The organism is Pseudomonas sp. P4_C4, from assembly GCF_056402055.1.
The window spans coordinates 56,534-102,027 of record NZ_JBFUID010000013.1 but is presented as its reverse complement, the minus strand read 5'-3'; the positions used below and the strand labels follow the sequence as shown (position 1 = coordinate 102,027).

Sequence of the window (45,494 nt, the reverse complement as noted above, 5' to 3'; positions counted from 1 at the left end):
CCTCACTTGCTGTCAAGTGGTATTTTTCAGAAGTTTTCCAAGTTTCCTTTTCAACTTCAACCACTTGCGCTTCAGATCTCTCATCAGCGGGAGGCGAATTCTACAGCGTTACACGCTGCTGTCAACACCTCTTTTTCAACTCCCTTTTGGCTTCGATGACCTGAAGCAACCTGCTGCCGAAAACTGCATAACTCATTGTTTACCAAGGAGTTTCCGTTTCGACTGCGCCGGAAGTGGGGCGAATTATAGACACCTGTAATCTGCCGTCAACCACTATTTACGCCTTTTTGGCAGAAGAGCCCTTTTTAGCCATTAAACGCGGGATTCGACGAGCCAAAGGCGGTAGCCGCAGCACTAACAGCAATGCACCTATAGATGCATAGATCACCCACTCCTTCAGGTCGGCACGCACAATCCAGAGCATATGCAGTAATCCAAGCCCGAGAATTACATAAGCCAGGCGATGCAACTTCTTCCAGTGAACACCCAATCGCCGCTGACTGTATCGATTGGAAGTCACCGCCAATGCCAGCAAACCAAGAAAGCCCAGCGCACCGACAATAATGTAAGGCCGCTTGCGCAACTCGACACCCAGCTGCGACCAGTCAAAACCAAGTATGAATGCGCAATAACTACTGAGGTGGAGCAGCACATAGGCAAAGCACCACAATCCCAACTGTCGCCGCACGGCATTCCACCCCGCCCAACCGGTGAGCTTCTGCAAAGGCATCATGCTTAAGGTTACAAGCAGCAGAACAAGCGCCCCCAAACCCAGTCGATCAACCAGTACCTTGCCCGGATCCGGCCCGAGGACATCCTCCCAGGCCTGGTACAACCACAGCAGCGGCCACACCAGCACCACGACAAAGACACCGACACGCCAAAACGGATAGCGCATCAGTAGTTCTTCCTCAGGTCGAGCCCCGTATATAGAGAGGCGACTTCCTCTGAGTAGCCGTTGAACATTTGTGTGTCGCGCACATTGGGCTTGAACAAACCACTGGGCAGGCGGCGTTCACGCGCCTGAGTCCAGCGAGGATGATCAACCGTGGGATTCACGTTCGCATAAAAGCCATATTCATTCGCAGCAATGCTCTGCCAGGTGGTTTTCGGCTGCTCGCTGACCAGACTGATGCGCACGATGGACTTGATGCTCTTGAAGCCATATTTCCAAGGCACCACCAACCGCAACGGCGCGCCGTTTTGATTCGGCAACTCACGCCCATACATACCCACCGCAAGAATCGCCAATGGGTTCATCGCCTCATCCAGACGCAGCCCTTCTATATAGGGCCAGTCGATCAAGGCAAAACCGGAGCGCTGACCCGGCATGCTTTTGGGATCCTGCAGGGTTTCGAAGCGGATGAATCTGGCTTTCGAGGTCGGCTCGACCTCCTTGAGCAAGGCCGAGAGCGGAAAACCGATCCAGGGAATGACCATCGACCAGGCTTCCACGCAACGCAGCCGGTAGACTCGCTCCTCCAGCTGATACGGTTTCATGAAGTCCTCCAGCGCATACCGCCCAGGCTTGCCCACCTCCCCGTCCACCACCACCGACCACGGCTCCGCCTTCAGCGTGCCGGCATTCGCGGCCGGATCACCTTTGTCGGTGCCGAACTCGTAGAAGTTGTTGTAGTGGGTCGCATCCTTGAACGGCGTGATCGCCTCATCCTTGACGCTGACCGCGCCCCACCGGGTGGTCGGAAGTTTTTCGCTGAACCAGGCAGGCGCCTTGCCGGGCTCGACATCCGGATAACGCACAGCATCGCCAGCGCTGGCCCATTGCGGCAGGCCGCCCAGAGCGAAGCCGGCAACCGTGGCGCCGAGCACTTTGCGTCGAGATAGATAGAGGGATTCAGGCGTGACGTCCGACTCATGGCAGTCGGACGTTCTGGGGACTTTGATCAGCATGGTTACTCCGCAGCTTTGGAGGACAGATGCACCCATAGACTGCGGAGTATGAGGGAAATTACGCGCTCTTGTTACGGCGAAGACGTAACAGGTATTGAACCGGGCCGGAGGCTGCATAGGCGAGAAACACCAACAGCAGGATGCGCGGCGGATCACTGAAAACAACCGCGAACACCAGCACTACCGCGAGGATCGCCACGAACGGCACACGGCCTTTCAAATCCAGTTCCTTGAAGCTGTTGTACTTGATGTTGCTGACCATCAGCATGCCGGCCGCAGCAACCATCAGCGCAACCAGGAAGGACATCTTCGACCCCTGGATACCGTAATCGCTGAACGCCCAGACGATGCCTGCAACCACACCCGCCGCAGCAGGGCTGGCCAGGCCGATGAAGTAGCGCTTGTCCGCCGTACCGACTTGAGTGTTGAAACGCGCGAGACGCAATGCCGCGCCCGCCACATAGATGAAGGCGACCATCCAGCCAACCTTGCCCATGTCACCCAAGGCCCAACCGAAGGCCAGCAATGCCGGCGCCACACCAAAGGCAACCATGTCCGACAGCGAGTCGTACTCGGCACCAAAGGCGCTCTGGGTATTGGTCATGCGGGCCACGCGACCATCAAGACCGTCGAGCACCATGGCAACGAAGATCGCGATGGCTGCAAACGCAAAATACTTGCTCGCATTGGCCGAGTCACCGGCACTCAAAGCCGCCTGGGCGCTCATCGAGTTGATGATGGAATAGAACCCTGCGAACAGGTTCGCAGTGGTGAACAGATTCGGCAGAAGATAGATACCACGATGCCGGACTTTACGACCTTCAGCGTCATGCCCTTCCTCGACATGTTCATCGATGGGCAGCAGGCTTTCGGCGTCAGAAGCCTGGTTTGGCTCTTCGGGGCGTTCGCTCATGGACATTACCTTGCAACGGGGTGGAAAGTCTGGACAGGTGTCTGGGACGACGGTTCGGCCGCAAACGATGCAGCTTTATACCAGAACCGGCCCCCCAAACGAAAAAACGCGGCCTAAGCCGCGTTTTTCGTACAAGGGCGTGACTTAGTTTTTAGCTTTGTCGACGATCTTGTTGGCACCGATCCACGGCATCATGGAGCGCAGTTGCTCGCCGATGATTTCGATACCGTGAGCGGCGTTGTTACGACGCTTGGCGGTCATCGAAGGATAGCCGGTAGCACCTTCGCTGATGAACATCTTGGCGTATTCGCCGTCCTGAATACGTTTCAGGGCGTTGCGCATGGCCTGACGGGATTCGGCGTTGATCACTTCCGGACCGGTCACGTACTCGCCGTATTCGGCGTTGTTGGAGATCGAGTAGTTCATGTTGGCGATACCGCCTTCGTACATGAGGTCAACGATCAGCTTCAGTTCGTGCAGGCACTCGAAGTAGGCCATTTCCGGCGCGTAGCCAGCTTCAACCAGAGTTTCGAAACCGGCCTTGACCAGCTCAACGGTACCGCCGCACAGAACGGCTTGTTCGCCGAACAGGTCGGTTTCGGTCTCGTCCTTGAAGGTGGTTTCGATGATGCCGGTACGACCGCCGCCAACGCCGGCAGCGTAGGACAGAGCGACGTTCTTGGCGTTGCCCGAGGCGTCCTGGTAGATAGCGATCAGGTCAGGGATACCGCCGCCCTTCACGAACTCGGAACGTACGGTATGGCCTGGAGCCTTCGGCGCGATCATGATCACGTCGAGGTCAGCGCGCGGCACAACCTGGTTGTAGTGGATCGCGAAGCCGTGGGAGAAGGCCAGGGTGGCGCCTTTCTTGATGTTCGGCTCGATTTCGTTCTTGTACAGGGAGGACTGGAATTCGTCCGGGGTCAGGATCATGACCAGGTCGGCAGCTGCAACGGCAGAAGCAACGTCGGTCACTTTCAGGCCGTGGGCTTCAGCCTTGGCAACGGTAGCCGAACCTTTACGCAGGCCGACAGTCACGTCAACGCCGGAATCTTTCAGGTTGCACGCTTGAGCGTGGCCCTGGGAACCGTAACCGATGATGGCAACTTTCTTGCCCTGGATGATCGACAGGTCGCAGTCTTTATCGTAGAAAACTTTCATGAATTTCCCCTATATCAGGCCGTTCAGGCCGTTCGCTAATTTGGTTTAGATGCTGAGTACTTTGTCGCCGCGGGCAATGCCGGTCACGCCACTACGGACGGTTTCCAGAATCGAGGCGGTGCCAATGGACTGAATGAAGCTGTCGAGCTTGTCGCTGGTACCGGTCAGTTGAACGGTATACACGCTGGCGCTGACATCGACGATCTGTCCACGGTAAATGTCGGTAGTGCGCTTGATCTCGGCACGCTGGGCGCCGGTGGCCTTGACCTTGACCAGCATCAGTTCGCGCTCGATGTGAGCACTCTCCGACAGGTCGACCAGTTTTACCACTTCGATCAGCTTGTTCAGGTTCTTGGTGATCTGCTCGATGACTTCATCGTGACCAACCGTGGTCAGCGTCAGACGCGACAGGGTCGGGTCTTCGGTCGGGGCCACGGTCAGGCTTTCGATGTTGTAGTTGCGCTGCGAGAACAGGCCAACCACACGAGACAGAGCACCGGGTTCGTTTTCCAGAAGCAAGGAAATAATGTGCCGCATGATTAGGTACGCTCCGTCTTGCTCAGCCACATATCGCGCATGGAGCCGTCTTTGATCTGCATCGGGTAGACGTGCTCACTGGTATCGACCGAAATATCGATCACCACCAGGCGATCTTTCATGGCGAACGCTTCTTCCATCTTCGACTTCAAATCTTTCGATTCAGTGATGCGCACGCCAACGTGACCATAGGCTTCTGCCAGCTTGACGAAGTCAGGCAACGACTCCATGTAGGAGTGCGAGTGACGGCTGCCATAGCTCATGTCCTGCCACTGACGAACCATACCCAGAACGCCGTTGTTCAGAATGACGATTTTTACCGGCAAACCGTATTGCAGACAGGTGGACAGTTCCTGGATGTTCATCTGGATACTGCCTTCGCCCGTTACACAGGCAACGTCGGCATCCGGGTAGCTCAACTGAATGCCCATGGCCGCCGGAAAACCGAAGCCCATGGTGCCCAGGCCACCGGAGTTGATCCAGCGGTTCGGTTTGTTGAACTTGTAGTACTGCGCAGCAAACATCTGGTGCTGGCCCACGTCGGAGGTCACAAAGGCGTCGCCCTTGGTCACTTCGCACAGGGTTTCGATCACGGTTTGCGGCTTGATGACGCTACCGTCGCCCTTGTCATAAGGGAACAGGCCGCGATCACCACGCCACTCGTCAACCTGCTTCCACCAGCTGGCAACGGACTCCTTGTTCGGGGTCTCGCCGATTTCCTTGAGGATCGCGACCATTTCGGTCAGGACACTCTCGACCGGACCCACGATAGGCACATCGGCCTTGATGGTCTTGGAGATCGAAGCCGGGTCGATGTCGATGTGAATGATCTTGGCATTCGGGCAGAACTTCGAGGCACCGTTGATGACACGGTCGTCGAAACGCGCGCCGACAGCGAGGATCACGTCAGCATGGTGCATCGCCAGGTTGGCGGTGTAGCTGCCGTGCATGCCAAGCATGCCGATGAACTGACGGTCGGTGCCAGGGAAGCCACCAAGGCCCATCAGGGTATTGGTCACTGGCAGGTTGAGCATCTTCGCCAGTTCGGTCAGTGGTGCGGAACCACCGCCGAGGATCACGCCGCCGCCCGAGTACAACACAGGGCGCTTGGCCGCCAGGAGCATTTCTGCCGCCTTGCGGATTTGACCGGAGTGACCGCGAACAGCCGGGCTGTAGGAACGCAGCTTGGCTTTTTTCGGGAAGACGTATTCGAACTTCTCGGCCGGGTTGGTCATGTCTTTCGGGATATCGACAACGACCGGGCCAGGACGGCCGGATTGCGCCAGGTAGAACGCCTTCTTCATGACTTCCGGGATTTCCGACGCGTGCTTGATCATGAAGCTGTGCTTCACGATCGGCCGGGAGATACCGATCATGTCGGTTTCCTGGAACGCATCGGTGCCGACCATGGTGCTAGGCACCTGGCCGGAAATGATCACCATCGGAATGGAGTCCATGTAGGCGGTGGCGATACCGGTGATGGCGTTTGTTGCGCCAGGACCGGAAGTCACCAGTACCACACCGGCTTTACCGGTGGCACGGGCGTAGCCGTCAGCCATATGGGTAGCCGCTTGCTCGTGACGAACCAGGATGTGGGTCACTTCCGGTTCTTTGAACAGGGCATCGTAAACATGAAGAAGAGCACCACCCGGGTACCCGTAGATATATTTGACGCCTTCGTCGCGCAAAAAGCGGACGAGCATCTCACCGCCAGATAAAAGCTCCACGTTGCTCACCTCTAAAACGCCAGAATACCGCCCACGAAAAATGGGACGGGTCTTAATAGGTTTACTTCTCGGCAGAGCATGAGCGACGGTGGTCGCCGACTACGTCAGCACTGACTGAGCAAGTATTGGGATCGTCCCAAGTGTTGCGGGCCTTTCCCACCCAGCGCGAGGTAACGCGTTGCGGGTGTAACAGGTCGACGCGGATAGGCGCCTCATGATCTGCTGAGAGGGTCTGCTTCTGGCAGTCCCTGTACAGCGGACTTTGGATTCTTCTGTTTCGTCCTTCGCAAGTCAAGTCGTCTACGTGCTTTATTCTACTAAGCACATGAGAACGCAAGAAAAAACCCGTAAACCAGCCGTGTGTTAGCTTCGATTGCGCAACTTTTGGCAAAAAATTGGCAGGCGAATGCACTTAACTAGCAGCAGGCGACAAAACAGAGAGAGATTGTGAACAACTGCCTGCGGACGCTGGCAGCTTCTGGCTCAGCGAGACGCTGTGATCAACTGATCAAACTGTTTGAGCAATACCTGCAACTGCCGATCCTTGCCCTGGACATTGCGTCCGGCAAAAACCATTTCAGCCATTTCCTGAATGCCCGAAGCATTGGGTAGCGGCAAATCCTGCTCAAGGATCATCTTCATGCGCGGCAGGAAGATCCACTGCAGCCATTGCTCGAAATCCAGTGTATCGACCGAAAACGGCTCGACACTGGCAAGCGCTTCAGCAGAGGGCGAGACTTCATCCCACCACCCTTGCACCCGCAACTCGCGCTCGATCAACAACAGTTGATCGGCGATTTTCAGAAAGCGCGCGTCCATCACAGCGTTACCTTGGCCTTTTGACGAGCCAGTGCCGCGCCCTGGGAATCACTCTGCTTTTCACGCGCCTGGGCAATCAGCTCCCACAAGTTGGCCTGAAGCTCTGGCCGACCATTGGCAAAGGTCAGCCCACGGCGAGCGAACTGCTCGGCCTGGGCCGCATCGCCTTGAGCCATGCGCACCTGCGCCAGACGGTAAAGCACCTGCGGCTCACGCGGTGCAACGCGTTGGGCGCGTTCGAGACTGGAGGAAGCACCGTTGAGATCACCGCTCGTCTGTTGCTGTTGAGCGGTGGTCAGCAAGGCCAACACCGGACCGTCCAGTTGCTCGTCAGCAGAAAGTCCGCCCGCACTGGCCGACGGAATCCCGCTTGGCGACGACGGCATGCTGTAGCTGCCCTGATTGATCGGCGCCGACTGGACCGGCGGCGTGTCAATCGGCCCTGGCGTGATCGGACCCGGGGTAATCGGTGTCGTGCTGATCGGCGTCGAAGTCGTTGCAGCGCCTGGCACCATCACCACTACACCGCTGTCGCCTTGCGCAATCGCCTGGGTCCGCGACTGGCCTTGTGCAGGGCGCTTGACAGTCGTCTGGCGGAAGCCGCCATTGGCCGAGATCCGCTCACTGTTGGACACGACGGTGCCGGAATCCACAACCGGAATCGAGCCACGTTGTACGCTAGAACAACCGCTGAGCAAAGCTACGGCGGCAACCGCTGGAATCAACCACTTGTTCACTTGAAACCCTCTTTGCTTAATTCATCCAGCCCTTGACCCAATCCATTACCGACTCGGCAGGGTTTTCACCACCGCAAGCGGCGCCGGGAGGCGGTTCGCTGCCGCGAATATACGGCATCTGTACGGCACCTGGGCAACCGGCGTCAGAACCTTGCCCGGTTCGCGAATCAACCCAGGCCTGAACAATATTATCCGGCTGCGGCATATCCAGCGGCAACGGGTCGGCCTTGCGCATGAAGCTGGTCCAGACCTGCAGAGCCCCGGTGGCGCCGGTGAATGGCGTCTTGCCGTTGTCGTCGCGACCCAGCCAGACCACCGCCAGCAAGTCCTGGCTGAAACCGGCAAACCAACTGTCCCGCGAGTCGTTACTGGTACCGGTCTTACCCGCCAGGGTCAGGGTCCTTGGCAGCACGTTATAGACCGAACTGCCGGTACCTTCACGCATCACCCGCTGCATGGCGCTCTGGATCAGGTAAATGGAAGCAGGATCGAAACGCTGCTGAATCTGGAACGGATAACGCTTGAGCGGCTCGCCCTCGGCAGTCAGCACGCTTCGGATCCCGCGCATCGGCGTATTGAAGCCGCCGTTGGCGAGGGTCTGGTACATGGTCGCCACTTCGATCGGCGTCATACCGCCAGCGCCGAGCAACATCGACGGGAAGGCCGGGAACTCACGAGACACCCCCAGGCGCTCCACCGTCTTCAATACGTTCGGCACACCGACCGCCAAACCAAGACGCGCGGTCGACAGGTTGTAGGAGTGCGCCAGGCCTTGATAGAGGAAGACCGTACCGTGAGAACGACGATCATAGTTCTGCGGTTTCCAGACCTGACCATCCGCGCCTTTGACCGAGAAGGATTCGTCCGACAGCCAACTGGTCAATGTGTACTGGCTTGGTTTCTCCAGTGCAGTCAGATAAACCGCCGGCTTGATCAGCGAGCCGATCGGCCGTACCGCATCCAGCGCCCGGTTGAACCCGGCAAAACTGGCCTGGCGACTGCCGATCATGGCCTGCACTTCACCCGTCTCCGGGTTGGTCACGACCATTGCCGCTTCGACGTCATCGGAACCCTTGCGCCCCGCCAGACGCTTGAAGGTGTCGTTGACCGAGGCTTCAGCCTTCATCTGCAGGATCGGGTCGAAACTGGTGAAGATCCGCAGACCTTCTTCGGTCAAGTCTTCGTCGCGATAGTCTTCGCGCAACTGACGCTTGACCAGATCGAGGAAGCCGGGGAACGAGCTGTCCGCCAGACTGCCGCGCTTAGTCACGCCCAGCGGCATTTTCTTCGCCGCCTCAACCTGCTCGGCAGTCGCAACGCCCTGCTCCTGCAGCACATCGAGTACCAGGTTGCGCCGCTCAAGGGCACGCTCCGGATAACGACGGGGGTTATAGGCAGAAGGTCCCTTGACCATGCCCACCAGCAGTGCGACCTGATGCAACTTGAGCTCGGCCAGCGGCTGACTGAAGAAGAACTGGCTGGCGAGACCGAAACCATGCACCGCGCGCTGACCGTCCTGCCCGATAAACACTTCGTTGAGGTAAGCCTCAAGGATTTCGCGCTTGTCGTAATGCAGTTCAAGCAGCAGCGCCATCATCGCTTCGGTGAGTTTGCGGTTCAGGCTGCGCTCGTTGGTCAGGTAGAAGTTTTTGACCAACTGCTGAGTCAGGGTACTGCCGCCCTGACGCATGCGGCCGGACGAACCGTTGACCCAGACGGCACGGGCGATCGACTTCGGCGAAACACCAAAGTGATGATAAAAATCGCGGTCCTCGACCGCCACCAGCGTTTCAAGCAAATACGGCGGCACCTGATCGATCTTGATCAGAATCCGGTCTTCGAGGTTTTTCGGGTACAGGCCGCCGATCAGCAGCGGCTCCAGGCGCACCACCGACAGTTTCGAGCCTTTTGCCCCCGCCAACTCGGCCACGTAATCGCCGGAAAAACGCACCCGCACCGGTTGCGCTTGTTCCATGCCTTCATAGAACTGGAAGCCACGGGTATTCAGATCGACGGTATTGCCGTTGACCGACGCCGCCCCCGGACCATTGGCCACGCTTTCACGGCGATAGCCCAGGGCATCGAGTTCAGTCAGAAAATCATCCCTGCTCAGCTTTTGTCCGACGAACAGCTCGAGCGGGCGCGCGTAAACCTTGGCCGGGATGGTCCAGCGCTTGCCGGAGAACTTCTCCTGGACGATTGCATCAAGGTAAACGGCGAATCCGGCCAGCACTACCAGGGCGACCAGACTGAGTTTAATGGCCCAGCCCAGCCACGGGCGCAGGCCCCTGGAGGGTGGTTTTTTTGGGGTTCGGGGAGTTCGAGTACGAGTCATGGCGGCGGATTATACGCACTTTATTCATCCTCAACAGGAGCGCTCCGAGGTTTGCGTCGAGCGGACTTGCGGCCATAATGACGGCCTTGAATTTCCCAGTCTCTGAAGGATCGCCTGTGAGCCAGTCCCTGATCGCTGCCCTGCAAAACCCTGCCCTCTACCCGCATCCTGTAGAGGGATTCCAGGTCATCGAGACCCATATTTCCTGGGTACTGCTCACCGGCCCCTATGCCTATAAAGTGAAGAAGCCGGTCAATTTCGGCTTTCTCGACTTCACCAGCCTTGAGGCTCGCGAACACTTTTGCACTGAAGAACTGCGTCTGAACCAGCGCCTCACCGACGATTTGTACCTCGAAGTGCTGCCCGTCACCGGCAGTGCCGAGGCTCCGCAACTGGGTGGTGAAGGCCCGGCCATCGAATATGTACTGAAGATGCGCCAGTTCCCGCAAACCGGCTTGCTCAGCACCCTTCAAGCCAATGGCGAACTGACCACCGCGCACATCGACGAGATGGCCGGGCAAATCGCCCGCTTCCACCTCAGCGCACCGAAAGTGCCAGCCGGGCACGAAGCCGGCACCCCGGACAGCGTCATGGCGCCGGTGCAACAGAACTTCGAACAGATCCGTCCGTTCCTCAGCGACAAAGCCGACCTGCTGCAACTCGACGCCCTGCAAGCCTGGGCCGAAAGCAGCTTCGAACGCCTCAAACCGCTATTCGCCCAGCGCAAGGCCGAAGGCTTCATTCGTGAATGCCACGGTGATATCCACTTGGGTAACGCAACCGTGATCGACGGCAAGGTCGTGATCTTCGACTGCATCGAATTCAACGAACCGTTTCGCTTTACCGACGTTTATGCCGACACCGGCTTCCTGGCGATGGACCTGGAAGATCGTGGCCTGAAGTGCCTGGCGCGTCGCCTCATCAGCCAGTACCTGGAGCTGACCGGTGACTATCGCGGCCTCGAACTGCTGAACTTCTACAAAGCCTACCGCGCACTGGTTCGCGCCAAGGTTGCCCTGTTCAGCATGCCGGCCGAAGCCACTGCGGTGCAGCGCGCCACGACCCTGCGCCAGTACCGCAACTACGCCAACCTGGCGGAAAGCTACAGCACCATTCCTTCGCGTTTCATGGCCATTACCAGCGGCGTTTCCGCCGTCGGCAAGAGCCATGTCGCCATGCGCCTGGTCGAAGCCCTGGGCGCGATTCGCCTGCGCTCCGATGTCGAGCGCAAGCGTCTGTTCGGCGAGCAAACCGTCGAGAATGATGTGCAGGCCGGCATCTATAGCGCCGACGCCAGCGCGGCGACCTATACCCGCCTGCACGAAATCGCCGACGTCATCCTGCGTGCGGGCTTCCCGGTGGTGGTCGATGCCACTTACCTCAAGCGTGATCAGCGTGACAGTGCCGCAATGGTGGCCGAGGCCACGGGCACACCCTTCCTGATCCTCGACTGCAATGCGCCACAGGCCGTGATCGAAAGCTGGCTGGCCGTGCGCCAGGCAGACAAGAAAGACCCGTCCGACGCCACCCTGGCTGTTATCGCAGCCCAGCAAGCCAGCCGTGAAGCGCTGACACCCGCAGAAATCCTCTGCAGCAAGCGCGTCCAGACTAATGAAAGCGGGACGCTCGATACCGTTGTCGCGCAAATTCGTCAGCGCCTTCCGGGCCTGTAAGGAAGTTTTTCAGCCGTGAAGTCTCCGCTGGCTTCACGGCCGCCAAATAGTGGCACTATACTGGCGTCATAAAACCAACAGGTGATGCGACATGAGCCAGCCGAAATTTCTCGACACACCGCTTTACGCCCTTCTGCACAAAGACGACATCAGAGGCTTCAACAGTGAACGCCCCAAGGATGGTCCCATCGACATGGCGGGTGGAGACTTCCGGGGGCTGGACCTGCGCGAGCTGAATGCCGACGGTGTGGATTTCAGCAACGCCTACTTCCGTTCCGCCGACTTGCGCGGCATTGATTTCAGTAAAGCGAACCTGGAAGGCGCGAGCCTGGCCCACGCGCAAATCTCCGGCGCCTACTTTCCGGTGGAACTCAGCGCCGACGAAATCCTGATGTCGATGAACTTCGGCACGCGATTGCGTTATCGCACCCGCTGACCAACGTCGCTGACTGACACGTCCAGCGCCCCTGATTGCGCTGGACTGTGGAGGGATACTCGCCCGTAATTCCTGATTCCTCCCCACCTCTTCCTACTGCGTTCGCGGATTTTTCACGCTCTGCCAATACTCGTTTCTTAGAAGCATTTGCGTCGAAAACGAGCAAACAATCACGCGTTTCCTACTGATGGCTACACTCCTCAGAAGATTGCCCACGCTCTCCATTCGGCCATCGCAAGGAGGCTTGATGAATGATGAACTGCAACACCTGAAGAATCTTGGCAAGACGTCAGCGCAATGGCTGCATGCCGTGGGCATCCATAGCGCGTCGGACTTGCGTCGCCTCGGGGCGGTGGATGCTTATCGGGCCGTGCGCACGCGCGGTTTTCGGGCGTCCAAGGTGTTGTTGTACGCAATTGAAGGCGCCCTGATGGACGTTCACTGGAACGACATTCCTGCCGAGCGCAAGGAAGCGCTGAACAAACAACTGGAAGCCATCTCTACACGCCACAAGATTTGATCCGACAAATACTTCTGAAGCCTTGCAACCTGAAACCCAATGATTACGGGGCCTGCAGACGCAAATCCGGAAAATCGCAAAGAAATCAAAAAACAGCGGTTGACTTGGTAATGAGAATCGATATGATTATCACAACCAGTCGCGAGACTGGTCGATATTCTGAAAAGACCTTGGTTCGGACTCTCGGATTATCTCCTCATCAGGCTAATCACGGTTATTTGACCCGGCTCTTGCCGGGTCTTTTTTTGCCTGTGGAAAAGTACTGACAGGGTCTGGCGCAGCTTCCTTCAAAGGATTCCACGGGCGAGGCAGCCATTTGATAGCATTCACCCCTCAAGCTCGGACATATCCGGTCACGAGCCGCGGGACCGAGGATAGACATGAAGTTGCTTTGCGCAGGTGCCGAGCTGGTCAATGACAGCAGCCGCGGGTTCGACATCAATGGCCAAAAGTTTTTTGCGGTGCGCCGTAGCGGGCAGGTTTATGTCTACATCAATCGCTGCCCGCACCGGGGCGTTGCCCTTGAGTGGCATCCCGACCAGTTTCTCGACCCCAGCAACAGCCTGATCCAGTGCGCCACCCATGGCGCACTGTTCCTGATCGAAGACGGCGAATGCGTCGCCGGCCCTTGCGCGGGGCAAACCTTGACCAGCGTGGCCTGCCGCGAGGATGAACAGGGGATCTGGATCAGCCTTTAACCACCCGGTAACACGTCCAGACGCCGGTCGACCAACATTTCTTCGTGGCTCAACCGCACACCGTAAGCCAATACCTCGACCCCGCAGGCGATAGCCTCACGCAAGGCCTGAGCATAAGCCGCATCGATTTCCTGCGCCGGGCGCACGGCCTCGATGTCGGTCAGGCAAACACAGTACAACTGCACCGCGCGAATACCGTCCCTGGCCAAATGCGCCAGCTCCCGCAGATGCTTGGCGCCACGCTGGGTGACCGCATCGGGAAACGCTGCCACCGCCGTACCGTCGAAGCCCAGGGTCACGCTTTTGACTTCGACGTAGGCAGACCCTTCTGGGTAATCGAGGCGGAAATCGATACGACTGTTTTCCTGACCATAGGCCACTTCGCGCTTGAGCCCGGTAAAACCGTTCAGTTCGGTGATGACGCCCGCTCGCAGCGCCTCTTCGATCAAACCATTGGCCCGGGCGGTGTTCACGCAAAACAGCCGCCCTTGCGGGGTTTCACCGACTTCCCAGGTGCCGGGCAACTTGCGTTTCGGGTCGTTTGAGCGACTGAACCAGACCTGCCCGCCTTCGACCTGACAATTGAGCATCGAGCCAGTGTTCGGGCAGTGAATGGTCAGCAATTCGCCATCAACGGTTTCGATATCGGCGAGAAAACGCTTGTAACGACGAATCAGGCGGCCTTCTTCGAGGGGAGGATGAAATCGCATCAGCCTTGCCAGCTCCGCAACCCACGGGCAATGCGCTCGACCGCCTCCTGCAAACGCTCGATGTTTTGCGTATAGGCGAACCGCACATGATGCCCGGCCTGATAACGCCCGAAATCCAGCCCCGGGGTGAATGCCACATGCTCGGTTTCGAGAAAGTGTTTACAGAACGCGAAGGCATCGCCGCCGAACTTGCTGATATCGGCGTACAAGTAGAAAGCTCCTTCCGGCTCCACCGCAATGCCGAAGCCCAATTCACGCAAGGCCGGCAGCAGGTAATCCCGACGCCGGCCAAATTCGGCGCGACGCTCTTCGAGAATGCTGATGGTTGCCGGTTCGAAACAGGCCAGTGCAGCGTACTGCGCCATGCTGGGTGCACTGATGTAGAGATTCTGGGCGAGCTTTTCCAGCTCACCGACGGCCGCGTCGGGGGCCACCAGCCATCCGAGCCGCCAACCGGTCATCCCGAAGTACTTCGAAAAACTGTTCAGAACGAATGCACTGTCGTCGACTTCCAGCACGCTGGCCGCATCGGTGCCGTAGGTCAGGCCGTGATAAATCTCGTCGACCACCAGATGACCGTGGCGCTCCTTGATCGCAACAGACAACTTCGCCAGCTCGTCGCGGGTCAGGATCGTGCCGGTCGGATTGGCTGGCGATGCCACCAATGCGCCGACGCTGTCGTGGTCCCAATGACGCTCGATCAGGCCAGGCGTCAATTGATAACGCACATCCGGACCGACCGGTACCAGTTGTGCCGCGCCTTCGACCAGCCGCAGGAAATGCCGGTTACACGGGTAGCCCGGGTCCGCCAGCAGCCAGTGTTTACCGGGGTCGACCAGCAAAGCGCTGGCCAGCAGCAACGCGCCGGACCCGCCAGGCGTGATGAGGATGCGCCGCGGGTCGATGTTCAAACCATAACGCTGCTGATAAAAGCCCGAAATGGCCTCACGCAGCTCCGGAATGCCGCGCGCGGCGGTGTAACGGGTTTTCCCCGCTGTCAGCGCAGCCTGGCCAGCCTGGATGATCGGTTCGGCGGTGGTGAAGTCCGGCTCGCCGATTTCCAGGTGGATCACATCGTGGCCGGCCGCCTGCAATTCATTGGCCCGCGCCAACAACGCCATGACATGGAAAGGTTCGATTGCGCGACTGCGGGCACTGTAGGGCTGAGCCATTGGCCTTCCTTCAACGGAGAAAAAACCGATTCTACCCAAGCGCAGGAACGAGCGAGAACCTAAAGCGGTCAGAGGCCTTGTAACCCCGATCACAAACGACTCGAGCGCGCGCGCAAGGATTGACTAAAATCAATAATTGAGCAGGGTTCCAGAGCCACCAGACAACGGTTTGTCATCATTTGCAAGCACCCTGTGCCGCGAGCTCGACATCCGGGAGTAGCGCGGCCCGAGTTGATCTGGTAAGTTCGCCCGCTTGCAGCCGCAGGGCCGAGCAGGTGCCGGTGATGGAGCAATCCTGCGCAGATGGATTACAAGAGTAGAGGCGGTCTATTTCATGTCCACCCAAGCAAAGCAGCAAAACCAGGCGATCAGCGGCTTCGAGCCCTATGTTCAGAAAGCCGGCGAAGAGTACATGGGCGAACCCATGCGCAAGCACTTCACCAAGGTCCTGAATCAGTGGAAGAAAGAGCTGATGGAAGGTGTCGACAAGACCGTGGACCACATGAAGGACGAAGCGGCCAACTTTCCTGACCCGGCAGACCGTGCCAGCCAGGAAGAGGAATTCGCCCTCGAACTGCGTGCCCGCGATCGCGAACGCAAGTTGATCAAGAAGATCGACAAGACACTTCAGTTGATCGAAGACGAAGAGTACGGCTGGTGTGAATCCTGCGGCATCGAGATCGGCGTCAAGCGCCTCGAAGCGCGTCCTACCGCCGACCTGTGCATCGACTGCAAGACCCTGGCGGAAATCAAGGAAAAGCAAGTCGGCAAATAATTGCGACTTGAACGAAGAACGGAGCGTGCGAACGCTCCGTTTTTGTTTCTGATGTTTTTTTGGCTTTAAATGCATCCATGACCGCCAACATCCCCTACATCGGGCGCTTCGCTCCCACCCCTAGTGGCCATCTGCACTTCGGTTCGCTGGTCGCCGCACTGGCCTCCTACCTTGACGCGCGCTCAGTGGGCGGACGCTGGCTGATGCGCATGGAAGACCTTGATCCGCCCCGTGAAGAACCCGGCGCCCAGGCGGCCATTCTCAAGGCGCTGGAAAGCTATGGCTTCGAGTGGGATGGCGACCTGGTTCGCCAAAGCGAGCGGCACGATGCCTATGCCGAGGTGCTCAATCGCCTGTTCAATCACGGCCTGGCCTACGCCTGCACCTGCTCGCGCAAACAGCTGGCGCCGTACCACGGGATTTATCCGGGGCTGTGCCGCAATGCCGGCCATGGCATCGACGATGCCGCCATCCGCCTGCGTGTTCCGGAGCTGGAGTACCACTTCATCGACCGGGTGCAAGGCGAATACCGCCAGCATCTGGGCCGGGAAGTCGGCGATTTTGTGATCCGCCGCCGCGACGGCCTCTACGCCTATCAATTGGCCGTGGTCCTGGACGATGCCTGGCAGGGCATCACCGATATCGTTCGAGGTGCCGACCTGCTGGACTCCACGCCCCGTCAGCTCTACCTGCAAGAGTTGCTCGGTCTGCCGCAGCCGCGTTATCTGCATATCCCGCTGATTACTCAACCTGATGGCAATAAACTTGGTAAGTCCTACCGCTCGCCGCCGTTGACCGAGGATCAGGCAACGCCCCTGTTGCTGCGGGCGCTGCGCGCGCTGGGACAGAACCCGGGAACCGAACTGACTGATGCCACGCCACGGGAAGTGCTGAACTGGGGCATTGCCCACTGGGATGCCTCGTTGATCCCGCGCACACTGAGCCTGCCCGAGGCACAGCTGTTGTGATCGCACTTGCAGTGGCGCGCCCATCCGTTACCATCGCCGCACGTTTTCGGGCACGCGCATAAAAAGAGAGGCCGGGATGTACATCTATCGCTTGGTCCTGCTTTTGGTAGTGGGGATTTACCTGTTTTCCCCAGCCATCATGGATTGGTGGATCGACGCCACTGGCGCCTGGTATCGCCCGTATCTGCTCTGGCTGATTCTGATCGTCGTGACTTTCATCCTGCAGAGCCAAAAAGATGCCGATGAGCTTTAGCCTGACCCAGATGATCCTGATCAGTGCCGCGTACCTGGCGGTGCTGTTCGGTGTGGCCTGGATCAGTGAACGGGGCATGATTCCCCGGGCGATCATTCGCCACCCGCTGACCTACACCCTATCACTGGGCGTCTACGCCAGTGCCTGGGCGTTTTACGGCACCGTGGGCCTGGCCTATCAGTACGGCTACGGATTTTTGTCCAGCTACCTGGGGGTTTCCGGAGCATTTCTGCTGGCGCCGGTGTTGCTCTACCCGATCCTGAAGATCACCCGTACTTATCAGCTTTCGTCGTTGGCGGACCTGTTTGCCTTCCGCTTCCGCAGCACCTGGGCTGGTGCGCTGACCACGATTTTCATGCTGGTCGGCGTATTACCGCTGCTGGCCTTGCAGATTCAGGCGGTCGCCGACTCCATCGGTATCCTCACCCGCGAGCCGGTTCAGCATCGCGTGGCCCTGAGCTTCTGTGCATTGATTACGCTGTTCACGATTTTCTTCGGCTCCCGCCACATCGCCACCCGCGAAAAACATGAAGGCCTGGTGTTCGCGATTGCCTTCGAATCGGTGATCAAGCTGATCGCCCTTGGCGGTGTCGGGCTGTATGCGCTTTACGGTGTGTTCGACGGCCCGCAACAGCTTGAGTTGTGGTTGCTGCAAAACCAGACCGCGCTCGCTGCCCTGCACACGCCTTTGCAGGAAGGCCCGTGGCGTACGCTACTGCTGGTGTTCTTCGCCTCGGCGATCGTGATGCCGCACATGTATCACATGACCTTTACCGAAAACCTCAACCCGCGCTCGCTGGTCAGTGCGAGCTGGGGCCTGCCGCTGTTCCTGCTGCTGATGAGCCTGGCGGTGCCGCTGATTCTCTGGGCCGGACTGAAGCTCGGCGCCACCACCAACCCGGAATACTTCACCCTGGGCATCGGCATCGCCGCCAACAGCAAGGCTTTGGCGTTGCTGGCGTATGTCGGCGGGTTGTCCGCCGCCAGTGGCCTGATCATCGTCACCACGCTGGCGCTGTCCGGGATGGCCTTGAACCACCTGGTGCTGCCGCTGTATCAACCACCGGCCGAAGGCAACATCTACCGCTGGCTGAAGTGGACCCGCCGGGCGCTGATCGTCGCGATCATCATGGCCGGCTACGGCTTCTACCTGATGCTCGGTGCCGAGCAGGACCTGGCCAACCTCGGCATTGTCGCTTTCGTCGCCACGTTGCAGTTCCTGCCGGGCGTGCTCTCGGTCCTGTATTGGCCGACCGCCAACCGTCGCGGCTTCATCGCCGGCTTGCTGGCGGGGATCCTTGTGTGGCTGGTGACCATGTTGTTGCCACTGGTCGGCAATCTGCAGGGCTTCTACATTCCGCTGCTGAACATGATCTACGTGCTGGACGACACCAGCTGGCACATGGCGGCGATTGCCTCGCTGGCGGCCAACGTGCTGATGTTCACCCTGATCTCGTTGTTCACCAACGCCAGCACCGAAGAAGCCAGCGCTGCCGAAGCCTGCGCCGTGGATAACGTGCGCCGCCCGCAGCGTCGGGAACTGCACGCCGCCTCGCCTCAGGAGTTCGCCACGCAACTGGCCAAGCCACTGGGTGCAAAGGCGGCGCAGAAAGAAGTGGAACAGGCACTGCGCGACCTCTATCTGCCTTTCGACGAACGCCGACCCTATGCCCTGCGCCGCTTGCGTGACCGCATCGAGGCCAACCTCTCCGGCCTGATGGGCCCGAGTGTGGCCCAGGACATGGTCGAAACCTTCCTGCCCTACAAGGCCGGCGGCGAAAACTACGTCACCGAAGACATTCACTTCATCGAAAGTCGCCTCGAGGATTACCACTCGCGCCTGACCGGCCTGGCCGCCGAACTCGATGCCCTGCGCCGCTATCACCGCCAGACCTTGCAGGAATTGCCGATGGGCGTTTGCTCGCTGGCCAAGGATCAGGAAATTCTCATGTGGAACAAGGCCATGGAGGAACTCACCGGCATCGCTGCGCAGCGCGTGGTCGGTTCGCGACTGAGCACCATTGCCGATCCATGGAAAGAACTGCTGCAAGGCTTCATCAATCTGCCGGACGAACACTTGCACAAACAGCACCTGGCCCTCGACGGCCAGACCCGCTGGTTGAACCTGCACAAAGCGGCGATCGACGAACCCCTCGCGCCGGGCAACAGTGGCCTGGTGTTGCTGGTGGAAGACTTGACCGAAACCCAGATGCTCGAGGACAAACTGGTGCATTCCGAGCGTCTGGCCAGCATCGGTCGACTGGCGGCCGGCGTGGCCCATGAGATCGGCAACCCGATCACCGGTATCGCGTGCCTGGCGCAGAACCTGCGCGAAGAACGTGAAGAAGACGGCGAGCTGAAGGAAATCAGCGGCCAGATCCTCGAGCAGACCAAACGCGTGTCGCGCATCGTCCAGTCGCTGATGAGCTTTGCCCATGCCGGCAGCCATCAGCACAGCGACGAGCCCGTCTGTCTGGCCGAAGTGGCTCAGGATGCCATCGGCCTGCTGGCCCTGAACCGACGCAATTTCGAAGTGCAGTTCTACAACCTGTGCGACCCCGAACACTGGGTCGAAGGCGACCCGCAACGGCTGGCCCAGGTATTGATCAACCTGCTTTCAAACGCCCGTGACGCCTCGCCTCCCGGCAGTGCGGTACGGGTCAAGAGCGAAGCTGGCGAACACACGGTCGATCTGATCGTGGAAGACGAAGGCAGTGGTATTCCGTCGAGCATCATGGACCGATTGTTCGAACCTTTCTTCACCACCAAGGACCCTGGCGAAGGCACCGGTCTGGGCCTTGCACTGGTCTATTCCATCGTTGAAGAGCATTATGGACAAATCACCATCGACAGCCCGGCTGATGTTCAAAGCCAACGCGGCACCCGAATCAGGGTTACCTTGCCGCGTCATGTCGAAGCGACGTCCGCTGTGAACTGAGACCGTCGAGAGTATCGAATCAATGCCGCACATTTTGATCGTCGAAGACGAAACCATTATCCGCTCCGCCTTGCGCCGCCTGCTGGAACGTAACCAGTACCAGGTCAGCGAAGCCGGATCAGTGCAGGAAGCACAAGAACGCTTCACCATTCCCTCGTTCGATCTGATCATCAGTGACCTGCGTCTGCCGGGCGCGCCTGGCACGGAGCTGATCAAGCTCGCCCAAGGCACGCCGGTGCTGATCATGACCAGCTATGCCAGCCTGCGCTCGGCAGTCGACTCGATGAAAATGGGTGCGGTGGATTACATTGCCAAGCCATTCGACCACGACGAAATGCTGCAAGCCGCCGCACGAATCCTGCGTGACCGACAAACGGTACAAGCCGGTGGTGAGGCAGTTGCCGGCAAAGCCGCCAACGGTGCGGCGAAATCCGGTACCGACAACAGCAACGGTGAAATCGGCATTATCGGCTCGTGCCCGCCGATGCAGGACCTGTATGGCAAGATCCGCAAAGTCGCGCCAACCGATTCCAACGTTCTGATCCAGGGCGAGTCGGGCACCGGTAAAGAGCTGGTGGCGCGCGCCCTTCACAACCTCTCAAAACGCGCCAAGGCACCGATGATTTCGGTGAACTGCGCAGCCATTCCGGAAAGCCTGATCGAATCCGAACTGTTCGGCCACGAGAAAGGCGCATTCACCGGCGCCAGCGCCGGACGCGCCGGCCTGGTGGAAGCGGCGGATGGCGGCACCTTGTTCCTCGACGAAATCGGTGAACTGCCGCTGGAAGCCCAGGCACGACTGCTGCGCGTATTGCAGGAAGGCGAAATTCGTCGTGTTGGCTCGGTGCAGTCGCAAAAAGTCGATGTGCGCCTGATCGCCGCGACTCACCGCGACCTCAAGAGCCTGGCGAAGATCGGCCAGTTCCGCGAAGACTTGTATTACCGCCTCCACGTTATCGCGCTGAAGCTGCCAGCCCTGCGCGAACGCGGTGCGGACGTCAACGAAATCGCCAACGCCTTCCTGGCGCGGCAAAGTGCGCGAATCAACCGCACCGACCTGACGTTCGCCGCGGATGCCGAGCAAGCCATTCGTCACTACTCCTGGCCGGGCAACGTTCGCGAACTGGAAAACGCCGTCGAGCGTGCCGTTATCCTGTGCGAAAGCCCGGAAATTTCCGCCGAGTTGTTGGGCATCGACATCGAGCTGGGCGACCTGGAAGACGACGAATTCATTGGCCTGCCCCCACAACAGGGCAATGGCAATGCCAGTAACAGCAACCACGAGCCGACCGAAGACCTCTCCCTGGAAGACTACTTCCAGCATTTCGTCCTCGAGCATCAGGACCACATGACCGAAACCGAGCTGGCCCGCAAACTCGGGGTCAGCCGCAAATGCCTGTGGGAGCGCCGTCAGCGCCTGGGCATCCCGCGGCGCAAGACCGGGGTGGCCAGCGAAAGCTGAACCACACCTGTCTCATGTGCGGGTAACACGTGACTTTGTGGAAAAAACTGTTACCTCAGTTTTTTCACGTAACAGAAGCCGGGGCTTACGGTAACGAAGCCCCGGCTTTTTTTGGCCCTCGAAATGCCTGCCGAGCGGCCTAACCCCTTGTTTCATTGGGTTTCGCAAAAGTTGGCACGCACCCTGCTATATGTTTGGTACAAGAACAATAACAAGCAATGCACAAGACAATAAAAATAAGACGAATCGACTCACGCACAATAAAAACAAGACGGCGAGAGGCGTAGCTAACTGATTCTTTTGGAGAGGCGTTGTATTTGGGGCTTGCCCCACGACCAGGCCGAGAACAACAAAAAACTGTCTTAAGACAGAACCTGTACTGGTTGGATCGAAAGATCACTGCAATTCAGCGACCAAAGCAATCCGTTTGCTCTTGACTCCCGATTGGGAGGGTCATGAAGGAAAGCTTCATGGCGAGGGCACTCAACAAAAACAAGAAGCCCGAAACCAAAAATAAAAATAGAGCATGCAACTACTTCTTGGGGAGCTTCGGCTCCCCTTGTGGTTTCTGCGATTCGCAAATCCCCCGCAAATCGGCTCGTTCCGGCCTTGAAGCCTGCGGCCTACAGCTCATATCTGCTGCGTCCTACACCATCCCCTGACTAAATGCTAGAATCCCCGCCCATCATGCGGTCATTCTTTTGTTATGGCCGAATATTCCTTCAAACAGTGCATCCCATGCTGAAGAAGCTGTTCCAGTCATTCCGTTCTCCCAAGCGTCCTACGCAACACATTCGCAGCACGCCTGAAGTGCTCAACAGCGGCCAACATTCGCTGCAGAAGGCGCAATTCAGCCGTTACGCGGTGAATATCGTTGAACGCCTGCAGAGCGCCGGTTATCAGGCTTACCTGGTTGGCGGCTGCGTGCGCGACATGCTGCTGGGTATCACACCGAAAGATTTCGACGTTGCCACCAGCGCCACACCCGAGCAGGTGCGGGCCGAATTCCGTAACGCGCGAATCATCGGGCGCCGATTCAAACTGGTGCACATCCACTTCGGCCGCGAAATCATCGAAGTCGCGACCTTCCGCGCCAATCACCCGCAGAACGAAGACGAGGAAGACAGCAATCAGTCTTCGCGCAACGAAAGCGGGCGCATCTTGCGCGATAACGTCTATGGCACCCTGGAAGAGGACGCGCAACGTCGCGACTTCACCATCAATGCCCTGTATTACGATCCGGTCAGCGAACGCATCCTCGACTACGCCAACGGCGTACACGACATCCGCAATCACCTGATCCGCCTGATCGGCGATCCGACGCAACGCTATCAGGAAGACCCGGTACGGATGCTGCGGGCCGTGCGTTTCGCCGCCAAGCTGAACTTCGGCATCGAAAAACACAGCGCCCTGCCGATCCGCGGCCTCGCGCCGATGCTGCGCGAGATCCCGTCGGCCCGCCTGTTCGAAGAGGTGCTCAAGCTGTTCCTCTCCGGCCATGCCGCCGATACGTTTGAAATGCTGGTCGACCTGCAGTTGTTCGATCCACTGTTCCCGGCCAGTGCCGAAGCACTGGAATACAACCCGACGTACACCCACACCCTGATCAGCGAAGCCCTGATCAATACCGACCTGCGAATCAAGCAGAACAAACCGGTCACCCCGGCGTTCCTGTTTGCAGCCCTGCTCTGGCCTGCCCTGCCAGCCCGCGTCCTGCGCCTGCAGGAGCGTGGCATGCCGCCGATTCCGGCGATGCAGGAAGCGGCGCACGAGCTGATTGCCGAACAGTGCCAGCGCATCGCGATTCCGAAACGCTTCACCATGCCGATCCGCGAAATCTGGGACATGCAGGAACGCCTGCCGCGCCGCAGCGGCAAGCGTGCCGATCTGCTGCTGGACAACCCGCGTTTTCGCGCCGGCTACGACTTCCTGCTGCTACGTGAAAGCGCCGGCGAGCAGACCGATGGCCTGGGCGAATGGTGGACGGACTACCAGGACGCCAACGAAAGCGAGCGCCGTGACATGATTCGCGACCTCAGCGGCAAGGACGAAGGCACCGGCGCCCCGCGCAAGCGTCGCCGCAGCGGTGGTTCCAAGCGCAAACGCGCTGCCGGCGCTTCGAGCACCACGGGCGAGTAATCCATGGAACGCATCTACATCGGCATGGGCAGCAATCTGGCTGACCCCGCCGAACAATTGCGCAGCGCCATCGAGGCGCTGGCGCATTTGCCGCAAACGGCGCTGGTCGGGGTTTCTGCGTTTTACCAAAGTGACTCGCTGCTGCCCGGCCAACCGCGTTACACCAATGCGGTGGCCGCTCTCGACAGTACGCTGGCGCCGCTGGACCTTCTGGATGCCTTGCAGGCCATCGAAAACGGCCAGGGTCGCGAGCGTCTTGAGCGCTGGGGACCGCGCACGCTGGACCTCGACATCTTGTTGTTCGGTGATCGCCTGATCGACGAACCGCGCCTCAAGGTTCCCCATTACCATATGCAGGAACGGGCCTTCGTGTTGTATCCGCTGGCGGAACTGGCACCTGCGGATCTGCGCTTGGCCGATGGCCAGACCTTGGACGAACTGCTCAAGGCATGCCCGTTCGTCGGCCTGGAACGCCTGCCCCCGAACTGACGAAAATCCCCTGTAGGAGCGAGCCTGCTCGCGATAGCGGTCTGTCAGCGAATGAAATGCTGACTGACACACTGCCATCGCGAGCAGGCTCGCTCCTACAGGGGATCTTGGGCCAGGCACAAGATCTGCTGCTGAATCGCATCAGTTACCCCGGTAACACCCCACCCGTAACAATGCGGTAACACACGCAATTGACTTCCCTCGTTCTCCTCACGACTATAGGCGTCCCGCTGCCGCCAACACGGCGTTCAAGGGCGCAATCCAGGCCTTAAAAGCACGACAAAAGAACGTGCGCCTGTATTCAACGAAGAATCACGCGCGTTACTCGCAGTAGTTTCCACAGCGCCTGAATGAGGAACTTTTCATGCCAGCCATCACCCTGACCACCCTGCAAGGTCTGAAGCAAAAAGGTGAAAAGATCACCATGCTGACCTGCTACGACGCGACCTTCGCCCATGCCTGCAATCAGGCCGGCGTCGAAGTGCTGCTGGTGGGCGACTCCCTCGGCATGGTTTTGCAGGGCCACGACAGCACCTTGCCTGTCACCACTGCAGAAATGGCTTATCACGTGGCCGCCGTCAAACGCGGTAACAGCGATGCCCTGATCCTCGCCGACCTGCCTTTCATGGCCTACGCCACCACCGAGCAAGCCATGACCAACAGCGCCCTGTTGATGCAGGCCGGCGCGCACATGGTCAAGGTCGAAGGAGCGTTGTGGCTGGCCGATTCGATCCGCCTGCTGGCCGAGCGCGGCATCCCTGTCTGCGCGCACATGGGCCTGACGCCGCAATCGGTGAACATCCTTGGCGGCTACAAGGTCCAGGGTCGCAATGAAAACCAGGCCCGGCAGATGCGTGCCGACGCGATTTCCCTGGAACAGGCTGGTGCGGCAATGTTGCTGCTCGAGTGCGTCCCGAGCGAACTGGCCGAAGAAATCACCCAGGCGGTGAAGATACCGGTGATTGGTATTGGCGCCGGCAATCGCACCGATGGCCAGGTGCTGGTTCTGCACGACATGCTGGGGCTGTCCATTACCGGCCGCTTGCCAAAATTCGTAAAAAACTTCATGACTGGCCAAACCAGCATTGAAGCTGCATTGAATGCCTACGTGACTGAAGTCAAAGCGGCGACCTTCCCTGGGATCGAACACGGATTCTCTGCATGAACACCGTAAAAACCGTACGCGAACTACGGGCCGCAGTGGCCCGCGCCCGTAGCGAAGGCAAGCGCATCGCCTTTGTGCCAACCATGGGTAACCTGCACAGCGGTCACGTTGCACTGGTGACCAAAGCCTCCCAGCGGGCGGACTTCGTGGTGGCGAGCGTTTTCGTCAACCCGCTGCAATTCGGTGCTGGCGAAGACCTCGACAAGTACCCGCGCACCCTCGCCGCCGACCAGGAAAAACTGCTCCAGGCCGGTTGCCATTTGTTGTTTGCCCCCACTGTTGAAGAGATGTACCCCGACGGAATGGCCGGCCAGACCCGCGTCAGCGTCCCGCAACTGTCCGAAGGACTGTGCGGCGCCAGCCGGCCGGGTCATTTCGAAGGTGTGGCGACGGTGGTCAGCAAGCTGTTCAACATGGTCCAGCCGGACCTGGCGATTTTCGGCGAAAAAGATTTCCAGCAACTGGCGGTGATTCGTGCGCTGGTACATGACCTGAACATGCCGATCCAGATCATCGGTGAGCCGACCGTACGGGCGGCCGATGGCCTGGCGCTGTCGTCGCGCAACGGCTTCCTCAACGAAGAGCAACGCGCTGTGGCACCGGTGGTCTACCGCACGCTGAAAGCGATCGGCGAGGCGATCAAGCAGGGTGAACGCGACTACCCGGCGCTGATCGGCACGCAGATCAAACAGCTCGAAACAGCCGGCCTGCGTCCTGACTATCTGGAAATCCGCCATGCCCTGACCTTGCGCCCAGCGACGGCGCAGGATCGTGACCTGGTGATTCTGGTGGCGGCCTTCCTGGGGACTACACGGTTGATCGACAACCTGCACCTGAACCTCGACACTGCGGTTTAAACAGCAAGATCAAAGATCAAACAACAAAACCAAAATCAACGGCGAGATCAAAAGATCGCAGCCTGCGGCAGCTCCTACGCGCCTGTGGGCGCTGCCCGCCGTTCGATTCCGACCTGGGAAATACTCATGCACGCCATCATGCTCAAAGCCAAGCTGCATCGCGCCGAAGTCACCCACGCTGTACTCGATTACGAAGGCTCCTGCGCCATCGACGGTGAATGGCTGGACCTGTCCGGCATCCGCGAGTACGAACAGATCCAGATCTACAACGTCGACAACGGCGAGCGCTTCACCACCTACGCCATCCGTGGTGAAGAAGGCTCGCGCATGATCTCGGTCAATGGCGCCGCGGCGCACAAGGCCAAGGTCGGCGATCGCGTGATCATCTGCGCTTACGCTCATTACAGCGAAGCCGAACTGCTCAACTTCAAACCGCGCATGCTCTACATGGCACCGGGCAATGAATTGAGCCACACCAGCAACGCCATTCCGGTCCAGGTCGCCTGATCCGAGTCCTGTCTCTTCCGTTTGTCGGACCGTTCCTAACTTTGGTGTTAAAAAAGTACCGGAAACAGGTCAGACAAAGTCAAGACAGATCATTGCGCGGGGTTTACTGTATCCGCCCTGCGCCATGAAATCGTGTCGACGCAGTTGACCGGAACGCCCATCCATAGCGCTCCGGGATTTTTAGTGTTCAAAAGGCCGTTCAAGTAATAAGGAAACCCGCAGCGATGGCGTATTACCGCACTCCTCACGACGTTACCGCTCTGCCTGCCTGGCAAGCGTTGAATGACCACCGCCAAGCCATGCAGGATTTCAGCATGCGCGAAGCCTTCAATGCCGATCCGCAGCGTTTTACTCAATTCACCCTCAGTAGCTGCGGCCTGTTTCTCGACTATTCGAAAAACCTGATCAACGCCGAGACCCGCAATCTGCTGGTGGGCCTGGCCAACGAAGTCGACCTCAAGGGCGCGATCAAATCGCTGTTCGACGGCGAAATCGTCAACTCTTCCGAAGGCCGTCCTGCCCTGCACACGGCCCTGCGCCGCCCGGTTGGCGACAAGCTGTCGGTCAACGGCGTCAACGTGATGCCCGAAGTGCACAAGGTGCTGAACCAGATCACCGACCTCGTCGGCCGTATCCACGATGGTCTGTGGCGCGGTTACACCGAGAAGCCGATCACCGACGTGGTGAACATCGGCATCGGCGGCTCGTTCCTCGGCCCTGAGCTGGTGTCCGAAGCGCTGCTGTCCTACGCCCAGAAAGGCGTGCGTTGCCATTACCTGGCGAACATCGACGGCAGCGAGTTCCACGAACTGACCATGAAGCTGCGCGCCGAGACCACACTGTTCATCGTCTCGTCGAAATCCTTCAACACCCTCGAAACCCTGAAGAACGCCCAGGCTGCCCGTGCCTGGTACCTGGCCCAGGGTGGTTCGGAAGCCGAGCTGTATCGCCACTTCATCGCGGTATCGAGCAACAACGCCGCCGCGGTAGCGTTCGGCATCCGTGAAGAGAACATCTTCCCGATGTGGGACTGGGTCGGCGGGCGTTACTCGCTGTGGTCGGCCATCGGTTTGCCGATTGCCCTGGCCATCGGCATGTCCAACTTCAAGGAGTTGCTGTCCGGTGCCTACACCATGGACCAGCACTTCCAGAGCGCGCCGTTCGAACAGAACATGCCAGTGCTGCTGGCCCTGCTCGGCGTGTGGTACGGCAACTTCTGGGGCGCGCAAAGCCACGCGATCCTGCCGTACGACCATTACCTGCGTAACATCACCAAGCACCTGCAACAGCTGGACATGGAATCCAACGGCAAGAGCGTGCGCCAGGACGGCACGCCAGTGTCCACCGACACCGGGCCGGTGATCTGGGGCGGCGTGGGTTGCAACGGTCAGCATGCCTATCACCAGTTGCTGCACCAGGGCACGCAGCTGATCCCGGCCGACTTCATCGTGCCGATCGTCAGCTTCAACCCGGTGTCCGACCACCACCAGTGGCTGTACGCCAACTGCCTGTCGCAGAGCCAGGCGCTGATGCTCGGCAAGACCCTTGGCGAGGCCGAAAACGAGCTGCGCGACAAAGGCATGAGTGAAACCGAGGTGCACAAACTCGCGCCGCACAAGGTGATCCCGGGCAACCGTCCGAGCAACACCCTGGTGGTCGAACGCATCAGCCCGCGTCGCCTCGGCGCTCTGGTGGCGATGTACGAACACAAAGTCTTCGTGCAAAGCGTGATCTGGGGCATCAATGCCTTCGACCAGTGGGGTGTGGAGCTGGGCAAAGAGCTGGGCAAAGGCGTCTACAACCGCCTGGTCGGCAGCGAAGAAACCCCGGCCGAGGACGCCTCGACCCAAGGGCTGATCAACTACTTCCGTGGTCGTCACCGCGGGTGATTTGACGGCACCACCCACGGGCTTTGTGTAGAGCACAGAGTCTGTGGACGAAAGAAATTCCCTGTGGGAGCGAGCTTGCTCCGGGCGGCGATCCGACGATAGCGGTCTGACAGTCGACAACTATATTGACTGTCACGCCCCCATCGCGAGCAATCGAGCGCCGACCGGCTGCTCCCACAGTGGTTTATGGTGTTCTCTCATTCTGCGGTGAGCCTGTCTCCATACCGATTGGCGACTGACTTGAACCCTTTGACTACTCGGCGCATCTTTATCTTTGTCGCAGAACAAGAATAAGGAACCGTCATGTTCGATATCAGCACGTTCCCCAAAGCCGATGCCGTCCGCCGGGCTGCACAATTGAGTCAAGACGACTATCAGCGCCTGTACCGCGAATCCGTTGAACACCCCAGTACGTTCTGGGCCGAACAGGCCACGCGTTTTCTCGACTGGAGCGCGCCTTGGGAAACCGTCCAGCGCTACAACCTGAAAACCGGTGAAGCCAGCTGGTTTGCCGGTGCGCAATTGAACGTCAGCTACAACTGCATCGATCGGCACCTGGAGAAGCGCGGCGATCAGGTCGCCATCATCTGGGAAGGCGACGACCCTGCCGACTCGACATCGATCACCTACAAGAAACTGCATGAAAACGTCTGCCGCCTGGCCAATGTGCTGAAAAGCCGTGGCGTGAAAAAAGGCGACCGCGTGTGCATCTACATGCCGATGATTCCCGAGGCGGCCTACGCCATGCTGGCCTGTACCCGCATCGGTGCGGTGCACTCGGTGGTGTTCGGCGGCTTCTCCCCGGACTCGTTGCGCGACCGTATTCTCGACGCCGACTGTCGCACCGTGATTACCGCGGACGAAGGCGTGCGCGGCGGCAAGGTCGTGCCACTCAAGCAGAACGTCGACAAAGCGCTGCAAAGCTGCCCGGACGTGAGCACCGTGCTGGTGGTCGAGCGCACCAAGGGGCAGGTGAACTGGGTCGAACGACGGGACATCAAGTATCAGCAGGCCCTGAGCGAAGCCAGCGCCGATTGCCCACCCGAGCCGATGGACGCCGAAGACCCGCTGTTCATCCTCTACACCTCCGGCAGCACCGGCAAACCCAAAGGCGTGCTGCACACCACCGGTGGCTACCTGCTGCAAGCAGCGATGACCTTCAAGTACGTACTGGACTACCGCGATGGCGAAGTCTTCTGGTGCACTGCCGATGTCGGCTGGGTCACTGGCCACAGCTACATCGTCTACGGCCCGCTGGCCAACGGCGCGACCACGCTGATCTTCGAAGGCGTGCCGAGCTACCCGAGTACTTCGCGCTTCTGGCAGGTGATCGACAAGCACAAGGTGAACATTTTCTACACCGCCCCGACGGCCCTGCGCGCACTGATGCGCGAAGGCCCCGAACCGTTGAAGCAAACATCCCGCGCGAGCATCAGGCTACTCGGCACGGTCGGCGAGCCGATCAACCCGGAAGCTTGGGAATGGTACTTCCATGAGGTCGGCGAAGAGCGCTGCCCGATCGTCGATACCTGGTGGCAAACCGAAACCGGCGGCATCATGCTCAGCCCGCTGGTCAGTGCACAGCGGATCAAACCCGGTTGCGCGACACAACCGATGTTCGGCGTGCAGCCGGTATTGCTCGACGAGCAGGGCAAGGAAATCAAAGGCGCCGGCAGCGGCGTACTGGCCATAAAGTCCAGCTGGCCGGCGCAGATCCGCAGCGTTTATCGCGACCCGCAGCGCATGGTCGACACCTATTTCAAACCCTACCCCGGCTACTACTTCACCGGCGACGGCGCACGGCGCGATGAGGATGGTGATTACTGGATCACCGGGCGCATCGACGATGTGATCAACGTGTCCGGCCACCGTATCGGCACCGCCGAAGTGGAAAGCGCCCTGGTGCTGCACGAGAGCATCGCCGAGGCCGCTGCGGTCGGTTACCCCCACGACATCAAGGGCCAGGGCATATACGTCTTCGTCACGCCCATGAACGGCGTCGAAACCAACGATGAACTGAAGAAAGAATTGCTGGCCCTCGTCAGCCAGGAAATCGGCAGTTTCGCCAAGCCGGACTTGATCCAGTGGGCACCAGCCTTGCCGAAAACCCGCTCAGGCAAGATCATGCGGCGCATTCTGCGCAAGATCGCCTGCAACGAACTCGACAACCTGGGCGACACTTCGACCCTGGCTGACCCGAGCGTGGTGCAAGGGCTGATCGACAAGCGCTTGAAGTAGGAGCGAGCTCGCTCGCGATGAACTCCGACGCGCCGTGTATATTCAGGAAACACGCGTTATCGTTAACGACCATCGCGAGCAATCGAGCGTCGACCGGCTGCTCCTACAGGGTATTCATGGAATTCATCCGCACCCGCATCGAAACCCAGATCATGAGCCTGAGCGGTTTGTCCCTGGGCAAACTCGACCTGGAAAACCCCAAGGGCGACCCGGGGCTGTTCGGGCCAGACTCGGTGAGCTGGCAAGTCCATGGTGATTTCAGCAGCATGCTGATCGGCGGCGTCAGCGCCCTGATGCTGCAAGCCCTGCACCCGCTGGCATTGGCCGGGGTCTGGGACCATTCGAACTTTCGTGAAGACATGCTCGGCCGCTTGCGCCGCACCGGGCAGTTCATCTCCGGCACTACGTTCGGTTCGCGACAGGACGCCGACTGGTTGATCGAGAAGGTCCGCACCATCCATCTGCAGATTACCGGCACTGCGCCCGATGGACGCCCCTACGCCGCCAGCGATCCCGATTTGCTGACATGGGTGCATGTGGCGGAAGTCAGCAACTTCCTCGCTGCGCATTTACGCTATCGCAACCCGCATCTTTCACCGGCCGATCAGGATCGCTATTACGCAGAGATCGCCTTGGTCGCCGAACGACTCGGGGCCCGGAATGTGCCCCGTTCTCGGCAGGAAATTGCCGACTACCTCGAGCACATACGTCCACAGTTGCTATGCGACGAACGCAGTCGCGAAGTCCTGCGCCTGTTGCTGAACGCCCCCTCCCCCAGTCGCCTGGCCAAGCCGTTTGGCGGTTTGATGATGCAGGCCGGGATCGATCTGCTGCCGGACTGGGCCAGTGCCATGCTCGGCGTCAGCCAGAATCCACTGCAACGCAAGCTGATCCGCGCCAGCGTCAATCACAGTGCGCCGATGCTGCGATGGGCGGTGCGCAATGGGTCTGTGCAGCGGGCTAAACGACGGATGGGCCTGTAGGAGCTGGCTTGCCAGCGATGAACGATAACGCGGATTGTCAGATAAGCCATGTTGCGGCCTTCGCTGGCAAGCCAGCTCCTACAGGTTGTGCTCCAAACTGTTAAACTCCCGCGCCCAATTCCCTCCTGCAAGGCGCCCAGCATGTCTTCCTTGAATCAGGCGCTGCGCGCCGCCCTCAATCAACGCCAGGACCTGCTCGCCGAACTGCACCAGCAAGGCACCGATTGCTATCGCCTGTTCCACGGCAGCCAGGAAGGCGCCGGTGGCCTGACCATCGACCGCTACGGCCCGCAATTGCTGGTGCAAAGTTTCCACCAGGCGCTGGAGCGCGAAACGCTGCTGCAACTGCACGAAACGATCAATCAGCACCTGGGTTATGACACCCTGCTGGTCTACAACGACCGCTCCCGTGGCAACTCGCGCATCGATCGCGAAGACATCGTCTACCGCGCCGACGAAGCCGCCCTGCAGGACCTGGTCGGCCACGAATGGGGCCTGAACTATCGGGTGCGGGGTCGCCATGCCGGACAAGACCCGCTGCTGTTCCTCGACCTGCGCAACACCCGTGGCTGGGTCAAGGACCACAGCAAAAACAAAAGCGTGCTGAACCTGTTCGCCTACACCTGTGGTGTCGGCCTCAGTGCTGCCGCCGGCGGCGCGCGCGAGGTGTGCAACCTGGACTTCGCCGAAGGCAACCTGGCGGTCGGCCGAGAGAACGGTCAACTCAACCCGCAGTTGCCAACCATGGAATTTATCCAGTCCGACTACTTCCCGGCCATTCGCCAACTGGCCGGCCTGCCGATCAGCCAGCGCCGCGGGCAAAAACTGCCGAGCTATCAGCGCCTGGAACAACGCCAGTACGATCTGGTACTGCTGGATCCACCGGCCTGGGCCAAGAGCGCATTCGGCACCGTCGACCTGCTGCGCGACTACCAGAGCCTGCTCAAACCCGCCCTGCTGACCACCGCCGACAACGGCGTGCTGATCTGCTGCAACAACCTGGCAAAAGTCAGCATGGACGACTGGCGCGAGCAGGTTTTGCGTTGTGCAGAGAAGGCCGGGCGGCCGGTGCGTGAGTGGCGCGTGATGACGCCAGGCGCCGACTTCCCGTCGATGGATCAGCAACCACCGCTGAAAACCCTGATCCTGCAGCTCTGATTGCTGTGGGAGAAATCTGAAACTTACTGAACAGGGCGATCACTTGGGAACCGGAAACGCGTGCCATACTCCAAGGCACTCCGGTCCAGACAGATGAAGCCACACATGTACAAAGGATTGATTCGCGCCATTGGTGCCTTGTTGACTGCTCTGGCCCTCTACAGCTTGCTGGGCTTTCTGATTTTACCGGGTGTGGCGCTGCGCGTTGCCAACCAGCAACTGGCCAACTACGCCACCACACCGGCCACGATCCAGCGGATCGAATTCAATCCGTTCAGCCTTGAACTGACCCTTTGGGGCTTGAATATCGGCGAGCCCGGCAAGGAGCAGGTCGGTTTCGAACGTCTGTACGCCAATCTGCAACTCGACAGCCTGTGGACCAAGGCGGTGCACCTGTCCGATGTCGAACTGGACAAGCCCAAGACCGAAATCCTGTTCAGCAAGGACGGCAAACTCAATCTGCTGGGGCTGTTCAAACTGCCAGCGAGCGAACCCACACCCGCCAACCCGGATGCCAAGCCGTTTCCGCTGCGCATCGAGCGGATCAAGCTGGCCGGCGGCGCCGTGCACTTTGAAGATGCCCGGCCCAGCGAGCCCATCGAGTTTCTCTACGACACACTCGATTTCGAGCTGAAGAACCTCAGCACTCTGCCCGATGACAGCGCCGACATGACCTTGGTGGCCGTCGGCCCCAATGGCGGACAAATCGACTGGACCGGCAACTTCAGCCTGATCCCGATCGCTTCCGAAGGTAAGCTGAAAATCACCGATGGCAAAATGAAGGCCTTTTGGCCCTATGTGCGCGACGCCGTGCCACTGGACCTCGAAAACGGCATCATGAGCATCAGTACCGACTACAAATTCAGCCTGGCCAAGGAAACCGAGCTGCTGCTGAGCAATGTAGCGGTCAACATTGCACCCTTCGCGATCAAGGCCCCGGATGGCCGGCCGCTGGTGAAGCTCGAGCGCCTGGACGTCAGCGAAACCACCGTGGACCTGGCCAAACAGCAAGTGGTGGTCGGCAAGATCCGCAGCCACAAACTGGAAACCTGGGCCGCTCTGGAACCGGACGGCCAACTCGACTGGCAGAAACTGTTCGCCAGCCAACCGTCAAAACCCACCGCCAAAGCCAAGGCGGATGCCGAACCAGCCAGCACTCCGGCGGCGGCAGACTCACCGAAGCCCGAACCGGCCGCCCCAGGCAAACCCTGGCAGGTGTTGCTCAAGGATGTGCAGTTGCGCGATTACCAGGTGCATCTGGCCGACCGTAAGGCACAACCTGCCGTCGCCCTGGATCTGAGCCCGCTGAACCTCGACCTGCAAAACTTCGACAGCCTCAACGGCTCACCCTTTACCCTCAAGCTCGATACCGGCGTGGGCAAGCAAGGCAAGATCATGGCCGACGGCGAGGTCAACCTGGCCCCGGTCAGCGCCAGACTAAAGGTCCAGACCAGGGACATCGACCTGCGTGTTGCCCAGTCCTACATCACGCCGTTCATTCGCCTGGAGCTGCGCAGCGGCATGCTCGCCAGCGATCTGGCGGTCGACCTGAAAAGCACCGAGCCCCTGGCCTTCAACGTCACAGGCCGCGCCCAGGTCGATCAGTTGCATACCCTGGACACCCTGAAAACCCGCGACTTCCTCAAGTGGCAACAGGTCGTGGTCGAAGGCCTGAACTATCAGCATGGGGACAGCCTGTCGATCGACAAGATCAACCTGTTCCAGCCCTATGCGCGCTTCATGATCAACGATGATCGCACCACCAACATCGATGACCTGCTGATTCCGCAACCGGCAGACTCCGGGGCAAAACCAGCGGCAAGCAAACCCGCCAGCAACGAAAAACCGTTGGGCATCCACATCGGCGGCATTTTCATCAATGACGGTTCGGCCAACTTTGCCGACTTCAGCCTGACCCCGAACTTCGCCACCGCCATTCAGCAACTCAACGGGCAGATCGGCACCATCGACAGCCGCCAGCCGAAACCGGCCAGTGTCGACGTCAAGGGCAAGGTCGATCGCTACGCGCCAGTGACCATCAAGGGCTCGGTCAATCCGTTCGACCCGATGGCCAGTCTCGACATCGCCACCAGCTTCAAACGCGTGGAACTGACCACGCTGACGCCCTACTCCGGCAAGTTCGCCGGCTACCGTATCCGCAAGGGCCGGCTCAATCTCGACCTGCACTATCAGATCACCAAGGGCCAGCTCAAAGCTGAAAACAAAGTGGTGGTTGAACAACTGCAACTGGGGGAAAAAGTCGACAGCCCGGATGCCGTGAGCCTGCCGCTGAAACTGGCGATTGCCTTGCTCAAGGACGTCGACGGCAAGATCTCCATCGAACTGCCGGTCAGCGGCGACCTGAACAACCCTCAGTTCAGCGTCATGCCGATTATCTGGCAGACCCTGCGCAACCTGATCGTCAAAGCCGCGGCGGCGCCGTTCAAGCTCATTGGCGGGCTGGTCAACGGAAGTGGCGCGGAAGACCTGGGTAGTGTTTCCTTCGCAGCGGGTTCCAGCGACCTGGGCAAGGACGCCGAAGGCGCTTTGGACAAACTGTCCAAGGCGCTCAAGGAACGCCCGGCCCTGCGCCTGGAAATCGAAGGCACCGCCGCCCAGAGCGCCGATGGCCCACTGATCGCCGAACAACGCCTGGAGCGTGAGTACCAGTACAACTACTACAAAATGCTCCAGCGCCGCGGCGACAAGGTCCCGGCCCAGGCTTCGTTGCTGGAAGTGCCAGACGGGGAAAAAGGCCCGCTGCTCGAAGGTATCTACCGCACCCGCCTGAAAACCCAGCCCCCCGCCGAATGGAAGGATCTGGGCAAGGAAGAGCGCACCACGAAAATGCGTGCCGAGGTGATCAAGTTCTGGAGCTCCAGTGACGTGCTGTTGCGTCAACTGGGCCAGGAACGCGCCAGCAGCATCAAGGATTACCTGGTCGACAAGGCCAAACTGGAGGATACCCGGGTGTATTTCATCGACGCCAATCTGGGCGAGGCAGAAAGTGACGGCCGCGTGGTAACACCGATGCATCTGGACGCCGAGTGACGGTTCGGTGGCTGCTGGCTGGCCTGGTTCTGGTGCTATCCGCCAGTCAGGCCTGGGCGGCCGATACCCTGCGCTGTGGCAGCCAATTGATCAGCGTCGGCGATCGCTCCAGCGAAGTTCTGCAGAAATGCGGTGAACCGGTCAGTCGCGACTTGTTGGGTTACAAACGCAGTGCAGATCGGCGCGAGGAGTTTCAGGTCGAGGAATGGACCTACGGACCGAATGGAGGGATGTATCAATACTTGCGGTTCGAAGGTAATCGGCTGAAACAGATCACCAGCAAACGCGGAAACTGACCCCACCCCCAATTCATGTGAACTCGCTCCTACAAATTGATTTTCAGCATTACACATAGAACAGGCCCCGGCAAAAATGCGCGGGGCCTGTGGCGGCCACATCCTTATGGCCCTTCGCATGAACACTCAGGTTGCAACAGACGTATAACTGGGCCCGTCTGTCGCACCTTCTCCCGATCCAGGCGAGAAGCCTTGCCTTACTCGGCTTTCAGGCCGTCAGCGGAGACCGCCTTGACGCCTTTGATTTTCTTGGTGATAGCCACAGCCATTTCTTTTTGCGAATCGGTCACGGCGGTGGTCGATGACAGCGATACCACGCCTTTGTTGGTTTCAACCTTGATGTCGCTACCTGGAATGCCTTTTTCGGTCATCAGGTCGGCTTTGACTTTAGTGGTGATCCAGGTATCGGAAGTAGCTTCTGTAGCCTTGGTCATTTCACCCGCCGCCAAGGTCATTGGAGCCTGGGTGGCTTGAGTGGTCTGGGCGAATGCCGCGTTTGCCATGGTCAGGGTCAGCGCGGTGGCAGTAGCGGCAGCGATAGCGAACTTCTTCATACGAGTAACTCCTGTTTTTCGGAAAGTCTGCCGGGTGTCTTGTCGGCAGGGTTACCAAGGATATTGCGAACGCTGTGCCAATTTTGAAATAGAGAAAAAACCTTATTAATCAATAAGTTATAACATCAGAAAATTTTCGAAATCATGCAAAATGCACGAGAAGCACAAACACTGCATGCAAGTTGCGGGTTTACGGAAAGTTCCTAAGATGCTGAAATTTCTGAGCTTTATCTGCGGCATTTGACGACGGGTCGACAAACAGGAAAAACCCCGCAAAAGCGGGGACTTGATTCAGCACTTCATGCCGCAGACCCGGAACACCCTTTAGGCAAGTAATCCGGGGAAACGCTGCTCTTACATGACCAGCCTTTGGTTTCGTCCCGTGTCAGGGTGACGGTTTTGCCCTGGACCACGCCTGGGGCATTGTTCAACGTACATACGATTGATCCCGCCCCCTCCGGTGTTGTAGCCGTCACAGACAGGGTGCAGTGGCTGGTCGATGTCGCACCGGCGGGCGCCACGTTGGCAATTGTCGGGGTTTCCCCCTGGTTGATCACATCCTCGAACGGCACCTTCATTGCAGTCAACTCGGCCAGCGCCGCCGTGACCTTGGCCCGAGCCTGGTACTTGGAATACATCGGCAGGCCCAGCGTTGCCAGAATCCCGATGATCGCCACCACGACAAGCAACTCGATCAGGGTAAAACCTTTCTGATTGTTCATGTACAAGCTCCATGCATGAGTCGAAGGCTCATGACCTGCCCCATGGCAGCACAGCCTGTGCCAAGGCGAGAAGCCCCTGTTGGCAGGGGGCGTGGTGGCCGCAAAGCCCTTACCTACTACCTGGATCAGCACTATCTGACGTTTTTTGTCACCTTACCCTTGCGGGTTTGGCCCCGTCCCTTGACTAGGCTATAAGAGCAATTCAATCGGAATACCCAGGACTGAACATGGCGGTCAAGGCAGCGAAAATCAGCGTGTATGCATGGGAAGGCATCGACCGCAAAGGCACAAAAGTGACCGGCGAACTCAGCGCTCAAAACCCGGCGCTGATCAAGGCGAAGCTGCGCAAACAAGGCATCAGTCCCGGCAAGGTTCGCAAGAAAAACCATTCGGTGTTCAACATGGGCAAGCGCATCAAGGCCCAGGACATTGCCCTGTTCACCCGGCAAATGGCGACGATGATGAAGGCCGGGGTGCCGTTGTTGCAGTCCTTCGACATCATCGGCGAGGGCTTCGACAATCCGGCCATGCGCAAGCTGGTGGACGAACTGAAACAGGAAGTCGCGGCAGGCAGCAGCTTCGCCGCCGCCCTGCGCAAGAAGCCCCGCTATTTCGATGAGCTGTATTGCAACCTGGTGGATGCCGGCGAGCAGGCCGGTGCCCTCGACACCCTTTTGGAGCGGGTCGCGACCTACAAGGAAAAAAGCGAAAGCCTCAAGGCCAGGATCAGGAAAGCCATGACCTACCCGCTGGTAGTGGTGTTCGTCGCGGCGATTGTCACCGGGATTCTGCTGGTCAATGTCGTGCCGCAGTTCGAGTCGGTGTTCAAGGGCTTTGGCGCCGAACTGCCGGCCTTCACCGTGATGGTCATTGGCCTGTCGCAGTTCATGCAGGCCTGGTGGTGGATGGTCCTTGGCACGCTGACTACTATAGCCTTCGGCGTGCGCCACGCCCTCAAGACATCCCCGGTCTTCCGTGACCGGATGGACACCTGGCTGCTGAAACTGCCGCTGGTGGGCACCCTGATGCACAAGTCCGCCGTGGCCCGGTTCGCCCGTACACTGTCGACCACTTTCGCTGCCGGCGTGCCGCTGGTGGAGGCCCTGGAATCAGTGGCCGGTGCGACCGGCAATAGCGTGTTCAAGCGCGCGGTATTGCGCATCCGGCAGGACATCTCGACCGGCATGCAATTGAATTTCGCCATGCGTACCTGCGGCGTCTTCCCGAACATGGCGATACAAATGACTGCCATCGGCGAAGAGTCTGGCACCCTGGACGCTATGCTCGACAAAGTCGCGGGATTCTACGAAGACAACGTCGATAACATGGTCGATAACCTCACCAGCCTGATGGAGCCGTTCATCATGGTGGTGCTGGGTGTTATCGTCGGTGGACTGGTAGTTGCCATGTACCTGCCCATCTTCCAACTTGGCTCAGCGATCTGACATGCCCTTGAATGAAATCCTGATTCACTCTCCGCTGGCCTTTGTCCTTCTCGCAGGCATCACCGGCCTGCTGGTCGGCAGTTTCCTCAATGTCGTGATCTGGCGCCTGCCGAAAATGCTCGAACGCGACTGGCGTGAGCAGGCCCATGACATTCTCGGGCTGCCTGGCGAAACGCCGCTGCCGACCTACAACCTGTTGCTGCCCCATTCCCAGTGCCCACACTGCGGTCACCGAATCCGCACCTGGGAAAACATCCCGCTGCTCAGTTATGTGTTTTTGCGCGGCCGCTGTTCAGCCTGTGCGGCGGCGATCAGCCCGCGCTATCCGTTGACCGAACTGGCCTGTGGCCTTTTGTCGGCGTTTGTTGCCTGGCACTTCGGCTTCGGTTGGCCGGCCGCCCTGGTGCTGTTCCTGAGCTGGGGCTTGCTGGCGATGAGCCTGATCGACGCCGAACATCAGATATTGCCGGACGTACTGGTGCTGCCGTTGATGTGGCTGGGGTTGATCGTCAACAGTTTCGGCCTGTTCGTGTCGTTGCACGAGGCGCTTTGGGGTGCGATAGCCGGCTACTGCGGGCTGTGGTCGGTGTTCTGGCTGTTCAAGCTGATCACGGGCAAGGACGGCATGGGCTACGGAGATTTCAAGCTGCTGGCGATGCTGGGCGCCTGGGGTGGCTGGCAGATTCTGCCGCTGACCATCCTGCTGTCCTCGCTGGTGGGTGCCATTTTCGGGCTGATGATGCTGCGCTTGCGCAATGCACAAACCTCGACGCCAATCCCTTTCGGTCCCTATCTGGCCATTGCCGGCTGGATTGCGTTGCTCTGGGGTGGTCAAATAACCGACCTCTATTGGCAGTTTGTCGGTTTGAAATGAATAGCCCTGTGGAAAAACCCTGGATTCTCGGCCTGACCGGCGGTATCGGCAGCGGTAAAAGTGCGGCCGCCCAACACTTCATCGATCTGGGCGTGCATGTGGTCGACGCCGATCATGCCGCTCGCTGGGTAGTTGAACCTGGCCGCCCGGCACTGGCACAAATCGCCGGGCACTTCGGCCCAAGCGTGTTGCAAACCGACGGGCAACTGGACCGCGCAGCGCTACGCAAATTGATCTTCGAAGTGCCTGAAGAACGCCGCTGGCTGGAGGCCCTCCTGCATCCGCTGATCGGCGAGGAGATCGCTCACCACCTGGCGCTGGCAAAATCGCCTTATGCGATTCTGGTTTCGCCGCTGCTGATCGAGTCCGGGCAATACGCCATGACCCAACGGGTGCTGGTGATCGATGCCCCCGAACAATTGCAGATCGAACGTACCCTGCAACGTGACCAGACCAGCGAGCAGCAAGTCCAGGCGATCCTCAAGGCCCAGTCCAGCCGCCAGGATCGCGTGAGCCATGCCGACGACGTCGTGGTCAATGACCGCGACCTTGCCTGGCTGCACAGCGAGGTCGAACGCCTGCATCACTTTTATCTTTCTTTGCGTGGAGGCCAGTCATGAGCCAACCAACGACCGTCGAATGCCCAACCTGTGGCGCCCCCGTGGAATGGACCGCCGAGAGCAAATTCCGGCCATTCTGCTCCGACCGCTGCAAACTGATCGACCTGGGCGCCTGGGCGTCCGAAGAACACAAGATTCCAGTGGCTCCCGATGCCGAGGACGAGATGTTCAGCGGCGACTTCGACCCGCGCCACTGATCCATCGACTGGGCGATTCCAGGTCTTGATGCGGATCAGGACTTGGGATCGTCGTCCTTCCAGGGAGCCGAGAGGTAGCGTGTGCGGTTGAACGTCTCCAGCCATTCCGGGCAGAACACCACCAGCGCACTGACGATCATGCCGTTGATAAACGCTTCGGGAAAAATGATCAGCCACAGATATCCGACAAAATCTTCCAGCCAGTACGGCATGGCAAAGCGCTCGTTGAACCATAACAACCAAAGCGCCAGCAGCAGGCATAGCAACGCCGACAGCGCGGCGGCAAAGAATCCGGATACGAAGATATACACGAAGGGATTTCGTGGCTGCGCCCGCTCCACCAGAATCGCGCAACACTCGGTGACCAGCACCGGCAGCGCAATCAACAGCGCGCCATTGACCCCGACCGCCGCCAGGTCCTGTCGCCCGAGCAACACCAGCCCCGTTTGCGCAACCAACCCGCCGACCAGCGCCAGCGGCCAGTCCAGCAGCAGGGTCACCGCTGTCATGCCGATGAAGTGGTAAGACACACCGGTATCAAAGTCGCGCCGCACCAGCCACAACAGAAACAGCGCAAACACCGTTCCAAACAGCAGATGCTGACGACGGCTGTCGGTGAACAGTTCAACCCACGGCGCGCGACAGATCGCCCAGATCAACACCGGCACATAGATCAGCCAGCCGACCGCCAGGGTTTGCGATGACAGCAACTCTGCACCGATCATGGCTACGCGCGTCTCCCAGGCGAAGAACAACAGACACTCAGTCTACACCGCCGCTCGCCGGCCCCTCGACTTCAAGCCCAATGCCGCGGATCGTTCATCACCGCGTCATGTTCGGCGAACAGCTTCGGTAGCTCTGACTTGAGAAAATCCACCCAGGTGCGGACCTTGGCATCGAGAAAGTGTCGCGAAGGATACAGCGCATACACATTGCGTTCGCGCAGGCGCCATGCAGGTAACACACGCAGCAAAGTGCCATCGCTCAAGGGCCGCGTCGCGGTGTAGAACGGCAGCAGGCTGATGCCCATGCCCGCCTCCGAAGCCTTGACCATCGACTCGGCAACATTGCACTGAAAGGTCTTGGCCGGGCTAACGGCGTGCTCGCCGTGCTCATCCTGGAAAAGCCATTGATCGCTGTACAACGGGTCGAGCATGCGCAGGCACTGATGATCGCTCAGCGCCAGCGGCTGCTGCGGTACGCCCTGGCGTTGCAAGTAAGCCGGGGAAGCACAGGGCACGCTGTAGATCTGCCCGATGGCTTGCGCAACCATTTGCGAGTCGGCCAGTTCGGGCGCTATCGAAATCACCACATCGTGCCCCTCCTCCAGCGGATCGGGATTGCGCTGCGACAAGGTCAGCTCGAACACCACATCGGGATAAAGCTCGCTGTAGCGGGCGATCAACGGCGTGAGCAGCACACCCAGGCCGTTCATGCTGTGCACCCGCAGGCGTCCGGCCGGATTGATATGAGCGCCACGGGCCTCGGCCGTCGCCTCATCCATGGCTTCGACGATTTGCCGGCTGCGCAGCAGGAAGCGCTCGCCGGCGTCGGTCAGGCTCAAGCGTCGCGTGGTGCGTTGCAGCAGACGCGCCTGTACATGTTCCTCCAGATCCGCCACCAATCGGGATACCTGCGCGGTCGACAGATCCAGCGCATCGGCAGCCCCGGTGAAACTGGCGCAGTCCACCACCCGGATGAACACGCGCAAGTTGTTAAGCACATCCATAAGCCCCCCTCAGGCAATGACTGTTACGTTTTATGTAAGGCTGCATACACCGTTCGCCCCTTTATCCGTCGGTGGCAAAGACTAAAATTCAGACATCAGAACCGACACGGAGCACGCCAACATGAAAACGTTGATCAGCCTGTTGCTGACCGTCATCGCCACCTCGGCCATGGCCGCTGACAACGAGCCCCTCGCGGTCCTGTACAACCCGGCGCAGCCACTGGACGTCGCCAGCGTGGTTTCTGTGTCGGACACCGCGACCGCGTGCGGAGTCGTACCGGCAACCATGGTGTATGTCGATCATCAGGGCCAGACCCACCGCGTGACCTACAACGTCATCGGTGATTGCACCAGCAACCTGTGATCAGTGATCAGTGATCAGTGATCAGTGATCAGTGATCAGTGACTCACAGCAAGGTCCACGTGTAGCTGAGGATCAAGCGGTTCTCGTCGATATCACTGCGGTAGTTTGAACGCGCCATGGCATTGCGCACGCGAATGCCCAAACCTTTGAGGCTGCCGCTCTGCAGCACATAGCCAATGTCCAGGTCACGCTCGCGATCCTTGCCTTCAAAGCTCTTGCCAGTATCGACATTGTTGCCGCTGATGTAGCGCACGGTGCTGGTCAGCCCCGGTACGCCGAGCGCCGCGAAGTCGTAGTCGTAGCGCGCCTGCCAGGAACGCTCATCGGTGAAGGCGAACTCGTAGGTCGGCACTTCGTTGCCCAGTGGTGAGATGTTGGCAAACACCCGTGGGAACGCACTGTCACCGAACATGCCCTGATAGCCGACGTAAAACGTATGGCCGCCACGCTTGGCCGACAGCAACGAGAAGAACGCCTGGTTGTCGATGTTGCCCAGCAGTTTTTTGCCGTCCTCGCGCGAATCGTAGTAACCGAGGTTGGCGCCGAGGATCCAGTCGCCCACCGGCTCGCTGTGCTTGAGGCCCAGGAAGCGCTGGTTATAGATGTCTTCCAGTTGCCCGTACCAGGCGCTGACCGAGCTGCGCTTGTCGTTGAAGACATAATCAGCGCCAGCAAAATTGAAACCGTCACTGCTGACCTGGCGCTGCGGCACATGACCGAGCATGGCTTGCATCTTTTCGTCGCCAGCCTCGTTGCGCAGGCTGGTTGAACTCAAGTGGCCACCCTGTAGCGTCAGGCCATTGATCTCGTTGGAAGTGATGCTTGCGCCCTGATAACTCGGCGGCAACAGGCGAATATCGCTGAATGCCAACACCGGCAGATTGGGTTGCAACTCACCGACTTTCAGCTCGGTTTTGGAGTAGCGCATCTTCAACGCGCCTTCCAGGCGGCTGTAGTTATCCGCCGCGCGGCCGTCGCCCTGCACCGGCAGCAAACCGGTATTGGTCCGGTCCGGAGCGCTGTCGAGCTTGAGGCCGAGCAAGCCGATGACGTCCATCCCAAACCCGACGGTGCCCTGGGTGTATCCGGACTTCACGTTGAGGATGAAACCCTGGGCCCACTCTTCAGCCTTCGATTGCTGGTTGGCGCCAACGATGTCGGAATAGTCGCGGCTGAAGTAGTAATTGCGCGCCTGCAACGTCGCGGTGGTGTCTTCGACAAAGCCTTTTTCAGCGGCCATCACACCTGTGGAAAAACTCGAGACGACAGCCAGGGACAACGCCGAACCGGTTGTTGGGAGAATCTGTTTCATCGTTTTTCTCTTATTGTTATTGATCGACTGATTGAAGGACTTCAGTTGCAGTGGATTTGCGATGGGGAACGGAACGACGGGCGCTCAACAGCACATGGGTGACCATGCCGAAAATCAGCCCCCAGAACGCCGCGGACAAACCGAACAACGACATGCCCGAAGCCGTGACCAGAAAGGTCACCAGCGCGGCTTCACGATCGCTCGGCACCGCCATCGCGCCCGTCAACGCACCGGCAATGGCGGCGAACAAGGCCAGCCCGGCCAGCGCCGCGATCAGCTCTTTGGGGAACGCGGAAAACAGCGAGACCAGCGTGGCGCCGAAGATCCCCAACAGCAGGTAACACAGGCCGCCGACCACCCCGGCCACGTAGCGTTTGCGAGGTTCTTCGTGGGATTCTCGACCGGTGCAGATCGCCGCGGTGATCGCCGCCAGATTCAGTCCATGGCAACCAAACGGCGCCAGCAATGCCGTGCCCAGCGCGCTACTGGCGATGATCGGGCTCGCCGGCGTCGGATAACCGCTGGCGCGCAGCACCGCCATGCCGGGCACGAACTGACCGGTCAGCGCCACCATCACCAGCGGCAAGGCGATGTTCAGGATCGCGCCCAGGCTGAACTCGGGCGTAATCCACACCGGCGTAGCCAGGCCGATCACCAGCGCTTCACGATGCAAATCACCGCTGAACGCGGCGATCGAACACCCCACCAGCAGCACCATCATCACCGCATAACGCGGCATCACCCGCTTGCAGATCAGGTAGCAGGCAAACATCGCCAGGACCAGCAAGGGCTTGTGCTGCATCGACACAAACAACCCGGTGCCGAAACTGAACAGGATCCCCGCCAGCATCGCCGCCGCGATGGCTGCGGGCAGCTTGCTGATGATCCGGTCGAAAGCGCCCGAGATGCCAACCGCGAAAATGATCAGGCTGCTGACCAGATAAGCCCCCACCGCCTCTGCCATGGAAATTTCCGGCAACAGCGTCACCAGCAACGCCGAGCCCGGCGCCGACCAGGCGATGATCACCGGAACGCGGTAGCGCAGGCTCAAACCGATACCGAGCACGGCGCTGCCAATGGAGATCGCCCAGATCCAGGACGACAACACTTCCCGCGAAAGATGAGCCGCTTCTGCCGCCTGAAAGATGATCACCAACGGG

42 protein-coding genes (1 of these 42 cut by a window edge) are annotated in these 45,494 nt (G+C 59.4%); 25 read left to right on the top strand and 17 right to left on the bottom strand.

The genetic code is table 11. The features are described from left to right. Window positions 1–277: 277 nt before the first annotated feature. From msrQ to mrcB, 9 genes are all read right to left on the bottom strand, one after another. A complete protein-coding gene (gene msrQ / locus AC1DXW_RS09785; protein ID WP_477756114.1) occupies window positions 278–898 on the bottom strand; it encodes a protein-methionine-sulfoxide reductase heme-binding subunit MsrQ in 621 nt (206 codons plus the stop codon). Then, entirely contained in the window at window positions 898–1,911 is a 1,014-nt protein-coding gene (gene msrP / locus AC1DXW_RS09780) for a protein-methionine-sulfoxide reductase catalytic subunit MsrP (RefSeq protein ID WP_477759976.1), read from the bottom strand. The genes msrQ and msrP overlap by 1 nt, the downstream gene beginning before the upstream one ends. 58 nt (window positions 1,912–1,969) lie before the next feature. Continuing rightward, on the bottom strand, window positions 1,970–2,824 hold the full coding sequence (gene pssA, locus AC1DXW_RS09775; protein ID WP_007971084.1) for a CDP-diacylglycerol--serine O-phosphatidyltransferase: 855 nt from the start codon (window positions 2,822–2,824) through the stop codon (window positions 1,970–1,972). 144 nt (window positions 2,825–2,968) lie between these two features. Next, the gene (ilvC, locus tag AC1DXW_RS09770; RefSeq protein WP_003228216.1) at window positions 2,969–3,985 is read right to left on the bottom strand and encodes a ketol-acid reductoisomerase; all 1,017 of its coding nucleotides are present in this window, start codon (window positions 3,983–3,985) and stop codon (window positions 2,969–2,971) included. 45 nt (window positions 3,986–4,030) lie between these two features. Continuing rightward, window positions 4,031–4,522 (bottom strand): acetolactate synthase small subunit, encoded by a 492-nt coding sequence (ilvN, locus tag AC1DXW_RS09765; protein ID WP_003176102.1) that lies wholly within the window; start codon window positions 4,520–4,522, stop codon window positions 4,031–4,033. Window positions 4,523–4,524: 2 nt separating this feature from the next. Continuing rightward, window positions 4,525–6,249, bottom strand: coding sequence for an acetolactate synthase 3 large subunit (locus AC1DXW_RS09760; protein ID WP_477759975.1), 1,725 nt, complete (start codon window positions 6,247–6,249; stop codon window positions 4,525–4,527). Between the two features lie 483 nt (window positions 6,250–6,732). Further along, a complete protein-coding gene (locus AC1DXW_RS09755; RefSeq protein WP_223454881.1) occupies window positions 6,733–7,068 on the bottom strand; it encodes a YqcC family protein in 336 nt (111 codons plus the stop codon). Next, window positions 7,068–7,805: a tetratricopeptide repeat protein gene (locus AC1DXW_RS09750; protein ID WP_477756962.1), complete on the bottom strand. Its 738-nt coding sequence runs from the start codon at window positions 7,803–7,805 to the stop codon at window positions 7,068–7,070. The genes AC1DXW_RS09755 and AC1DXW_RS09750 overlap by 1 nt, the downstream gene beginning before the upstream one ends. Window positions 7,806–7,821: 16 nt before the next feature. After that, complete coding sequence (gene mrcB / locus AC1DXW_RS09745; RefSeq protein ID WP_477759974.1) at window positions 7,822–10,140, bottom strand: penicillin-binding protein 1B; 2,319 nt, start codon at window positions 10,138–10,140, stop codon at window positions 7,822–7,824. 116 nt (window positions 10,141–10,256) lie between these two features. Here mrcB and AC1DXW_RS09740 point away from each other — a divergent pair, with 116 nt between their 5' ends. From AC1DXW_RS09740 to AC1DXW_RS09725, 4 genes are all read left to right on the top strand, one after another. After that, window positions 10,257–11,813, top strand: coding sequence for a bifunctional aminoglycoside phosphotransferase/ATP-binding protein (locus AC1DXW_RS09740; protein ID WP_477756314.1), 1,557 nt, complete (start codon window positions 10,257–10,259; stop codon window positions 11,811–11,813). Between the two features lie 91 nt (window positions 11,814–11,904). Then, window positions 11,905–12,249, top strand: coding sequence for a pentapeptide repeat-containing protein (locus tag AC1DXW_RS09735; RefSeq protein WP_477756315.1), 345 nt, complete (start codon window positions 11,905–11,907; stop codon window positions 12,247–12,249). Window positions 12,250–12,496: 247 nt separating this feature from the next. Further along, on the top strand, window positions 12,497–12,769 hold the full coding sequence (locus AC1DXW_RS09730; protein ID WP_108216473.1) for a TfoX/Sxy family protein: 273 nt from the start codon (window positions 12,497–12,499) through the stop codon (window positions 12,767–12,769). Window positions 12,770–13,149: 380 nt separating this feature from the next. Further along, a complete protein-coding gene (locus AC1DXW_RS09725) occupies window positions 13,150–13,467 on the top strand; it encodes a Rieske (2Fe-2S) protein (RefSeq protein WP_477757025.1) in 318 nt (105 codons plus the stop codon). On the opposite strand, the gene sfsA is transcribed toward AC1DXW_RS09725, so the two are convergent. After that, window positions 13,464–14,177, bottom strand: coding sequence for a DNA/RNA nuclease SfsA (gene sfsA, locus AC1DXW_RS09720; RefSeq protein WP_477759973.1), 714 nt, complete (start codon window positions 14,175–14,177; stop codon window positions 13,464–13,466). The genes AC1DXW_RS09725 and sfsA overlap by 4 nt on opposite strands. Beyond that, on the bottom strand, window positions 14,177–15,349 hold the full coding sequence (locus AC1DXW_RS09715) for a pyridoxal phosphate-dependent aminotransferase (protein WP_477756867.1): 1,173 nt from the start codon (window positions 15,347–15,349) through the stop codon (window positions 14,177–14,179). Before AC1DXW_RS09715 ends, sfsA begins: the two co-directional genes overlap by 1 nt. A gap of 334 nt (window positions 15,350–15,683) precedes the next feature. Between AC1DXW_RS09715 and dksA the strand changes: the two genes are divergently transcribed. From dksA to AC1DXW_RS09635, 16 genes are all read left to right on the top strand, one after another. After that, window positions 15,684–16,124: an RNA polymerase-binding protein DksA gene (gene dksA, locus AC1DXW_RS09710; protein ID WP_007971100.1), complete on the top strand. Its 441-nt coding sequence runs from the start codon at window positions 15,684–15,686 to the stop codon at window positions 16,122–16,124. A gap of 77 nt (window positions 16,125–16,201) precedes the next feature. Next, entirely contained in the window at window positions 16,202–17,092 is an 891-nt protein-coding gene (gene gluQRS, locus AC1DXW_RS09705) for a tRNA glutamyl-Q(34) synthetase GluQRS (protein WP_477756165.1), read from the top strand. Window positions 17,093–17,168: 76 nt separating this feature from the next. Further along, entirely contained in the window at window positions 17,169–17,345 is a 177-nt protein-coding gene (locus AC1DXW_RS09700) for a hypothetical protein (RefSeq protein ID WP_003176118.1), read from the top strand. Further along, window positions 17,329–20,283, top strand: a complete 2,955-nt coding sequence (locus AC1DXW_RS09695; RefSeq protein ID WP_007990065.1) for a sensor histidine kinase — start codon at window positions 17,329–17,331, stop codon at window positions 20,281–20,283. The genes AC1DXW_RS09700 and AC1DXW_RS09695 overlap by 17 nt, the downstream gene beginning before the upstream one ends. A gap of 22 nt (window positions 20,284–20,305) precedes the next feature. After that, a complete protein-coding gene (locus AC1DXW_RS09690) occupies window positions 20,306–21,745 on the top strand; it encodes a sigma-54-dependent transcriptional regulator (protein ID WP_477759972.1) in 1,440 nt (479 codons plus the stop codon). A gap of 738 nt (window positions 21,746–22,483) precedes the next feature. Further along, window positions 22,484–23,884 (top strand): polynucleotide adenylyltransferase PcnB, encoded by a 1,401-nt coding sequence (locus AC1DXW_RS09685; RefSeq protein ID WP_008050165.1) that lies wholly within the window; start codon window positions 22,484–22,486, stop codon window positions 23,882–23,884. 3 nt (window positions 23,885–23,887) lie between these two features. Next, the gene (gene folK, locus AC1DXW_RS09680) at window positions 23,888–24,373 is read left to right on the top strand and encodes a 2-amino-4-hydroxy-6-hydroxymethyldihydropteridine diphosphokinase (protein WP_477756692.1); all 486 of its coding nucleotides are present in this window, start codon (window positions 23,888–23,890) and stop codon (window positions 24,371–24,373) included. Between the two features lie 364 nt (window positions 24,374–24,737). Further along, the gene (panB, locus tag AC1DXW_RS09675; protein WP_223528383.1) at window positions 24,738–25,538 is read left to right on the top strand and encodes a 3-methyl-2-oxobutanoate hydroxymethyltransferase; all 801 of its coding nucleotides are present in this window, start codon (window positions 24,738–24,740) and stop codon (window positions 25,536–25,538) included. After that, on the top strand, window positions 25,535–26,395 hold the full coding sequence (gene panC, locus AC1DXW_RS09670; RefSeq protein ID WP_477759971.1) for a pantoate--beta-alanine ligase: 861 nt from the start codon (window positions 25,535–25,537) through the stop codon (window positions 26,393–26,395). The genes panB and panC overlap by 4 nt, the downstream gene beginning before the upstream one ends. 126 nt (window positions 26,396–26,521) lie before the next feature. Further along, window positions 26,522–26,902 (top strand): aspartate 1-decarboxylase, encoded by a 381-nt coding sequence (gene panD / locus AC1DXW_RS09665; protein ID WP_003228271.1) that lies wholly within the window; start codon window positions 26,522–26,524, stop codon window positions 26,900–26,902. Between the two features lie 224 nt (window positions 26,903–27,126). Further along, a complete protein-coding gene (pgi, locus tag AC1DXW_RS09660; protein WP_477759970.1) occupies window positions 27,127–28,791 on the top strand; it encodes a glucose-6-phosphate isomerase in 1,665 nt (554 codons plus the stop codon). A 303-nt stretch (window positions 28,792–29,094) separates the two neighbouring features. Beyond that, complete coding sequence (acs, locus tag AC1DXW_RS09655) at window positions 29,095–31,029, top strand: acetate--CoA ligase (RefSeq protein ID WP_477756078.1); 1,935 nt, start codon at window positions 29,095–29,097, stop codon at window positions 31,027–31,029. Between the two features lie 116 nt (window positions 31,030–31,145). Next, window positions 31,146–32,012 (top strand): oxygenase MpaB family protein, encoded by an 867-nt coding sequence (locus AC1DXW_RS09650; RefSeq protein WP_477756077.1) that lies wholly within the window; start codon window positions 31,146–31,148, stop codon window positions 32,010–32,012. A gap of 141 nt (window positions 32,013–32,153) precedes the next feature. After that, entirely contained in the window at window positions 32,154–33,170 is a 1,017-nt protein-coding gene (locus tag AC1DXW_RS09645) for a class I SAM-dependent rRNA methyltransferase (RefSeq protein ID WP_477759969.1), read from the top strand. Between the two features lie 93 nt (window positions 33,171–33,263). Then, window positions 33,264–36,221, top strand: coding sequence for a DUF748 domain-containing protein (locus tag AC1DXW_RS09640; RefSeq protein WP_477756241.1), 2,958 nt, complete (start codon window positions 33,264–33,266; stop codon window positions 36,219–36,221). Then, on the top strand, window positions 36,218–36,517 hold the full coding sequence (locus AC1DXW_RS09635) for a DUF2845 domain-containing protein (protein ID WP_477756240.1): 300 nt from the start codon (window positions 36,218–36,220) through the stop codon (window positions 36,515–36,517). The genes AC1DXW_RS09640 and AC1DXW_RS09635 overlap by 4 nt, the downstream gene beginning before the upstream one ends. A 197-nt stretch (window positions 36,518–36,714) precedes the next feature. Here AC1DXW_RS09635 and AC1DXW_RS09630 read toward each other — a convergent pair whose 3' ends face one another. Together AC1DXW_RS09630 and AC1DXW_RS09625 are read right to left on the bottom strand one after the other, a co-directional pair. Continuing rightward, window positions 36,715–37,071, bottom strand: a complete 357-nt coding sequence (locus AC1DXW_RS09630) for a BON domain-containing protein (protein WP_477756239.1) — start codon at window positions 37,069–37,071, stop codon at window positions 36,715–36,717. A gap of 299 nt (window positions 37,072–37,370) precedes the next feature. After that, a complete protein-coding gene (locus tag AC1DXW_RS09625) occupies window positions 37,371–37,793 on the bottom strand; it encodes a pilin (protein WP_477756537.1) in 423 nt (140 codons plus the stop codon). Window positions 37,794–38,020: 227 nt separating this feature from the next. On the opposite strand from AC1DXW_RS09625, the gene AC1DXW_RS09620 reads away from it, so the two are divergent. From AC1DXW_RS09620 to yacG, 4 genes are read left to right on the top strand one after another with little or no spacing between them, the layout of a single operon-like run. Next, window positions 38,021–39,238, top strand: coding sequence for a type II secretion system F family protein (locus AC1DXW_RS09620; RefSeq protein ID WP_477756536.1), 1,218 nt, complete (start codon window positions 38,021–38,023; stop codon window positions 39,236–39,238). Between the two features lies 1 nt (window position 39,239). After that, window positions 39,240–40,112: a prepilin peptidase gene (locus AC1DXW_RS09615; protein ID WP_477756535.1), complete on the top strand. Its 873-nt coding sequence runs from the start codon at window positions 39,240–39,242 to the stop codon at window positions 40,110–40,112. After that, window positions 40,109–40,732, top strand: coding sequence for a dephospho-CoA kinase (coaE, locus tag AC1DXW_RS09610; protein WP_477759968.1), 624 nt, complete (start codon window positions 40,109–40,111; stop codon window positions 40,730–40,732). Before AC1DXW_RS09615 ends, coaE begins: the two co-directional genes overlap by 4 nt. Next, window positions 40,729–40,929 carry a DNA gyrase inhibitor YacG gene (gene yacG / locus AC1DXW_RS09605; protein WP_007970539.1) on the top strand — a complete coding sequence of 67 codons (201 nt, stop codon included), beginning with the start codon at window positions 40,729–40,731 and terminating at the stop codon, window positions 40,927–40,929. The genes coaE and yacG overlap by 4 nt, the downstream gene beginning before the upstream one ends. Window positions 40,930–40,964: 35 nt before the next feature. Here the strand turns inward: yacG and AC1DXW_RS09600 are convergent, their stop codons facing one another. Both AC1DXW_RS09600 and AC1DXW_RS09595 read right to left on the bottom strand, forming a co-directional pair. Further along, window positions 40,965–41,654 (bottom strand): energy-coupling factor ABC transporter permease, encoded by a 690-nt coding sequence (locus AC1DXW_RS09600; RefSeq protein WP_477753717.1) that lies wholly within the window; start codon window positions 41,652–41,654, stop codon window positions 40,965–40,967. A gap of 71 nt (window positions 41,655–41,725) precedes the next feature. Further along, on the bottom strand, window positions 41,726–42,658 hold the full coding sequence (locus AC1DXW_RS09595) for a LysR family transcriptional regulator (protein WP_477753695.1): 933 nt from the start codon (window positions 42,656–42,658) through the stop codon (window positions 41,726–41,728). Between the two features lie 121 nt (window positions 42,659–42,779). Between AC1DXW_RS09595 and AC1DXW_RS09590 the strand changes: the two genes are divergently transcribed. After that, window positions 42,780–43,022, top strand: coding sequence for a DUF2790 domain-containing protein (locus AC1DXW_RS09590; RefSeq protein WP_477753696.1), 243 nt, complete (start codon window positions 42,780–42,782; stop codon window positions 43,020–43,022). A 43-nt stretch (window positions 43,023–43,065) separates the two neighbouring features. Here the strand turns inward: AC1DXW_RS09590 and AC1DXW_RS09585 are convergent, their stop codons facing one another. Together AC1DXW_RS09585 and AC1DXW_RS09580 are read right to left on the bottom strand one after the other, a co-directional pair. Continuing rightward, window positions 43,066–44,334 carry an OprD family porin gene (locus tag AC1DXW_RS09585; RefSeq protein WP_477753697.1) on the bottom strand — a complete coding sequence of 423 codons (1,269 nt, stop codon included), beginning with the start codon at window positions 44,332–44,334 and terminating at the stop codon, window positions 43,066–43,068. 16 nt (window positions 44,335–44,350) lie between these two features. Then, window positions 44,351–45,494, bottom strand: partial view of a benzoate/H(+) symporter BenE family transporter gene (locus AC1DXW_RS09580; RefSeq protein WP_477753698.1) — the 3' portion only. 77 nt of this gene lie beyond the right edge of the window; the window shows 1,144 of its 1,221 coding nt (coding positions 78–1,221); its start codon lies beyond the right edge, outside the window; it ends in the stop codon at window positions 44,351–44,353.

Excerpts from the sequence above, each read along its gene's own strand:
- ilvN (WP_003176102.1), bottom strand. The coding sequence starts at position 4,522 with ATGCGGCACATTATTTCCTTGCTTCTGGAAAACGAACCCGGTGCTCTG.
- ilvC (WP_003228216.1), bottom strand. The coding sequence starts at position 3,985 with ATGAAAGTTTTCTACGATAAAGACTGCGACCTGTCGATCATCCAGGGC.
- AC1DXW_RS09585 (WP_477753697.1), bottom strand. The coding sequence starts at position 44,334 with ATGAAACAGATTCTCCCAACAACCGGTTCGGCGTTGTCCCTGGCTGTC.
- AC1DXW_RS09650 (WP_477756077.1), top strand. The coding sequence starts at position 31,146 with ATGGAATTCATCCGCACCCGCATCGAAACCCAGATCATGAGCCTGAGC.
- AC1DXW_RS09625 (WP_477756537.1), bottom strand. The coding sequence starts at position 37,793 with ATGAACAATCAGAAAGGTTTTACCCTGATCGAGTTGCTTGTCGTGGTG.
- AC1DXW_RS09640 (WP_477756241.1), top strand. The coding sequence starts at position 33,264 with ATGAAGCCACACATGTACAAAGGATTGATTCGCGCCATTGGTGCCTTG.
- dksA (WP_007971100.1), top strand. The coding sequence starts at position 15,684 with ATGTCCACCCAAGCAAAGCAGCAAAACCAGGCGATCAGCGGCTTCGAG.
- AC1DXW_RS09620 (WP_477756536.1), top strand. The coding sequence starts at position 38,021 with ATGGCGGTCAAGGCAGCGAAAATCAGCGTGTATGCATGGGAAGGCATC.
- yacG (WP_007970539.1), top strand. The coding sequence starts at position 40,729 with ATGAGCCAACCAACGACCGTCGAATGCCCAACCTGTGGCGCCCCCGTG.
- AC1DXW_RS09645 (WP_477759969.1), top strand. The coding sequence starts at position 32,154 with ATGTCTTCCTTGAATCAGGCGCTGCGCGCCGCCCTCAATCAACGCCAG.
- AC1DXW_RS09715 (WP_477756867.1), bottom strand. The coding sequence starts at position 15,349 with ATGGCTCAGCCCTACAGTGCCCGCAGTCGCGCAATCGAACCTTTCCAT.
- panD (WP_003228271.1), top strand. The coding sequence starts at position 26,522 with ATGCACGCCATCATGCTCAAAGCCAAGCTGCATCGCGCCGAAGTCACC.
- AC1DXW_RS09595 (WP_477753695.1), bottom strand. The coding sequence starts at position 42,658 with ATGGATGTGCTTAACAACTTGCGCGTGTTCATCCGGGTGGTGGACTGC.
- sfsA (WP_477759973.1), bottom strand. The coding sequence starts at position 14,177 with ATGCGATTTCATCCTCCCCTCGAAGAAGGCCGCCTGATTCGTCGTTAC.
- AC1DXW_RS09695 (WP_007990065.1), top strand. The coding sequence starts at position 17,329 with ATGCCGATGAGCTTTAGCCTGACCCAGATGATCCTGATCAGTGCCGCG.
- pssA (WP_007971084.1), bottom strand. The coding sequence starts at position 2,824 with ATGAGCGAACGCCCCGAAGAGCCAAACCAGGCTTCTGACGCCGAAAGC.
- AC1DXW_RS09755 (WP_223454881.1), bottom strand. The coding sequence starts at position 7,068 with ATGGACGCGCGCTTTCTGAAAATCGCCGATCAACTGTTGTTGATCGAG.
- gluQRS (WP_477756165.1), top strand. The coding sequence starts at position 16,202 with ATGACCGCCAACATCCCCTACATCGGGCGCTTCGCTCCCACCCCTAGT.
- pgi (WP_477759970.1), top strand. The coding sequence starts at position 27,127 with ATGGCGTATTACCGCACTCCTCACGACGTTACCGCTCTGCCTGCCTGG.
- AC1DXW_RS09700 (WP_003176118.1), top strand. The coding sequence starts at position 17,169 with ATGTACATCTATCGCTTGGTCCTGCTTTTGGTAGTGGGGATTTACCTG.
- msrP (WP_477759976.1), bottom strand. The coding sequence starts at position 1,911 with ATGCTGATCAAAGTCCCCAGAACGTCCGACTGCCATGAGTCGGACGTC.
- AC1DXW_RS09590 (WP_477753696.1), top strand. The coding sequence starts at position 42,780 with ATGAAAACGTTGATCAGCCTGTTGCTGACCGTCATCGCCACCTCGGCC.
- AC1DXW_RS09615 (WP_477756535.1), top strand. The coding sequence starts at position 39,240 with ATGCCCTTGAATGAAATCCTGATTCACTCTCCGCTGGCCTTTGTCCTT.
- folK (WP_477756692.1), top strand. The coding sequence starts at position 23,888 with ATGGAACGCATCTACATCGGCATGGGCAGCAATCTGGCTGACCCCGCC.
- msrQ (WP_477756114.1), bottom strand. The coding sequence starts at position 898 with ATGCGCTATCCGTTTTGGCGTGTCGGTGTCTTTGTCGTGGTGCTGGTG.
- AC1DXW_RS09725 (WP_477757025.1), top strand. The coding sequence starts at position 13,150 with ATGAAGTTGCTTTGCGCAGGTGCCGAGCTGGTCAATGACAGCAGCCGC.
- coaE (WP_477759968.1), top strand. The coding sequence starts at position 40,109 with ATGAATAGCCCTGTGGAAAAACCCTGGATTCTCGGCCTGACCGGCGGT.
- panB (WP_223528383.1), top strand. The coding sequence starts at position 24,738 with ATGCCAGCCATCACCCTGACCACCCTGCAAGGTCTGAAGCAAAAAGGT.
- panC (WP_477759971.1), top strand. The coding sequence starts at position 25,535 with ATGAACACCGTAAAAACCGTACGCGAACTACGGGCCGCAGTGGCCCGC.
- AC1DXW_RS09690 (WP_477759972.1), top strand. The coding sequence starts at position 20,306 with ATGCCGCACATTTTGATCGTCGAAGACGAAACCATTATCCGCTCCGCC.
- AC1DXW_RS09685 (WP_008050165.1), top strand. The coding sequence starts at position 22,484 with ATGCTGAAGAAGCTGTTCCAGTCATTCCGTTCTCCCAAGCGTCCTACG.
- AC1DXW_RS09730 (WP_108216473.1), top strand. The coding sequence starts at position 12,497 with ATGAATGATGAACTGCAACACCTGAAGAATCTTGGCAAGACGTCAGCG.
- AC1DXW_RS09630 (WP_477756239.1), bottom strand. The coding sequence starts at position 37,071 with ATGAAGAAGTTCGCTATCGCTGCCGCTACTGCCACCGCGCTGACCCTG.
- acs (WP_477756078.1), top strand. The coding sequence starts at position 29,095 with ATGTTCGATATCAGCACGTTCCCCAAAGCCGATGCCGTCCGCCGGGCT.
- AC1DXW_RS09735 (WP_477756315.1), top strand. The coding sequence starts at position 11,905 with ATGAGCCAGCCGAAATTTCTCGACACACCGCTTTACGCCCTTCTGCAC.
- AC1DXW_RS09600 (WP_477753717.1), bottom strand. The coding sequence starts at position 41,654 with ATGATCGGTGCAGAGTTGCTGTCATCGCAAACCCTGGCGGTCGGCTGG.
- mrcB (WP_477759974.1), bottom strand. The coding sequence starts at position 10,140 with ATGACTCGTACTCGAACTCCCCGAACCCCAAAAAAACCACCCTCCAGG.